At 71.1% G+C, this 44,615-nt stretch carries 42 protein-coding genes, 1 tRNA gene and 1 pseudogene; 15 read left to right on the top strand and 29 right to left on the bottom strand.

Features of this window, described 5'->3' with window-relative positions:
- Positions 1–204: 204 nt before the first annotated feature.
- The 3 genes from ABT08_RS05930 to ABT08_RS05920 are packed head-to-tail and all read right to left on the bottom strand — an operon-like array spanning position 205 to position 2,412.
- On the bottom strand, positions 205–777 hold the full coding sequence (locus tag ABT08_RS05930; protein ID WP_156454749.1) for an MOSC domain-containing protein: 573 nt from the start codon (positions 775–777) through the stop codon (positions 205–207).
- Positions 778–788: 11 nt separating this feature from the next.
- The gene (locus ABT08_RS05925; protein ID WP_137877810.1) at positions 789–1,382 is read right to left on the bottom strand and encodes a DUF6264 family protein; all 594 of its coding nucleotides are present in this window, start codon (positions 1,380–1,382) and stop codon (positions 789–791) included.
- Complete coding sequence (locus ABT08_RS05920; RefSeq protein ID WP_045248742.1) at positions 1,375–2,412, bottom strand: 4-hydroxy-3-methylbut-2-enyl diphosphate reductase; 1,038 nt, start codon at positions 2,410–2,412, stop codon at positions 1,375–1,377. The genes ABT08_RS05925 and ABT08_RS05920 overlap by 8 nt, the downstream gene beginning before the upstream one ends.
- A gap of 73 nt (positions 2,413–2,485) precedes the next feature.
- Between ABT08_RS05920 and xseA the strand changes: the two genes are divergently transcribed.
- From xseA to ABT08_RS05885, 7 genes are all read left to right on the top strand, one after another.
- Positions 2,486–3,784: an exodeoxyribonuclease VII large subunit gene (gene xseA, locus ABT08_RS05915; protein ID WP_288114237.1), complete on the top strand. Its 1,299-nt coding sequence runs from the start codon at positions 2,486–2,488 to the stop codon at positions 3,782–3,784.
- A gap of 10 nt (positions 3,785–3,794) precedes the next feature.
- Positions 3,795–4,028, top strand: coding sequence for an exodeoxyribonuclease VII small subunit (locus ABT08_RS05910; protein WP_045248689.1), 234 nt, complete (start codon positions 3,795–3,797; stop codon positions 4,026–4,028).
- Positions 4,028–4,660 (top strand): DUF4245 family protein, encoded by a 633-nt coding sequence (locus ABT08_RS05905; protein ID WP_056210084.1) that lies wholly within the window; start codon positions 4,028–4,030, stop codon positions 4,658–4,660. The genes ABT08_RS05910 and ABT08_RS05905 overlap by 1 nt, the downstream gene beginning before the upstream one ends.
- Positions 4,657–5,292: a carbonic anhydrase gene (locus tag ABT08_RS05900; RefSeq protein WP_045248687.1), complete on the top strand. Its 636-nt coding sequence runs from the start codon at positions 4,657–4,659 to the stop codon at positions 5,290–5,292. Before ABT08_RS05905 ends, ABT08_RS05900 begins: the two co-directional genes overlap by 4 nt.
- A 32-nt stretch (positions 5,293–5,324) precedes the next feature.
- Positions 5,325–6,719: a class II fumarate hydratase gene (locus tag ABT08_RS05895; RefSeq protein WP_288114234.1), complete on the top strand. Its 1,395-nt coding sequence runs from the start codon at positions 5,325–5,327 to the stop codon at positions 6,717–6,719.
- Between the two features lie 102 nt (positions 6,720–6,821).
- Positions 6,822–8,246: a sensor histidine kinase gene (locus ABT08_RS05890; RefSeq protein WP_288114232.1), complete on the top strand. Its 1,425-nt coding sequence runs from the start codon at positions 6,822–6,824 to the stop codon at positions 8,244–8,246.
- Positions 8,243–8,902, top strand: coding sequence for a response regulator transcription factor (locus ABT08_RS05885; protein WP_045248685.1), 660 nt, complete (start codon positions 8,243–8,245; stop codon positions 8,900–8,902). The genes ABT08_RS05890 and ABT08_RS05885 overlap by 4 nt, the downstream gene beginning before the upstream one ends.
- A gap of 272 nt (positions 8,903–9,174) precedes the next feature.
- Here ABT08_RS05885 and phoH2 read toward each other — a convergent pair whose 3' ends face one another.
- Together phoH2 and ABT08_RS05875 are read right to left on the bottom strand one after the other, a co-directional pair.
- A complete protein-coding gene (gene phoH2 / locus ABT08_RS05880) occupies positions 9,175–10,530 on the bottom strand; it encodes an RNA 5'-3' helicase PhoH2 (protein ID WP_056519110.1) in 1,356 nt (451 codons plus the stop codon).
- A 212-nt stretch (positions 10,531–10,742) separates the two neighbouring features.
- The gene (locus ABT08_RS05875; protein WP_056210090.1) at positions 10,743–11,525 is read right to left on the bottom strand and encodes an isoprenyl transferase; all 783 of its coding nucleotides are present in this window, start codon (positions 11,523–11,525) and stop codon (positions 10,743–10,745) included.
- A gap of 80 nt (positions 11,526–11,605) precedes the next feature.
- Here ABT08_RS05875 and trhA point away from each other — a divergent pair, with 80 nt between their 5' ends.
- Positions 11,606–12,316 (top strand): PAQR family membrane homeostasis protein TrhA, encoded by a 711-nt coding sequence (gene trhA, locus ABT08_RS05870; RefSeq protein WP_045248682.1) that lies wholly within the window; start codon positions 11,606–11,608, stop codon positions 12,314–12,316.
- A gap of 14 nt (positions 12,317–12,330) precedes the next feature.
- Here trhA and ABT08_RS05865 read toward each other — a convergent pair whose 3' ends face one another.
- Complete coding sequence (locus ABT08_RS05865; protein ID WP_045248681.1) at positions 12,331–12,594, bottom strand: FeoB-associated Cys-rich membrane protein; 264 nt, start codon at positions 12,592–12,594, stop codon at positions 12,331–12,333.
- Positions 12,595–12,664: 70 nt separating this feature from the next.
- Between ABT08_RS05865 and ABT08_RS05860 the strand changes: the two genes are divergently transcribed.
- Positions 12,665–13,060, top strand: a complete 396-nt coding sequence (locus ABT08_RS05860; protein ID WP_045248740.1) for a DUF4307 domain-containing protein — start codon at positions 12,665–12,667, stop codon at positions 13,058–13,060.
- A 69-nt stretch (positions 13,061–13,129) separates the two neighbouring features.
- Positions 13,130–13,618: a transcription elongation factor GreA gene (greA, locus tag ABT08_RS05855; RefSeq protein WP_045248680.1), complete on the top strand. Its 489-nt coding sequence runs from the start codon at positions 13,130–13,132 to the stop codon at positions 13,616–13,618.
- A gap of 53 nt (positions 13,619–13,671) precedes the next feature.
- Here the strand turns inward: greA and ilvA are convergent, their stop codons facing one another.
- From ilvA to ABT08_RS05830, 5 genes are all read right to left on the bottom strand, one after another.
- Positions 13,672–14,898, bottom strand: coding sequence for a threonine ammonia-lyase (gene ilvA / locus ABT08_RS05850; protein WP_045248679.1), 1,227 nt, complete (start codon positions 14,896–14,898; stop codon positions 13,672–13,674).
- Positions 14,899–15,015: 117 nt separating this feature from the next.
- Positions 15,016–15,909: a M48 family metalloprotease gene (locus ABT08_RS05845; protein WP_056519113.1), complete on the bottom strand. Its 894-nt coding sequence runs from the start codon at positions 15,907–15,909 to the stop codon at positions 15,016–15,018.
- An 18-nt stretch (positions 15,910–15,927) separates the two neighbouring features.
- Positions 15,928–16,494: a LemA family protein gene (locus tag ABT08_RS05840; RefSeq protein ID WP_056210096.1), complete on the bottom strand. Its 567-nt coding sequence runs from the start codon at positions 16,492–16,494 to the stop codon at positions 15,928–15,930.
- 81 nt (positions 16,495–16,575) lie between these two features.
- A complete protein-coding gene (locus ABT08_RS05835; RefSeq protein ID WP_045248676.1) occupies positions 16,576–17,889 on the bottom strand; it encodes a D-arabinono-1,4-lactone oxidase in 1,314 nt (437 codons plus the stop codon).
- Positions 17,886–19,112, bottom strand: a complete 1,227-nt coding sequence (locus tag ABT08_RS05830; RefSeq protein ID WP_288114227.1) for an alanine racemase — start codon at positions 19,110–19,112, stop codon at positions 17,886–17,888. Before ABT08_RS05830 ends, ABT08_RS05835 begins: the two co-directional genes overlap by 4 nt.
- Positions 19,113–19,219: 107 nt before the next feature.
- On the opposite strand from ABT08_RS05830, the gene ABT08_RS05825 reads away from it, so the two are divergent.
- Positions 19,220–19,753: a DUF6328 family protein gene (locus ABT08_RS05825; protein ID WP_235557414.1), complete on the top strand. Its 534-nt coding sequence runs from the start codon at positions 19,220–19,222 to the stop codon at positions 19,751–19,753.
- A gap of 82 nt (positions 19,754–19,835) precedes the next feature.
- Here ABT08_RS05825 and ABT08_RS05820 read toward each other — a convergent pair.
- The 9 genes and pseudogenes from ABT08_RS05820 to ABT08_RS05780 all read right to left on the bottom strand — a co-directional run bounded on the left by ABT08_RS05820 (position 19,836) and on the right by ABT08_RS05780 (position 28,482).
- Positions 19,836–19,908, bottom strand: a tRNA-Leu gene (locus ABT08_RS05820).
- 32 nt (positions 19,909–19,940) lie between these two features.
- Positions 19,941–21,215, bottom strand: a complete 1,275-nt coding sequence (locus ABT08_RS05815; protein WP_045248673.1) for an ATP-binding protein — start codon at positions 21,213–21,215, stop codon at positions 19,941–19,943.
- 170 nt (positions 21,216–21,385) lie between these two features.
- The gene (locus tag ABT08_RS05810) at positions 21,386–22,786 is read right to left on the bottom strand and encodes an NAD(P)/FAD-dependent oxidoreductase (protein WP_045248672.1); all 1,401 of its coding nucleotides are present in this window, start codon (positions 22,784–22,786) and stop codon (positions 21,386–21,388) included.
- Between the two features lie 4 nt (positions 22,787–22,790).
- Positions 22,791–24,149, bottom strand: coding sequence for a S8 family serine peptidase (locus ABT08_RS05805; protein WP_056210100.1), 1,359 nt, complete (start codon positions 24,147–24,149; stop codon positions 22,791–22,793).
- Complete coding sequence (locus ABT08_RS05800; protein ID WP_056210103.1) at positions 24,149–24,676, bottom strand: DUF501 domain-containing protein; 528 nt, start codon at positions 24,674–24,676, stop codon at positions 24,149–24,151. Before ABT08_RS05800 ends, ABT08_RS05805 begins: the two co-directional genes overlap by 1 nt.
- A gap of 41 nt (positions 24,677–24,717) precedes the next feature.
- On the bottom strand, positions 24,718–25,251 hold the full coding sequence (locus tag ABT08_RS05795) for an FtsB family cell division protein (RefSeq protein ID WP_235557415.1): 534 nt from the start codon (positions 25,249–25,251) through the stop codon (positions 24,718–24,720).
- Positions 25,252–25,280: 29 nt separating this feature from the next.
- A pseudogene (eno, locus tag ABT08_RS05790) lies at positions 25,281–26,571 on the bottom strand (phosphopyruvate hydratase).
- A gap of 110 nt (positions 26,572–26,681) precedes the next feature.
- Complete coding sequence (locus ABT08_RS05785; protein ID WP_045248668.1) at positions 26,682–27,377, bottom strand: O-methyltransferase; 696 nt, start codon at positions 27,375–27,377, stop codon at positions 26,682–26,684.
- 82 nt (positions 27,378–27,459) lie between these two features.
- Positions 27,460–28,482, bottom strand: coding sequence for a DUF1648 domain-containing protein (locus ABT08_RS05780; RefSeq protein ID WP_048808828.1), 1,023 nt, complete (start codon positions 28,480–28,482; stop codon positions 27,460–27,462).
- Between the two features lie 132 nt (positions 28,483–28,614).
- Between ABT08_RS05780 and ABT08_RS05775 the strand changes: the two genes are divergently transcribed.
- Entirely contained in the window at positions 28,615–29,085 is a 471-nt protein-coding gene (locus ABT08_RS05775; RefSeq protein ID WP_156454751.1) for a DUF4442 domain-containing protein, read from the top strand.
- 99 nt (positions 29,086–29,184) lie between these two features.
- Complete coding sequence (locus ABT08_RS05770) at positions 29,185–30,441, top strand: APC family permease (RefSeq protein WP_288114224.1); 1,257 nt, start codon at positions 29,185–29,187, stop codon at positions 30,439–30,441.
- Between the two features lie 32 nt (positions 30,442–30,473).
- Here the strand turns inward: ABT08_RS05770 and ABT08_RS05765 are convergent, their stop codons facing one another.
- The 4 genes from ABT08_RS05765 to ABT08_RS05750 are packed head-to-tail and all read right to left on the bottom strand — an operon-like array spanning position 30,474 to position 34,473.
- The gene (locus ABT08_RS05765) at positions 30,474–31,313 is read right to left on the bottom strand and encodes an SGNH/GDSL hydrolase family protein (protein WP_056210110.1); all 840 of its coding nucleotides are present in this window, start codon (positions 31,311–31,313) and stop codon (positions 30,474–30,476) included.
- Positions 31,314–31,357: 44 nt separating this feature from the next.
- On the bottom strand, positions 31,358–32,611 hold the full coding sequence (locus ABT08_RS05760; protein ID WP_056210366.1) for a histidine--tRNA ligase: 1,254 nt from the start codon (positions 32,609–32,611) through the stop codon (positions 31,358–31,360).
- 33 nt (positions 32,612–32,644) lie between these two features.
- Entirely contained in the window at positions 32,645–33,304 is a 660-nt protein-coding gene (locus ABT08_RS05755) for a nucleoside triphosphate pyrophosphohydrolase (RefSeq protein ID WP_045248666.1), read from the bottom strand.
- Entirely contained in the window at positions 33,301–34,473 is a 1,173-nt protein-coding gene (locus ABT08_RS05750; protein ID WP_288114223.1) for a Na+/H+ antiporter NhaA, read from the bottom strand. The genes ABT08_RS05755 and ABT08_RS05750 overlap by 4 nt, the downstream gene beginning before the upstream one ends.
- A gap of 204 nt (positions 34,474–34,677) precedes the next feature.
- On the opposite strand from ABT08_RS05750, the gene ABT08_RS05745 reads away from it, so the two are divergent.
- Positions 34,678–37,281 carry a phosphoenolpyruvate carboxylase gene (locus ABT08_RS05745; protein ID WP_502685872.1) on the top strand — a complete coding sequence of 868 codons (2,604 nt, stop codon included), beginning with the start codon at positions 34,678–34,680 and terminating at the stop codon, positions 37,279–37,281.
- A 173-nt stretch (positions 37,282–37,454) separates the two neighbouring features.
- On the opposite strand, the gene ABT08_RS05740 is transcribed toward ABT08_RS05745, so the two are convergent.
- A complete protein-coding gene (locus tag ABT08_RS05740) occupies positions 37,455–38,054 on the bottom strand; it encodes a gamma carbonic anhydrase family protein (RefSeq protein ID WP_045248734.1) in 600 nt (199 codons plus the stop codon).
- An 88-nt stretch (positions 38,055–38,142) separates the two neighbouring features.
- Here ABT08_RS05740 and ABT08_RS05735 point away from each other — a divergent pair, with 88 nt between their 5' ends.
- On the top strand, positions 38,143–38,505 hold the full coding sequence (locus tag ABT08_RS05735; RefSeq protein WP_056210368.1) for a VOC family protein: 363 nt from the start codon (positions 38,143–38,145) through the stop codon (positions 38,503–38,505).
- A gap of 46 nt (positions 38,506–38,551) precedes the next feature.
- Here ABT08_RS05735 and mfd read toward each other — a convergent pair whose 3' ends face one another.
- The 4 genes from mfd to ABT08_RS05715 all read right to left on the bottom strand — a co-directional run bounded on the left by mfd (position 38,552) and on the right by ABT08_RS05715 (position 44,474).
- Positions 38,552–42,154, bottom strand: a complete 3,603-nt coding sequence (gene mfd / locus ABT08_RS05730) for a transcription-repair coupling factor (protein ID WP_288114221.1) — start codon at positions 42,152–42,154, stop codon at positions 38,552–38,554.
- Positions 42,155–42,195: 41 nt separating this feature from the next.
- Positions 42,196–42,780 carry an aminoacyl-tRNA hydrolase gene (gene pth, locus ABT08_RS05725; RefSeq protein ID WP_056210117.1) on the bottom strand — a complete coding sequence of 195 codons (585 nt, stop codon included), beginning with the start codon at positions 42,778–42,780 and terminating at the stop codon, positions 42,196–42,198.
- A gap of 90 nt (positions 42,781–42,870) precedes the next feature.
- Positions 42,871–43,488, bottom strand: a complete 618-nt coding sequence (locus tag ABT08_RS05720) for a 50S ribosomal protein L25/general stress protein Ctc (RefSeq protein WP_045248733.1) — start codon at positions 43,486–43,488, stop codon at positions 42,871–42,873.
- Between the two features lie 386 nt (positions 43,489–43,874).
- Positions 43,875–44,474: a DUF5134 domain-containing protein gene (locus ABT08_RS05715; RefSeq protein WP_056519115.1), complete on the bottom strand. Its 600-nt coding sequence runs from the start codon at positions 44,472–44,474 to the stop codon at positions 43,875–43,877.
- Positions 44,475–44,615 lie beyond the last annotated feature (141 nt).

Here is a 44,615-nt window from a genome sequence, read left to right as displayed (position 1 = left end):
GGGCGTCGTCGAGGCCACGCAGCAGCTCGGTTCGGCGGGCAAGTCGCTCGGCGCCTGACACGATCCCGCGACGCCCCGCTCACTTCGGTGGGCGGGGCGTCGTCGCGTCTCCGGCTCCCCCGTCGACGGTGCACGCAGCCCTGCCCATCGCCGGGGTGCGTCACGCTCCGGCGCCGAGCCGGGTGACCGCGGAGCGACCGGCCGTCAGAGAGCGGATGCCGCGGCCCGCGCGACGCCCGGCACCCCGTCGATCACGGTGGGGGCATCATCCGGCACCGACAGCACCGTGATCTCATCTCCGGCCGCGATCTCGCCCGGCGTGAGCACGCGCAGGTAGGGGCCGAGACGCCCCTCGCGGGTGAATCGCTTGACCCAGCCGCGCTCGTCGTCACCGCCGACCCACCGCGCGAATGTCTGGCAGGGCTTGCGCGGCGACGTCACCTGTACTTCGAGGGTCGCGCCGATGCGCCAGACCTCGCCGACACGCGCGGCGTTGACATCCAGCCCCTCGACCCGCAGGTTCTCCCCGAAGAAGCCGGGCGCGAGCTCTCGGCCGAGCTCGCCCTCCCAGAACCGCGCGTCTTCTTCGGCGTAGACGTAGACGGCCTGGTCGAGGCCGCCGTGATGCTTGCGATCCGCCTGCACATCGGCGTAGACGCCGTAGGGACCCACCTTCACGGGGCCCTCGACGGGCCGCTTGTCGATCGCCGTCACGCCCACCGTGCCCGCATCGGGACGCAGGTCGTGCACGACGCAGACGGCGATGACGCGAGGCATGGCGGTCTCCCTCAGGTGGCGGTCGGACTCGGCGCGATGACGCCGACGCTCTGGATGGCGGTGAGGAAGGCCGGGTCCGACAGCAGCGGCACGACGACCAGGAACGACGCGAGGATGTTGATCACGGCTCCCGCGACGAGCGGGATCCAGAAGGCGAGACGCCCCGAACGTGTCACGGCCCAGGAGAGCACGAACGTGGCGAGCCAACCGACCCCGAGCACGACGGCGGCGGCGATGCCCCAGGCGCGACCCGACGCGGGCACCGGAAGGTCCGATCGAAGACCCATGACCTGCGAGAGCGTACTGACGAAACCGGTGAAGTCGACGAACTGCGGAATGGCGCTCAGCACGGTGACCAGCCCGTAGCCGAGCAGCACGAAGGTCGCGACGCGGTCGATGAGTCGAGGCCGCCGCACCGCCGCGCCGCTGACCGGCGCCGGGGGCGGAAGGACGGGAGGCGCGGCCGGCGGCGGCGGCGCGATGCCGTCCGACAGGTGGTCGGTGACGGAGGGCTGACGGATGCGGGCGCGCTGTTCCTCGGGCGTCGCGTACTCGCCGAACTGCGGGCGCGGGCGCTCCTCGGGGGACTCCTGCGGGTCACTCACGGCCGGATCGCCCTCCCAGTGCCCGGGCGTCGCGGCGACCCGTGGCATCCTGACGCAGTTCCTTCGGCAGCGAGAACAGCAGGTCCTCCTCGGCCGTACGCACCTCTTCGACGTCGGAGTAGCCGGCGCCCGACAACTCGTCGAGCACCTCCTGCACGAGCACCTCGGGAACGGAAGCCCCGCTGGTCACCCCGACGGTCGCGACGCCGTCGAGCCACTCCTGCTGCACCTCCGACGCGTAGTCGACGCGGTACGCCGCCTTCGCGCCGTGCTCGAGGGCGACCTCGACCAGCCGCACGCTGTTCGACGAATTGGCCGATCCGACGACGATCACGAGGTCCGCGCCCTGCGCGACCTTCTTGATGGCGACCTGGCGGTTCTGGGTGGCGTAGCAGATGTCGTCCGACGGCGGATCCTGCAGCTCGGGGAAGCGCTCGCGCAGACGCCGCACGGTCTCCATCGTCTCGTCGACCGACAGCGTCGTCTGCGACAGCCACACGACCTTCGACGGGTCGCGCACCTCGACGGTGGCGGCGTCGGCGGGCGAGTTCACGATCGTCACGTGGTCGGGCGCCTCGCCGGCGGTCCCCTCGACCTCCTCGTGACCGGTGTGGCCGATCAGCAGGATCTCGAAGTCGTCGCGTGCGAACCGCACCGCCTCGCGGTGCACCTTGGTGACCAGCGGGCAGGTCGCGTCGATCGCGACGAGACCGCGATCGGATGCCGCGTTCACCACGGCGGGCGACACACCGTGCGCGCTGAAGACGACGTGCGCCCCCTCGGGCACCGCGTCGACCTCGTCGACGAAGATCGCCCCCTTGCTCTCGAGCTCGCGCACGACATGGATGTTGTGCACGATCTGCTTGCGCACGTAGACCGGGGCGCCGAACCGCTCGAGCGCCTTCTCAACGGCCACGACGGCGCGGTCGACACCCGCGCAGTAGCCGCGCGGGGCGGCGAGCAGCACCTTCTTGACGCCGTCGACCGGGTTATCCTGAAGGCGCCCGCGACGGCCCGGAACACGGGGCACAGGCAGGGAGACGGCGGCGGAGGTCACCCGTCGAGTCTAATGATCGACGCCTGGGAGGGCGCGGGAGGATCGCATGGCCAGGTTCGAGCCCGAGCTCGCCCCCGGCGAGACCCCTCCGCCGGCGTCCGTGCACCCGAGGGATGCCACGAAGGATGCCCCGACCTCCGTCGGGCGCTTCAACCAGACCATCCGCGACTTCGTGTCGGCCTGGGGGTCGGTCTGGATCGAGGGCGAGATCACCTCCTGGAACCTGCGGGCCGGCAACGTGTACGGACGTCTGACCGATCCCGACTCCGACGCCAGCATCGCGTTCCGCATCTGGGGAAGCGTCCGCAGCCGTCTCGCCGACGATCTGAAGGTCGGCGACCACGTCGTCGCGTCGGTGAAGGCGGACTACTTCGTCAAGTCGGGTGACTTCAGCGTCATCGTCTCGGCGATGCATCCGCTCGGTCTCGGTGACCAGTTCGAGCGGATCGAGCGCCTGCGCGCCGCCCTCTACGCCGAGGGATTGTTCGACGCGTCCCGCAAGCGGCCGCTGCCGTTCCTGCCCCAGCGCATCGGCCTCATCACCGGCGAGCGCTCCGACGCCGAGAAGGACGTGCTCCGCAACGCCGAGCTGCGCTGGCCGGGCGTGCGGTTCCGCGTCGAGCACGCAGCGGTGCAGGGCGAGCGCAGCGTCGGCGAGATCGTCGCCGCCCTGGAGCTGCTCGACGCCGACCCGGACGTCGACGTCATCGTCATCGCCCGCGGCGGCGGCGACCCGCTGCACCTTCTGGGATTCAGCGACGAACGCCTCGTGCGCGCGGTGGCCGCGGCATCCACCCCCGTCGTCAGTGCGATCGGGCACGAGAACGATCATCCGATCCTCGACGATGTCGCGGACCTGCGCGCCTCGACGCCGACGGATGCCGCCAAGCGCGTCGTGCCCGACGTCGGCGAGCAGCGCGCCATCGTGCAGCAGCTGCGCGCCCGCGCGACGCTGCGGCTGACCCAGCGCGTGCAGCACGACATCGCCCAGCTCGAGCAGCTGCGCTCGCGTCCCGTCCTCCGCACGCCCGACGCCCTGCTCGACCCGCGGGTGCACGAGCTCGTGCTGCTGACCGCGCGCGGTCGCGACACCGTCGACAGACGATGGGATGCCGCGGCTCGCCAGAGCGCGGAACTGCGCGCCGCGCTGCGCGCGCTCTCCCCCGGCGCGACACTCGCGCGCGGCTACGCGATCGCCTACCACCCCGACGGGCGCGTGCTGCGCGACGCCGCCGACGCCCCCACGGGGAGCGCCCTGGTCGTCACCGTCGGACGCGGCTCGCTCGCCGCGCGCAGCGAGGGCGAGCTCGCCGAGGGGCCGTCGGCGGCGACCGCCGGAGATTAGGATGGTGGGCATGACCGACTCGGACGCGCGCCCGTCTGACGTCGCCGAACTCTCGTTCGAGCAGGCGCGCGACGAACTGGTGCGGGTGGTCGCGGAGCTCGAACAGGGCGCCCCCACTCTCGAGCACTCCCTCGCATTGTGGGAACGCGGCGAGGCGCTCGCCGCCCGCTGCGAAGAGTGGCTGCGCGGGGCCAAGCGGCGCCTCGACGCGGCACGGTCCACCGCCGAAGGCGACGAGAGCTGATGACCGAGCGCATCGTCGCCGAGCTCGGCCGCCCCGAGACCCCGCAGGAGACCGCCGACCGCAAGGCCGAGTCGTCGCGGGCCTACCGGTCGAGCAAGACGTTCCGGAACCTCCTCGCCGCCCTGCTCGCCACGATGGCGATCGTCGTGGTCGTCGTGCTCGCCGTGCCCCGCGGACAGCTCGCCGCGACGCCCGCGCCCGACGTGGCCGCCCTCGCGCAGAGCCTCTCGGCCAGCATGAACCGTGCGGTCATCGCACCCGCCACCCCCACCGGCTGGGCGGTGAACCAGGCTCAGGTCGAGGGCGACAGCGTCAGCGCGTGGACGATCGTCTACGTGCCGGACTCCGCCGGCTACCTGCGTGCCGCCCAGGGGTTCGACGCCGACTCGGGATGGGTGGTGCGCACCCTGTCGGGCGCCGCCTCCGACGGAACGCTCGCGATCGACGGCATCGACTGGACGCGATACGACATCTCCGATCCGAGCAAGGCCGGGAACGTGTCGTACGCGCTCGCGACATCGGCGGGCAAGGACACGATCCTCCTCTACGGCACTGCGACCGCGGCGCAGACCGCCGAGCTCGCACAGAACCTCACCGCACAGATCCGCACACTCCGGGAAGCCGCGCAATGACCGACACCGCTCCGCTCACCATCTGGAACCAGATGCTCGAGGGCAACGCCCGCTTCGTGACGGGCGCGCCGCAGCATCCGCGTCAAGATGTCGAGCGCCGCCACGAGCTCGCCGCCGCGCAGCGCCCGCGGGCCGCCCTCTTCGGCTGCGCCGACTCGCGCCTCGCGGCGGAGATCATCTTCGACGAAGGGCTCGGCGACCTGTTCGTCGTGCGCAATGCCGGCCAGGTGATCTCCGACTCCGTCGTCGGCAGCCTCGAGTACGCGGTCGCCGCGCTCAACGTTCCCCTCATCGTCGTGCTCGCCCACGACGCCTGCGGCGCCGTGCAGGCCGCGATCGACTCCACCGGCGAGGACGCCCCGGAGCTGCCGACGCACATCTGGCACCAGATCGCGCCCATCGTGCCGGCCGTGCGCACAGTGATGCGCGCCGAGCACGTTCCGGCCGCGCACGCCGACCCCGAGCACGTCGGCCGAGAGCACCTGCGCAACACCGTGCACGCGCTGCTGCAGTCCTCCGAGCTCATCTCCACCGCCGTCGCCGCCGGCACTCTCGCGATCGTCGGCGCCAACTACCGTCTCGCCGAAGGAACCGCCGTGCCCGTCGTGGTCGTCGGCGGCGAGACGAACTGACCGCACACACCGCACTGGGAAGGGACAACGCTGTGACCGAGACCGAGTACCGCATCGAGCACGACACCATGGGGGAGGTGCGCGTACCCATCGCGGCGCTCTACGGCGCACAGACGCAGCGCGCCGTCGAGAACTTCCCGATCTCGGGAACCGGCCTCGAGTCCGCGCAGATCGCCGCCCTCGCCCGCATCAAGAAGGCGGCCGCGCTCGCGAACAAGGAGCTCGGCACCCTCGACGCGGGAATCGCCGACGCGATCGCCGCGGCGGCCGACGACGTCATCACCGGCGCCCACGACGACCAGTTCCCCGTCGACACCTACCAGACCGGCTCCGGCACCTCGTCGAACATGAACATGAACGAGGTGCTGGCCACCCTCGCGACGGCGCGACTCGGCTCCCCCGTGCACCCGAACGATCACGTCAACGCCTCGCAGTCGTCGAACGACGTGTTCCCCACCTCCGTGCACATCGCCGTCACGCAGGCGCTCATCGAGCACCTGCAGCCCTCCCTCGACCACCTCGCGGTGGCACTGGAGAAGAAGGCCGTGCTCTGGAAGGACGCCGTCAAGTCGGGCCGCACCCACCTGATGGATGCCACGCCCGTCACCCTCGGGCAGGAATTCGGCGGCTACGCACGCCAGGTGCGTCTCGGCATCGAGCGCATCGATGCCGTGCTCCCCCGCGTGAGCGAGGTGCCCCTCGGCGGCACGGCCGTCGGCACCGGCATCAATACCCCGCTCAGCTTCCCGCAGAAGGTCATCGCCCTGCTCGCCGCCGAGACCGGCCTGCCGATCACCGAGGCCGAAGACCACTTCGAGGCCCAGGGCGCGCGAGACGGCCTCGTCGAGGCATCCGGCGCCCTGCGCACCATCGCGGTGTCGCTCACCAAGATCAACAACGACCTGCGGTGGATGGGCTCCGGCCCGAACACGGGCCTCGGCGAGCTGCACATCCCCGACCTTCAGCCCGGCTCCTCGATCATGCCCGGCAAGGTCAACCCCGTCATCCCCGAGGCGACACTCATGGTCGCCGCGCGGGTCATCGGCAACGACGCGACGGTCGCGTGGGCCGGGGCATCCGGCGCGTTCGAGCTGAACGTCGCGATCCCGGTCATGGGCACGGCGCTGCTCGAGTCGATCCGTCTGCTCGCGAACGCGACCCGCGTTCTCGCCGACAAGACGGTGGACGGCCTCGAGGCGAACCTCGAGCGTGCCGCCGCGTTCGCCGGCATGTCGCCGTCGATCGTCACGCCCCTCAACAAGGTGATCGGCTACGAGGCCGCCGCCAAGATCGCGAAGCACTCGGTCAAGAAGGGCATCACGGTGCGCGAGGCGGTCATCGACCTCGGCTACGTCGAGCGCGGCGAGATCACCCTCGAGCAGCTCGACGAGAAGCTCGACCTGCTCTCGATGACGCACGCCGGCTGACCCCGCGGCATCCGACCCGCCTGTGGCCTCTTCCGAGGGGCCGCAGGCGGGTCGCGCCATAATCGGAGCGTGGAGCAGTCACGGCGAGTCACGTCCGCGCGCATGCGGATCCTCAGCGCTCTCGTGGCCGTCACGACGCTCGGACTGCTGCTGACCGGCGCCATCAGCTTCTTCCTGCAGTACGAGCGCACGCTCGCGAGCATCGACGCGAAGCTCACCGAGAAGGTGAAGAGCCTGCCGTCACCGGCCCCGCCGACGTCGGTGCCCGCGTACCTCGAGTCGGTCGTGACCGGCTTCCTGCCGGTGCCCAACGAGGCGGTCTTCGGCATCGTCGACGGACAGGCGGCTGTGTTTCCGGCCGCCGGCACGGAGTTCGGTGAGGGCGACGAGAAGGAGATCGTCTCCGCCGCCCTCGCCCAACCGGGTGCCGACGGGCACACCGTGCTGGGCACGGTCACGACCGCCGATGCCGGCACCGTGCGCTACATCGTGCAGCCGGTCTCGGTGCCGGGCGACGGGCGCACCGGCGCCTACGTGCGGATCGTCGGGCTCGACGCCGAGCTGCTGCCGTTCCGCGCCTCGGTGATCAGCTACGCGATCGCCGGAGTCGCAGTGCTCGCCGCCGTCGCGCTCATGAGCTGGTTCCTGACCGGACGACTGCTCGCACCGTTGCGTCGACTCCAGGAGACCGCGGAAGCCGTGACACTCGGCCACTTCGGCGACCGGGTCGAGACCGACGGCGATGACGAGATCGCCGACTTCACGCGCACGGTGAATTCTATGTTCGACCGTCTCGAGGCCTCCGTCGACACCCAGCGGCAACTGCTCGACGACGTCAGGCACGAACTGAAGACACCCCTGACGATCATGCGCGGCCATCTCGAGATGATGAATCCGCGCGACCCCGTCGATGTCGAGGGCGTCCGTCAGCTCGGCCTGTCCGAGCTCGACCGCATGACCCAGCTCGTCGATGACATCGACCTCCTCGCGTCCGCGGAGGACAGCGACCAGTTCCAGCGCCAGGACATCGACGTGTTCGATCTGACCCTTCGGGTCGGCGGGCTCGTCACGGCCATCCCCGATCATCTCTGGGTCGTCACCGACCGAGGCTCGGGCGTCGTCGTGGGCGACGACGCGCGTCTGCGCCAGGCATGGCTGCAGCTGGCCGACAATGCGGCGAAGTACGCACCCGCGGGCAGCACGATCGAGATCGGCAGCGCGGTCGTGGACGACGTCGCTCGGCTGTGGGTGCGCGATCACGGACCCGGCATCGCACCCGCGGACCGGCGGCGCGTGTTCCGACGGTTCGACAGGGCGCAGGCGGGGCGCGGCGTGAACGGTTCGGGCCTGGGCCTCGCGATCGTCGACGCGATCGCCCGGGCTCACGGCGGTTCCTGCGTCGTGACGGAGACGCCGGGCGGCGGCGCCACGCTCACGATCGAACTCCCCCTGCACCGCAGGGCCCCCGCGCTGCCGACTCCGGTGCGCGCCGAAGACGTGCTGCACCAGCGGAAGGCCTCCGAATGACCCGCATCCTCATCGTCGAAGACGAACCCCGTATCGCGACCTTCGTGCAGCGGGGATTGGAGACCGCCGGCTACGAGACGGAGATCGTGGACAACGGCTTCGACGGCGCGGAACGTGCGCTCTCCCCCGACATCGATCTCGTCCTCCTCGACGTCGGACTCCCCGGCATCGACGGCTTCGAGGTCCTGCGTCAGGTGCGCGGGCAGGGCTCCTCCGTGCCGATCATCATGCTGACCGCCCGCACGTCGACACGCGACACGGTGGATGGGCTGGATGCCGGCGCGAACGACTACGTCGCGAAGCCCTTCACGTTCGAGGAGCTGCTGGCCCGGGTGCGCTCCCGGTTGCGCGAGAACACCACGCCCACGACGCCCGTGACGATCGTGCGCGGGGAGGTCGCCCTCGACGTCATGACCCGACGGGCCGCCGTCGACGGACGGGAGTTCGATCTGTCAGCGCGGGAGTTCGCGCTCGCCGAGCAGTTCCTCCGGCACCCCGGCCAGGTGCTGAGCCGCGAGTATCTGCTGAGCAAGGTCTGGGGTCTCGACTTCGATCCCGGCTCGAACGTGGTCGATGTCTACGTTCGTTACCTCCGCAGCAAGCTCGGCGCCGATCGCATCACGACGGTGCGCGGAGCCGGATATCGGTGGGACTGACCCCTCATGAGAGAAGCCCCCGGTGTGGGGGCACCGGGGGCTGACGAGGAGACTCGGAACCCGAACCGTCCGATCCTCGGTCGCGACAACCGGGGGGTCCGTCGCGATCACTCAGTTATCCACCGGATCGACATGGGGGGGGTGGGGGGAGCCGATCCGATGCGGCAGGCGAACCTCGTCGCCGCTGCATCCATCCTGACGCGTCCAGGCGCCGAACGCCCCCCTTTCCAGATGAGAGTGTTCTCATCTTTCAGGGGGGCGCTCGAGATGCCTCAGGACAGTTCGCCGGCCTCGAGCAGATCGGTCACGAGGGCCGCGATCGCCGACCGCTCGCTGCGCTGGAGCGTGACGTGACCGAACAGCTCGTGCCCCTTGAGCGTCTCGATCACCGAGGCCACGCCGTCGTGCCGTCCGACGCGCAGATTGTCACGCTGGGCGACGTCGTGGGTGAGCACGACGCGGGAGTTCTGCCCCATGCGGCTGAGCACGGTCAGAAGCACGTTGCGCTCGAGCGACTGCGCCTCGTCGACGATCACGAACGCGTCGTGCAGCGAGCGACCGCGGATGTGGGTGAGCGGGAGGACCTCGAGGATGCCGCGCTCGGTGACCTCCTCGAGCACGTTGGAAGAGACCACCGAGCCCAGCGTGTCGAACACCGCCTGACTCCAGGGGTTCATCTTCTCGGCCTGGTCACCGGGAAGGTAGCCGAGCTCCTGGCCACCGACCGCGAACAGCGGCCGGAACACGATGATCTTGCGCTGCTGCTGCCGTTCGAGCACTGCCTCGAGACCCGCGCAGAGGGCGAGCGCCGACTTGCCGGTGCCGGCGCGCCCACCGAGGGACACGATGCCGACGCCGGGGTCGGTGAGCAGGTCGATCGCGATGCGCTGCTCGGCGGAGCGACCGTGGAGGCCGAAGACATCGCGATCGCCACGCACGAGGCGGAACGAGCCGTCACCCGAAACCCGGCCGAGTGCCGAGCCCCGCTCGGAGTGGATGATGAGACCGGTGTTGACGGGGAGGCCTGCGGCATCCTCGCTCACCGCGATCTCCGTCTCGTAGAGGTCGCTCATCTCATCGCCCGTGAGATTCACCGAGGCGATCCCCGTCCAGCCCGAGTCCACGGCCTGCTCGGCCAGGTACTCCTCGGCGATGATGCCGAGGGAGGACGCCTTCACGCGCATCGGGAGGTCTTTGGAGACCACGGTCACGTCGTGACCCTCGGACATGAGGTTCAGCGCGACAGCGAGGATGCGCGAATCGTTGTCTCCCAGGCGCAGGCCCGAGGGGAGCACCGTCGGATCAGTGTTGTTCAGCTCCACGCGGAGCGTTCCGCCCTCGCCGACCGGGACCGGGAAGTCGAGTCTGCCGTGCTCGACGCGCAACTCGTCGAGGTGGCGAAGAGCCTGCCGGGCGAAGTAGCCGAGTTCGGGATCGTGCCGCTTCCCTTCGAGTTCGGTGATCACCACGACGGGGATCACGACGGAGTGCTCCGCGAACCGGAAGAACGCGCGTGGATCGCTCAGCAGGACGGAGGTGTCCAAAACATAAGAGCGCAGGTCAGTGAACTGATCTGCGCTCTGGTGCTCGGTGACTCGCTGCTGCTGGCGTGGTGCTCGTGTGGTCACAACCGCTCCCGACCCGGGACGTGTCCCGGTGACTCGCGAGTCGACCGTTGGGCCACGAGTCGCGATCCAGGTGGCCGACTCGACCGGGCGCCTTGCCCGATGAGCACAACCTACGACCAACGGCTGCATCACCCGCATTCGACGCGGCGTGTCTCGCGTTACCGCTTCGTGAACAGCCCGCGTCCGTCGTGATACGCGCGAGAAGTACCTGATCAGCCGCCGAAACGGCGATCACGTGAGGCGAAGTCGCGGATGGCGCGCAGGAAGTCGACCTCGCGCAGGTCGGGGCCGAGCGCCTCCACGAAGTAGAACTCGCTGTGGGCGCTCTGCCAGAGCAGGAAGTCGCTGAGGCGCTGCTCCCCCGAGGTACGGATGACCAGGTCGGGATCGGGCTGCCCTCCGGTGTAGAGATGCTCGGCGATCTGCTCGGGCGTGAGGCTCGCGGCGAGCTCCTCGAGGGTTCCGCCACGCTCGTCGTGCTGGGTGATGATGCTGCGCACCGCGTCGACGATCTCGCCGCGTCCGCCGTACCCGATCGCGAGGTTGACGTGCATGCCCGTGTGCGCGGCGGTGCGGTAGGCGACATCTCTCAGCACGCGCTGCAGCTCGTCGGGAAGGAGGTCGAGTCGACCGACGGGCTGCACGCGCCAGTCCCGTTCATGGGACAGATCGTCGGCGAGCTGGCCGATGATCTCGATGAGGTCGGTGAGCTCTCCGCTGTCCCGTTTACGGAGGTTGTCGACAGAGAGCAGGTAGAGCGAGGCCACCGAGACGCCCACGTCGTCGCACCAGCGCAGGAACTCGCGCATCTTGGCCGCGCCGGCACGATGCCCGTGTGCGGCCGAGTCGTAACCGAGCTGTCTCGCCCACCGCCGGTTGCCGTCGATCATCATCGCGACGTGACGCGGCACCTGGGCAGGCGGGATCTGACGCAGCAGACTGTTGATGTAGAGGCGGTACAGCGGACCGCGGCCCTCCTGCGTTCGGCTCGACATCACCGTCCTACGCTATCGCTCTGCTGCGTATTCACCCCATGTACGACGGCTGGCATGGGCACGCCCGTAGTCTCGTTCCGATGAGCCGTTCTTCGCGAGACGTCCCTCAGCTCCCGCTCCTCGAGGCAGGAGCGGTTGCCGCGCACACGGATCTCAAGCCCACCTGGCGCGGCTGGATCCACGCCGGCACGTTCCCCGTGGCCCTCGCCGCCGGCATCGTGCTCATCTGCCTCGCAGACGGCACCGTCGCGAAGTGGGCGGCGGCGATCTTCATGACCACTTCGCTGCTGCTGTTCGGCAACTCCGCCGTGTACCACCGCTTCAACTGGGGACCGCGCGTCAAGGCGACGCTCAAGCGCATCGACCACGCGAACATCCTGCTGCTGATCGCGGGCACGTACACGCCGCTCGGTCTCCTCGCCCTCCCTCCCCAGAAGTCGACGCTCCTGCTGTCCCTGGTGTGGGGTGGGGCGCTCCTCGGCATCCTCTTCCGCGTGCTCTGGATCAACGCGCCGCGCTGGCTCTACGTCGCGCTCTACATAGTGCTCGGCTGGGCGGCGGTCATGTACATCGGCGATCTGGTCGCGGCGAACGTCGCGATGATGGTGCTGGTCGTCGTCGGCGGGCTGCTCTATACGGCCGGCGCCGTCGTCTACGCGCTGAAGCGGCCGAACCCGTGGCCCGGGGCGTTCGGCTTCCACGAGATCTTCCACGTGTGCACCGTGCTCGCGTTCCTGTGCCACTGGACGGCGAGCCTGCTCATCTGCCTCCGTCCGGCCTTCAACGCCTGAGCGGGCGGCCGTCGTCAGGCGCGGGGCGACCCGTCGTCGTCGCCGGATGCCGCGGCATCCTCTGCGGCGTCGAGTTCTTCGTTGATCTGCGCGCGGTAGTTTCCGCGGCGGATGCGGCGCAGCATGTCCCATACGAGGAAGAAGACGGCGACGGCGAGAACGCCGCCGACGATGAATCCGGCCGGTCCCGGTGTGACGAGGATCGGGTCGACGTCGCTCGGCGAGGGGGTCGGGGTGGGGGTATCGGTCGCCGCCAGCCACCAGATCACCGGGTGCATCTGTCCTCAGTTCCGCGCGCGAGCGCATAGCCTTGAAGCACCAGCCTAATCAACGAAAGCCGTGACCCTCATGACGACGCAGGAGCTGCTCGATGAGCGCTACGGGCGCACTCGCTCGCGCCGTTCGCGGCGCTGGTGGACGCTCGGCGCGGGAGCGGCGATCGCTGCGGGTGTGGGAGTGATCGCGTGGTACGCGTTCGCCTCCGCGGCCGACGCCGTGGACACGACGACGACCGCATTCCACCTGGTCGACGACCACACGGTGACCGTGACCTTCCAGATCACCGGTCCCGCCGACAAGGCGATCGCCTGCGTGCTCGAGGCCGATGACGCCGACCACGGCGTGGTCGGCTGGAAGGTCGTGCAGTACCCCGCCTCGGGCACCCACGCGCAGGCGTTCACCGAGCAGATCCCCGTGACGGGCATCGCGACCACGGGTTTTGTCAACACCTGCTGGGTGCCGTAGCCTGTCGGGATCGAATGACGACGCCCTGGCGGGAGCCGGGGCGTCGTGCCGTATGACGAAGGAGACACCGTGTCCACGGAAAACCAGGTGACCTTCCTGACCCAGGAGGCGTACGACCGCCTCGTCGCCGAACTCGAGCACCTGTCCACGACGGGCCGCGAGGAGATCGCCAAGCGCATCGAGGCCGCCCGCGAAGAGGGCGACCTGAAGGAGAACGGCGGCTACCACGCCGCCAAGGACGAGCAGGGCAAGCAGGAGGCGCGCATCCGCACGCTGCAGGCGCTGTTGAAGAGCGCGAAGGTGGGCGACGCGCCCGAGAGCCACGGCGTCGTGGAGCCCGGCACGGTCATCACCGCGCTGGTCGCGGGCGGCGAAGAGGTCTTCCTCCTCGGCAACCGGGAGATCGCCGGAGGCACCGACCTCGACGTCTACAGCGAGGTCTCCCCGCTGGGTTCGTCGATCCTCGGCCTCAAGGAGGGCGAGAAGACCTCCTACACCGCGCCGAACGGCCGCGAGATCGCCGTCGAGATCATCAAGGTCGACACGTTCACGGGCTGAACGCACCGACGTGAGACTGGCCGGTCCCCCTCGGGGGCCGGCCAGTCGTCGTCTCAGTCGGCGACGATCGTGGGCTGGAAGCCGGCCTCTTCGAGCGTGCGCAGCACGAGCGCACGGTGCTCGTCACCGCGCGTCTCGACGCTGAGCTGCAGCACGACCTCGCTGATGAGCAGCCCCTGCCCGTGGCGGGTGTGGAGCACCTCGATGACGTTGGCGCCCGCGAGGGCGAGCAGTTCGGAGACGCGGGCGAGCTGGCCGGGACGATCGGGCAGCGGGATGCGCAGGCTCGTGTAGCGATTGGATGCCGCGAGCCCATGCGCGACGACGCGCTGCAGCAGCAGCGGGTCGATGTTGCCGCCCGAGAGGATGGCGACGGTCGGTCCGTCTGCGGGCACCTTTCCGGTGAGGATGGCGGCGACGCCGACCGCGCCGGCGGGCTCGACGACCTGCTTCGCGCGCTCGAGGAGCACGAGGATGGCCCGGGCGATGTCGTCGTCGCTGACGGTGACGACCTCGTCGACGTAGCGCTGCACGAGCGCGAAGGGGATGTCACCGGGGCGCTTGACCGCGATGCCATCGGCGATCGTCGGCGTCGTGTCGACCTCGAGCGGTTCGCCCGCCGCGATCGACGAGGGGTAGGCGGCCGAGTTCTCGGCCTGCACGCCGATGATCCGCACCTCGCGACCTTCGGCGGCCGCACGCAGCTTGATGGCGGCGGCGACACCCGAGATGAGGCCTCCCCCGCCGATGCCGAGCACGACCGTCCGGACGTCGGGCACCGCGTCGAATACTTCGAGGCCGAGTGTGCCCTGCCCGAGGATCACATCGAGGTGGTCGAAGGGGTGGATGAACACGGCCCCGGTGCGCTCGGCGAACTCGGCGGCGAGGCGCAGCGGCGTCTCGACGGTCGGCCCGTCGAGCACGACGTCGGCGCCGTAGCCGCGGGTGGCGAGGAGCTTGGGCACGGGGACGCCCAGAGGCATGAAGATCGTCGCCGGGATGCCGAGGCGCTGGGCGGCGAGCGCCACGCCCTGCGCGTGGTTTCCGGCCGATGCAGCGACGACGCCGCGGGCCCGCTCCTCCTCGCTCAACCGGGAGAGCCGGTAGGCGGCGCCGCGGATCTTGAACGAGCCGGTGCGCTGCAGGTTCTCCAGCTTCAGGTGCACCGGGGCGCCGAGCACCTCGGAGAGGAAGTGCGAGCTGTCCACGGGGGTGGTGGCGATCAGCGGAGCCAGGGTGGCTGCGGCATCCTCGAACTCGGCAAGTGTCGGCTCGCTCACGCGGGAGTCCTCCTCGGGCACGGCCCGTCGACCTGACGCCGCGGCTGCGAGCGCCCATCGACTCAGTCTAGGGTCGGGTGCATTCCGCTTCGGGCGTGCGTCGGGGCGCCGTCCTAGTCAGAACTTTCCGCCCATCTCGTGCAGGCGCTCGACCCGATCGGGGATGGGCGGATGCGTCGCGAACAGGCGCGACATCCCTCCGCCGCGCAGCGGATTCGCGATCCACAGATGCGCCATGGAGGTGTTCGGCTTCTGCAGCACGGTGCTCGCGCCCTCGAGCTTCTCAAGCGCCGATGCGAGACCCTCGGGGTCACGGGTCGTGAGGGCGCTGGTCGCGTCGGCGAGGTATTCGCGCTGACGGGAGATCGCGGCCTGCACGCCCGCCGCGAGCAGCGGCGCGACGATCGCGGCGACGAGCCCGAACACGAGGAACAGCGCCTGGGCCTGCGCGTTGTTGCTGTTGTTGCGGCGCATGCTTCCGAAGAACGCCATGCGCATGAGCATGTCGGCGATGAGGCCGACGGCGACGACGAGACCGAAGACGAGCAGCGACACCCGGATGTCGTAGTTGCGGATGTGGCCGAGCTCGTGCGCGAGCACGCCTTCGAGCTCACGGTCGGTCATCAGCTCGAAGAGCCCGGTGGTCACGGTGATCGCGGCCTTGTCGGGCGAGCGGCCCGTGGCGAAGGCGTTCGGCGCCGGGTCGTCGACGACGTAGAGCGTCGGCATCGGCGTGCCTGTCGTGATGCACAGGTTCTCGACGAGCCGGTAGTACCGCGGCGCCTGCTCGCGCGTGACCTCGAACGCACCCGAGAGCGCGAGTGCCTCACGGCTGGCGGCGAAGTACTGGATGCCGGCGTACCCGGCCGCGAAGACGAGCAGGAAGGCCGTCACCCACCAGTTGCCCGACATCAGCCAGCCGGCGACCAGACCGATCAGCCCGATGAAGACGACGAAGCCCACGAGGATGAACCAGGTGTTGCGCTTGTTCGCGGCGATCGCCGAATACACGCGTGCCTCGCGCCGGGATCAGAACTGGATGCGGGGCGGCTCGGCGATCGACGCGCCGTCGACCACCTCGAAGAACTCGCGCGGCGTGAAGCCGAGGTTGCGGGCGAACAGGTTGTTCGGGAACACCTTGATTTTGGTGTTCAGTTCTCGCACGCCGCCGTTGTAGAACCGGCGGGACGCCTGGATCTTGTCCTCGGTGTCGACGAGCTGCTGCTGAAGCTGCAGGAAGTTCTGGCTCGCCTGCAGCTGCGGGTAGGCCTCGGCGACCGCGAAGATCGACTTCAGCGCCTGCTGCATGTGCCCCTCGGCCACGCCGGCCTCACTGGGCGAGGAGGCGCTGATCGTCTCGGCCCGCGCCTGCGTGACGTTCTCGAACACCGCCTTCTCATGGGCCGCATAGCCCTTGACGGTCTCGATCAGGTTCGGGAGCAGGTCGGCGCGTCTCTTCAGCTGCACCGTGATGTCGCTCCACGCCTCATCGACGCGCACTCCGAGCTGCACCAGCCCGTTGTAGGTCGCCCACAGGTAGATCCCCACGATCACCAGCAGGGCGACGATGATCAGAACCGGGATGAGCCATTCCATCTCGATCGACTCCGTTCGCGTAGTGCCCTCATACTAGTGGCGCCCTCGGGCGTGATGATGCGCTCGCGGCAGACTCTGGGTCTACTCCCCGAGGACGCGTCGGAGGTAGCGGTTGCGGAAGACCCGATCGGGATCGAGCCGGTCGCGCAGGGCCGTGAAGTCGTCGAACCGAGGGTAGGCGGGGCGCAGGTCATCGGCGGTGCGCGTATGCATCTTGCCCCAGTGGGGACGCCCGTCGAAGGTGCGCAGCAGCTCCTCGATCGGTTCGAAGTAGGTGGCCGGGTTCTCCCGCCAGTAGCGGTGCACGGCGATGTAGCCGGTGGCGCGGCCCGAAGCCGTCGAGAGCCATAGGTCGTCGGATGCCGCGATCCGCACCTCGATCGGGAACGACACCCGGTACCGGCGCTCGTCGATGAGCGCGCGCACGGCGTCGAATGCCTCGGCAAGGCGCTCGGCGGGCACGGCGTACTCCATCTCGCGGAACCGCACGCCCCGGTGCTGCGTGAACACGGCGGTGGAGGCATCCGTGTACTCGCGTCGCCCCGTGACCTTCGCTGCGAGGCGCGACAGCGGCGGGGTGATCGCCGGCACGGCGCGGCCGAGAGCGCACACGGCGGTGAAGACGCCGTTGGAGAGCAGCTCCTCGTCGAGGAACTTCGCGACGCGGGGCAGCGGATGGCGCACGGCGCTCTCCGGCAGGCGGGTGTTGGTCTTCAGGAGTCCCACGTCGGTGTGCGGGAACCAGTAGAACTCGACATGATCGGATGCCGCGGCCCGGTCGGCGAACGTCGCCACGACGTCGTCGATCGGCTCGGGGTGCTCGACGGCGTGCAGCACGAACGCGGGCACGAGTCGCAGGGTGACCTCGACGAGGATGCCGAGCGCGCCGAGTCCGAGTGCGACCGCCGGAAGCAGATCGGCGTTCTCGGTGTCGTCGACGGTGAGGAACTCACCCTCGCCGGTGACCAGCGTGACCCCCGCGACCTGGGTCGCGATGCCGCCGAACGCGGCGCCGGTGCCGTGGGTGCCGGTGGAGATCGCCCCGGAGATCGACTGCCGGTCGATGTCGCCGAGGTTCGCCATGGCGAGGCCGTAGGGCGCGAGCAGCTTCGGGATGCGGTGCAGGCGGGTGCCGGCGCGGAAGGTCGCGAGCCGCCGCTCGCGGTCGACCCGCACGAGCCCGGTGAGGTCGCTGAGGTCGAGCAGCACGCCGGGCGCGACGGCGATGCCGCTGAAGCTGTGCCCGGCACCGACGGCCTTCACCGGCAGGCCGCGTGTGCGGGCGGCGAGCACCGAGCGGCGTACGGCGTCGGGCGTCGCGGGGTACTCGACCCGCGCCGGGCGCACGCTCTCGGTGCGCCCCCAGTTCGTCCAGGTGCCGCCGGGTCGTGTCACAGGAACGCCTTTCCCTCACCGCGGTAGGTCGCGGCCTCCCCCACGACGGCTCCCGCCGCCACGATCGCGAATCGTTCGACGCGCTCCGACAGCTCACCGCTCTTCGCGTGCCGGAACCACACCCGGTCGCCCACCCGCAGCGTGCGCGCCGCCGGCCCCTGCACCGGGGTCTGCACCTCGCCGGTGCCCTCGCGACCGAGGGTGCGCAGTCCTTCCGGCCACACCGGCGCGGGCTGCCGCGACGCGACCGGCGGGCCCGAGGCGACCCAGCCGCCGCCGAGCAGCGTCGCGATGTCGTCGGTCGGCCGACGGACCACGTCGAGGGCGAAGGATGCCGCCGGCGCCGGGTCGAACGCGCGGTAGCGCGAGAACAGATGCCCCGCGAACAGGCCGCTGCCGGCGGTGAGCTCGGTGACCGCGGCATCCGATGACGTGTACTCCAGCGACCCGGTGCCGCCGCCGTTGACGAACTCGAGCGGCGCGATGCGCGTGACCGCCGCCACGATGGCCTGCCGCCGTTCGCGCAGCTCGTCTCCCGAGGAGCGCTGCATCCAGCGGATCACGGGGTCCGACGGGCCCTCGGCGTCGGGCTGGCCGGCGATCTGCGCCTCGTACATCATGAGTCCGGTCAGGCGGAAGCCGGGTCGCGCCGCGATGTGCCGGGCGAACCGGGCGACGTCGTCGGCGTCGTGCAGCGGCGAGCGCCGCACCCCGATGTGCCCGAGTGCGCGGCTGCGCCACGAGGCATCCGCGTCGATCGCCACCCGCACCTCGGGTCGCGTCGCGGGAGATGCGACCGCGTCGACCAGGTCGAGCTGGGCCGGGCCGTCGACCATGAGCGTCACGCGCGCGGATGCCGCCTCCGAGGCGACGAGCGCGGCGAGCGCCGCCCGATCGGCGGTCGGGTATCCGACGACGACGTCGTCGTGGGTGTCGGCGAGCCACAGCGCCTCGGCGAGAGTGAACGCGAGGATGCCGCGATAGCCCGGTAGGGCGAGGAGCGCATCGAGCGCCTCGCGCACACGCAGGGACTTGCTGGCGACGCGGATCGGCATACCGCCGGCGCGCGCGATCATGTCGAGCGCGTTGTAGCGCAGCGCTTCGAGACCGAGCACGGCGACGGGGGCGGAGCGGTCGGCGGTGGCGGCGGTGAGCGAGGGCCAATAGGCCGCGGGCTCACGCCACGGCTCCCCGGCGGGCGCCGCGAGCAGATCGATCGTCATCGTGCCGTGCTCCTCGTCGCCGGTGGCCGCATGCGCTCAGCCTAGGCCGCGGCGACCCGCACCGTGACGTGCGTGCTGTGCGGGTGCGTCGTGCCTACGCTGTGCACGTGAGCACTGATGAGGGCGCGCCGCAGCGCATCGAGAGCCGGCACGGAGTGAGCGACGCCGACGACGCCGTTCCGGGCGACGGCCGGTTCGAGACGGCCACCGAGAAGTCCGATCGCAACTGGACCGACATCCTGCAGGAGCTGCGCGCCACGCAGACCGGCACGCAGATCCTCACCGGCTTCCTGCTCGCGGTCGCGTTCCAGCCGATGTTCCAGACGCTCGACGCGTTCGCCCGCACGTTCTACCTGTGCCTGGTGACCCTCGCGGGCGTCGCCACGCTGCTGGGTCTCACGCCGATCATCATGCACCGCCGCCTCTTCCGCCATCACGAGAAGGCGCGGCTCGTCGTGATCGGCAACGTCTTCCTGCTCGCCACCCTCGCGGTCGTCTCGCTGCTCGTCGCGGGGGTCGCCGCGTTCCTGTTCGGCGTGACGGCGGGGCTGCCCGCCGGCGCCGTCGCCCTCGGGGTGACCCTCGTGGCGGTGGCCGTCATCTGGTTCGCCGTGCCGCGACTCGGGCGCACCCCGAGCTGAGCGGCGGGGCGCGGCATCCGTCGACTGCCGATCGGCAGTCAGCGACGACCCGGCGCCCCCGAAGCCGGAGCACGGTGGGGTGTGCCCCCGCTGGGACTCGAACCCAGACTGAAGCGATTTTAAGTCGCCTGCCTCTGCCATTGGGCTACGGGGGCCCGCCCCCACCCTAGGACAGCGACACGCGCCGTCAGAGGCGGGCGAGCGCGACGATGTCCTCCTCGAACTCGGTCGTCACCTCGCGCGAGACCGTGGCGCGGGTGCCGCCGAGCGCCCGCAGGTAGTCGTCCGTGCCGACCGCGTCGCCCGTGTCGCCGGAGGCGAGGGCGCGCGCAAGAGCCTCCTGCGATGCGCGCCGCGCGGCGTACTCGATGTCGGCGGGGGTGAGTCCGTCGCTGGCGTCGACGAGAGCCGAGACATCCACGTCGCCCGCGACGTCGACAGGGATGTACCGACCCCAGATCGCGCGGCGCGCCTCCGCGTCGGGCAGGCCGATCGGCAGCACGTAGTCGAAGCGTCCGTGCCGCAGGAACGCGGCGTCGAGTGCGCGGATGAAGTTCGTCGCACAGATGAGCAGCCGGCCGTCCCGCTCACGGAACTCCGCGACGAGCTTCAGCAGCTCGTTCGTGACCCCCTGCGTGGGCGAGGGCGGCGTGCCGCCCCGATGAGCCGCGATCTCCTCGACCTCATCGATGAAGACGACCGCGTGCTCGAGCTGGTCGATCGCCTCGAACGTGGCACGCAGGGCGCCGGCCATCCCCCGCGCGCTGTCGCCGAGCCGCGAGGGGAAGACTTCGACGAACGGCCAGTCGAGACGGGATGCCACGGCCCGCGCGAAGGTCGTCTTGCCGGTGCCGGGCGGCCCGAACAGCATCACCGCCCGCGGCGGCACCACCCCGAAGCGCTCGGCGAGCTCCGGCTGCGCGAGCGGCGTCACGAGTCGCTCCTCGAGGATCGTCTTCTCCGTCGTCATGCCCGCGACCGCGTTCCAGAGGTGGCGCGGCAGAATGCGACCACCCAGCTCCTTCAGCACGTCGAGCTCGCGGCGCTGCACGGGGAGCTGACGCTCCAGGTAGCGCACCGCTCGATGCACGACGAAGGAGTTCTGCGTGAACGGCTCGACCCGCTGCCCCTCCGGCACCAGCACCGACAGTGTGCCGAGCCCGAGCGGCGCCATCCGGCGCTCGAGCGCATCGAGCAGGGCGCCGCTGATCTCGCCCGCGGCATCCGTCTCGCGCACTCCGAAGAACACCACCCATCCCTGCGCGTGGGCGGCACGGCCGACAGCGGCCCCGACGATGTCGTCACCGCGCACCGCGACCACCGCGTGGTCGGCCTGGCAGGAGGCCACGACCTCGGCCAGCGAGTAGATCGGCGTTGCACCTTCGCCCGTCACGTGGCCCCACAACCGCACGAGCTGGTCGAGATCGTCGCCGTGGAAGTCGCGGATGTGCACCTTGGTCACTCGGGCCTCCTCGGGCGCAGCCGCCGGACCCGAGGCACCTGTGCCCCGCGGCGGGAAGCCCAGTGTGGCATACGGCACGCGCACCCCGCCAGCGGTGCGGCCGGGAGTATCCGAAGAATGCGGAACGCCGCGGCATCCGAAGATGTCGCGGCGTTCCGTGAGACGTGCGCCTACTTCGCGGCGGCGGCCTTCTCGGCGACCGGCGCCTTCTCGGCGGCCGGCTTCGCGGGCGCCTCAGCCGGCTGCGGCGGACGCGGGCGCGACGCGAACTCGTCGAAGAAGCGGCGCGGCGTCTGCACGGCCTCGAGGTTCACCACGTCGCGACCGAGCCAGAAGTTGTTCCACCAGCCCCACAGCACGCGCCACTTGCGCTCCCACGACGGCATCGCGAGACCGTGGTAGCCGCGGTGCGCACCCCAGGCGAGGAAGCCCTTGAGGGCGATGTTGCCCGACTGGAAGACACCGTTGTAGAGGCCGAGACCGGCCACGGCGCCCAGGTTCTTGTGGATGTAGTCCTTCGGCAGCTCGCCGCGCAGCACCGCGGTGAGGTTCTTCGCGAGCTGCTTGGCCTGACGCACCGCGTGCTGGGCGTTCGGCACGCAGAAGCCGCCGACACCGCCACCGGTGAGATCGGGCACCGCCGCGACGTCGCCCGCCGCCCAGGCGCCCTCGACGACGTTGCCGTCGGCGTCGATCACGCGCAGGTCGCCCTGCGTCGTGATGCGTCCGCGCTGCTCGCTGGGCAGGTCGCTGCCCTTGACGACCTGCGGGTTGGCCATGACGCCCGCGGTCCAGACGATGATGTCGGTCGAGATGACCTCGCCGGTCGAGAGCTCGACGTTGCCGTCGACGGCCCCGGTGACCTGGGTGTCGAGGTGCACGTACGCACCGCGCTTCGCGAGGTCCTTCAGAACCCACTCGCTCGTCTTCAGCGACACCTCGGGCATGATGCGGCCCATCGCCTCGATGAGGTGGAAGTGCGTCTCGTCGAACGTCAGCTGCGGGTACTTCTTCAGCAGCGACGACGCGAAGTTGCGCAGCTCGGCGAAGGTCTCGATGCCGGCGAATCCGCCACCGACCACGACGACGGTGAGCAGACGCTCCCGCTCGGGTCCGGGCGGCAGCGCTGCGGCCTTGTCGAAGTTCGAGAGGAGCTTGTCACGAACCCAGACGGCCTCCTCGATCGCCTTCATGCCGATCGCGTTGTCGGCGATGCCCGGGATCGGGAAGGTGCGCGAGACCGAGCCCGCGGTGACGACGATCTGGTCGTACTCGAGCTCCCACGCCTCGCCCTCGGACGGGGTGATGGTGGCGACCTTGTGGGCGTGATCGATCTTCGTCACTCGGGCGGTGACGACCTCGGTCGACGCCAGGTGGCGACGCAGGGCGACCACCGCGTGACGCGCCTCGATCGACCCGGCCGCGACCTCGGGGAGGAACGGCAGGTAGGTCATGTAGGGAAGCGGGTCGACGACGGTGACCTGAGCCTCACCCTTGCGGAGGTGCTTCTCGAGCTTCCACGCGGTGTAGAAGCCGGCGTAGCCGCCTCCGACGATCAAGATCCTGGGCACGGTGTTAGTCACGGTGAACGGAACTCCTTGGCGAATTGATGCTCGGCGTGCGGGAGTCACGCGCCGATCGGATGCGTCGGACAGCAGCGGTGACGCCGAGCGCCACCAGTATAGTCGCGACGGTCACCCCCAGAAGCGGCAGCGAGCCGTACAGCAGCGTGTCCCGCGAGGGCAGCAGCAGGGACCCGCGCGGGGTGGCGGCGTCGGCCGGTGGGAGCGCCGGCAGCGCGACCGGTGTGGCGGAGTCCTCCGGCGCCGGCGACGCGTTCGCGCGACGGTGCAGCGTGATCCAGTCGGAGAGCGATCCCATCGGGTTCGCGGTCACCGTGGGCACGTCGGCGGACACGGCCGCGGCGGCGTTGACGAGCCCGTACCCGTAGAGCGCGTTGGGCACCGTGCCGAGCGAAACGCCGGGCGGGGCGGTCGCGGTGGCGATGATGCGGTTGATGACGTTCGCCGCGTCGAGGTCGGGGTGCGCGGCGCGCACGAGCGCGACGATGCCCGCGACGATCGGGGCGGCGCCGCTCGTGCCGTTCCACCGCACCAGCGACCCGCCGGGCGAGACCCCGAGAAGCTGTTCACTGGGCGCGGCGACGCCGATGGTGATCCCCTGGGTGGAGGCCTCCTGGCTCGCCTGGCCCGACGGAGTGACCCCGGCGACCGTCAAGACACCGGGTATCGTCGCCGGCGCGCCGACGCGGGTCGTCCCGCTTCCCCGGTTGCCGGCGGCGACCACGACGACGACGTCGTGCGAGAACGCGTACTGGAAGGCCGTGTCCCACGACGGATCCCAGTCGAGCGTGTTGGTCGTGAACGACAGGTTGATCACCTTCGCGCCGTTGTCGACGGCCCACTTCATGGCCGAGGCCACCTGGGTCACGAACGGCACCTTCACCTCGCTGCCGAACGAGATGGATGCCGACAGCAGCTGTGCCTGCGGAGCGACGCCGATCATGCCGGTGCCGTCCGACAGCGGGCGGGCCGCTGCGAGGGAGGCCACCCAGCTGCCGTGACCGGTGTCGCTCGAGCCGACCGGCGTGCGGCCGCTCGCCGAGCCCTCGCCCGAGAAATCGGCGCCGCCGACGACCGCGGCGTTGAGCTGCGGCGCGGCACCGATACCGGTGTCGATGATCGCGATCTTCACGCCCGCGCCCTGTGTCGTCTGCCAGGCCTGCTCGATTCCGTAGTCGGTGAGCCAGTACTCCGCCGCCCGGGCCGCGTCCTCGGTCGCTGCGTTCGCCATGCCGGTCGACGCCGGCTGCGCGCCCGAGGCCGCGACGGCGGGGATGCCGGCGGCCGCCGGGGCGACGACGAACCCACCGGCGATGAGCACGGCGGCCACGACGACCCGGCGAGCACGCATCAGGCCGCCTCGCCCCGGGCGGCCCCGGGATCGGCGCAGACGCAGCGCGAAGGCGACCAGGTCGACCGGGCCAGCGCCGCGTCGCCGATCGGATTGACGCCGGGCCCTGCCGCGAGAGCGTGGCCGGCCAGTGCATGCAGACACTTGACGCGGGTCGGCATGCCGCCGGCGGAGATGCCGGCGATCTCGTCCACCTCGCCGTACGCGGCGCGATCGGCGAGGTAGCTGGTGTGCGCGGCGCGGTAGGCGTCCGCGACATCCGCGTCGTCGAGCAGCCCCGCAAGCTCGGGCATGACGTGCTCGGCCTCGAGGGTCGACATGGCCGCCGTCGCGGCCGGATGGGTCAGGTAGTAGAACGTCGGGAAGGGCGACCCGTCGTCGAGCCGGGGCGCCGTGGCGACGACCGTGGGGTTGCCGCAGATGCAGCGCGCCGCGATGCCGAGCACCCCTCGCGCGGGGCGTCCGAGCTGGGCGCGCAGCACGGCCAGCTCGGCGTCGGTCACGGCAGGGTAGGGCGGCGTCGTCACCCCGAAAGGCTACCGGGGCGCGGCTCGGTAGACGCCGGGCGTCACGGACTCGGTGTGGCGTCCGAGGTGGGGCTCGGCGTGGATCCGTCGGTCGGCGCCGTGGCCGTCACGGCGGCCCCGGCGGCGGCCAGCGATCGCACGAATCCCGACATCCAGTCGTTGCGGGTCTGCGTGAGCTGCGCGCTCACGGGAGCCGCGTCGCGCGGCTGCTGGTCGGCGGGAAGATCGTTGTCGACCAGATAGAGCACCTGACCCGGTGTCACGTAGTAGAGCCGTTCACGCGCCTGCGTGGCGATGTACGCCGGGTCGCCGAGGCGGTCGCTCTCGGCCTGGAGCGCATCGATCTGCTGCTGGGTGAGCTGCACCGCGGCACGGGCGGCGGAGAGCTTCTGCTGCTGGGCGAGGTAGGTGCCGACCGTGGGCACGAGAACTCCGACGGCCAGCACCACCAGGCCCAGCATGATCACCATGAAGCCCGACAGGCGGATGCCGCCGAGCCAATCGCGTGCGGCAAGTCGCCGAGCCCGCGGGGTCTCCTCCGGAGATGCGGAAGGGGGAGTCGGTCTCTTGGCCACGACTCCCCCTTCCGGTAGATCAGCTGCGCTCAGCCCTTGAAGCGGGGGAAGGCACCGCGACCGGCGAAGACCGCCGCGTCGCCGAGCTCTTCCTCGATGCGCAGAAGCTGATTGTATTTCGCGACGCGCTCGCTGCGGGCGGGCGCGCCGGTCTTGATCTGACCCGCGTTGACGGCGACAGCGAGGTCGGCGATCGTGGTGTCCTCGGTCTCACCCGAACGGTGCGACAGCATCGAGCGGTAGCCGTTCTGCGTGGCGAGCGAGATCGCGTCGAGCGTCTCGGACAGGGTGCCGATCTGGTTCACCTTCACGAGCAACGCGTTGGCGACGCCCAGGTCGATGCCCTTCTGCAGGCGGATCGGGTTGGTGACGAACAGGTCGTCGCCGACGAGCTGCACCTTCGAGCCCAGCGCCTCGGTGAGGTCCTTCCAGGCGTCCCAGTCGTCCTCGGCGAGGGCATCCTCGATCGTGACGATCGGGTAGTTCGCGACGAGGTCGGCGAAGTAGTCGGTCAGCTGCGCGGCCGTCCACGGCTTGCCCTCGACCGTGTAGACGCCGTCGGCGAAGAACTCGGTCGCCGCGACATCCAGGCCCACGGCGATGTCGGCGCCCGGGGTGAAGCCGGCCTTCTCGATCGCCTTCAGCAGGAAGTCCAGGCCCTCGCGGTTGCTGGGGAGATCAGGGGCGAAACCGCCCTCGTCGCCGAGACCGGTCGCGAAGCCTGCGGCCTTCAGCTCGCCCTTGAGGACGTGGTAGACCTCGGTGCCCCAGCGCAGCGACTCGCCGTAGGTCTCCGCGCCGATCGGGGCGAGGAAGTACTCCTGGAAGTCGATGCCGTTGTCTGCGTGCGAGCCGCCGTTGATGACGTTGAACAGCGGCACGGGAAGCACGTGGGCGTTCGGGCCGCCGAGGTAACGGAACAGCGGGAGGTCGGCCGAGTCGGCCGCCGCCTTCGCGACCGCGAGGCTGATGCCCAGGATCGCGTTCGCGCCGGTGCGCGACTTGTTCTCGGTGCCGTCGGTCTCGATGAGGATCTCGTCGATGAGGCGCTGCTCGCTCGCCTCGACACCCTCGATCGCGGGGCCGAGCTCATCGATGACGGCGTCGACGGCCTTGAGCACGCCCTTGCCGCCGTATCGGCTCTTGTCTCCGTCGCGCAGCTCGTACGCCCTCGTACGCCTCGAAAGCGCCGGTCGACGCACCGGAGGGGCCGGCCGCCCGCTGGACGCTGCCGTCGTCGAGGAGCACCTCCACTTCGACGGTCGGGTTTCCGCGCGAGTCAAGAATCTCGCGCGCGCCTACAGCCTCGATCAGTGCCACTGAGGACTCCCTGGTTCAATCAAGAGTTCCCATTCCGGGAACAGGTGCATGCGGAGCGTCATCGGTCCTCCACCACTCTAGTGACGACGGATGCCGCCGCCACCGGCGCGTCACGAACCCGAGCGGGATGCGGCATCCGTCACGATCGCCACGGCGATGCCGTCCCATCCCTTCGCGTCGAGGGTCTGGAGCGCTGTCGCCTCGAATCGTGGGTCGGCGGCGAGGAGCGCGAGCCCCCGGCGAACCCCCTCGGCCTGCTCGTCGGATTCGTCGGTGGTGACGAGACGACCGGAACGCACGACGTTGTCGACGATCACGAGGGCGCCCGGGCGGGAGAGCCGCGCAGCATGGTCGAGATAGAGCGCGTTGGACTGCTTGTCGGCGTCGATGAAGACGAGGTCGAACCCGGGCTCGAGACCGGGGAGCACGTCGGCCCCGCGGCCGATCTCGATGCGCACCCGCTCCCCCACGCCGGCACGGTCGAGGTTGCCGCGGGCGACGGCCGCGTGCGCGGGCTCCGCTTCGATCGTCACCACCTCGCCGCCATCACCGACCGCGCGTGCCAGCCAGATCGTGGAGTAGCCGCCGAGCGTGCCGATCTCCAGCACCCGCCGGGCGCCGATCGCTCGCGCGAGCAGGTGCAGCAGCTTGCCGTTCAGCGGCGCGACCTCGATCGCGGGGAGACCGGCGGCATCCTGCTCGTGCACGGCCGCCTCGAGGGCGGCGTCGTGACCCACAAGGGTCTCCGCGAGGTAGGTGTCGACCCGGCGCCACACCGCGGGGGTCGGGAGGGCGTCGTCGGTCATGGCGACAGCCTCCCGGGCGGCGCGGCGAGCGTCAAGGGCGGCGGGCGGGTCGCCCGCATCGCGGCGACGTCGGGAGGCGGGGTCAGGACGCCGCGCGGCGCTCCGCGACGAGCGAGGTGAGCACGGCTGCACCGGTTGAAGCGTCGGGCGCGGTGACGGTCAGGCGGCGGCCGTCGAGGCGCGTGACCTCGATGCCGTCGCCTCGTCGCGGCACGACGCCCAGGCGTCCCGGGAGTCCGCGCAGCCCCCAGCCGCCGAAGTCCCGCAGCGGCTCGACCTGCACCGTGCGCACACGGGCGATGTCGTCGAGCGGGATGCGGAAGCGCGGCAGGCCGAGGGCCGAGACCACGATGAATCCGCCGGCGTCGACCCGCACGTGGTAGGCCGCGAGCGTCGCCGAGGCGACCAGCAGGAGCACGAACGCGATCGTCGTGATCCACGCGACGGCGCCACCGCCGCCGGTGAACCACGCGTCGACGGTGATGAGTCCGACCAGCAGCAGCGCCGCGACGATCGGCACGACCGCTCCGCGAGGAAGCGCGGTCGTGGCCGTCCACGCGCGCGGGAGGGCACCGGAGGCGGTCTCACCCACGGGCGCGGCGGGCGACGTCGGCGCGATCGGTGCGGAGAACGGGAGCCCGCCCTGCGACGGCTGCGCGAACCAACCGATCAGACCGAGCGCGAGACCGGCGAGCAGCACCCACCACGACCCGCCCGCGTGCGCGCTGCCCCCATCGGCCGCACGGAGGTTCGCGAGTGTCGAGCTGATACCCGCGGCGGTCAGGAAGCCGGCGACCCCGAGGCCGATCGCCCCCAACAGGCGGAAAACGAGTCCCCGGTGGCCGCGGAGGAGCCCGGGCAGCGACACGGCGAACAGGGTTCCGGGAACGACGAGTCCGATGAGGCCGGTCACGAGAGCCAGCACCCACGGCGGTCCGTACGCGTTCGGCGCGCCCGAGGCATCCCAATGGGTCGCGACCGTCGCGGGCAGGTGCGGCAGCGCGACCAGCTGCAGCACGACATTCGCGAGCCACAGCACACCCGGCAGCACGGCGCCCACCAGGACGTACGACCTGACCACCCGTCGCTGCGATGCCTCGGCCATGTGACCCGCCCCCCCTTCGGCCGCCGATCGCGGCTCCCTCGATTCTGGCGTTCGGCGGCGCCCGCGGCCCGCTCGTTGTCGATCATCGATAACGGATTGTCAGGAACGAGTGGCGAAGGCCACACTCGATCCGTGGCCTACTCCCCCCGGCAGCTCGCGATCGGCATGAGCCTGTGGATCCCGAATCTCTGCAACGGCATCCGCGTGCGCGAGATCGCCCCCGACTTCACGCACTGCGTCGTGCAATTGCGGGTGACGCTGCTCACCCGCAACATCGTCGGCGTCGCGTTCGGCGGTGCCATGTCGGCCATGACCGATCCGTACTACTTCATGCTCGTCATGCATCAGCTCGGCCGCGACTACGTCGTGTGGGACACGCGCGGCGAGATCGAGTTCGTCAAGCCCGGCCGCGGCGTGCTCACGGCCCGGTTCGAGGTGCCGCGGGAGAGGGCCGAAGAGCTGCGCGAGCGCGCCCGCGGCGGCGCGAAGGTGCTCGAGTGGTTCGAGACGGAGATCACGGATGCCACGGGCGACATCGTCGCGAGGGTGCGTCGCGAGGTCTATGTGCGCGAGAAGCGCCGCGACCGGGTCGCGGTGGGCTGACCGCCGGGCGAGCCGATGCCGCCAGGGGCGACGACCGGTCGCGCGGCGTCCGCGCGTCGGGGCACCGGAGCGTTCACGCCCGCCGACTACGATTCGCGCGTGACCTCGCCCTCCCTCGCCCGCCGGCTCGGCCTCGGCGATGCCGTCGCGATCGGCCTCGGGTCGATGATCGGAGCCGGCGTGTTCTCGGTCTGGGCGCCGGCCGCGGCTGCCGCCGGCCCGTGGCTGCTCGCCGGCCTCGCGCTCGCGGCCGTCGTGGCGTACGGCAACGCCACCTCGTCCGCCCAGCTCGCGGCGACGTATCCGACCTCGGGCGGCACCTACGCCTACGGGCGCGCCGAGCTCGGTGAGTGGTGGGGATTCGCCGCCGGGTGGTGCTTCGTCATCGGCAAGCTCGCGAGCGCGGCCGCGATGGCCATCACGTTCGCCGCGTATGCAGCGCCTGCGGGATGGGAGCGCCCGGTCGCGGTCGTGGCTGTCGCCGTGCTCGTCGGCGTCAACCTGCTCGGCGTGACCCGCACCGCCGCGCTCACCAAGGCGATCGTCGTCGTCTCGCTCCTCGGACTCGCCGTCGTCACGGCCGCCGGCGCGAGCTCATCGTCGACCTGGGCGGGCCTCGGCAGCGCGGCCCCGGTCGACGCCTACGGGGTGCTGCAGTCGGCCGGCCTGCTGTTCTTCGCCTTCGCAGGGTACGCGCGCATTGCCACAATGGGCGAGGAGGTGCGGGATCCCACCCGCACGATCCCGCGGGCGATCACGATCGCCTTCGCGGCGGCCCTCATCGTCTACGCGATCGTCGGCACGCTCACCGTGGTGGTGCTGGGAGCGTCCGCGACGGCGGCGTCGAGTGCGCCGCTCGCCGACGTCGTGCACGCCGCCGGATGGACGTGGGCGAACCCGGTGGTGCGAGTCTCGGCGGCGGCGGCGTCCCTCGGTGCGCTGCTCGCACTGGTCGCGGGCATCGGCCGCACGACGCTCGCCATGGCCCGCGAGCGGGACCTCCCCGCCGCACTCGCCGCGATCGGCGCGCGCCACCGTGTGCCCTACCGGGCCGAGCTCGCCGTCGGTGTAGTCGTGATCGGCGCGGTCGCGCTGGTGGACCTTCGCGGCGCGATCGGATTCTCCTCGTTCGGCGTGCTGCTGTACTACCTCGTCGCCAACCTCGCGGCGTTCCGTCAGCACGGCGACGCCCGCCGGTACCCCCGTGCACTCCAGATCATCGGGGCGATCGGATGCCTCGTGCTCGCCGCCTCCCTCCCGTGGGCCTCCGTCGTCGCCGGCGCCGTCGTGCTCGCGATCGGACTCGCGGCACGCGGCATCCGCCTGCGCATCGACCGGGCACGCAGCGCGGGATAGCCCGCTGCGTGCGTGCGGGTCGCCGCGGCCCCTCAGAGGGCGAGAGCGGATGCCGCAGGCACCGCGTGCCCGTCGGGCACGGGCCCGTCGCCTCCCAGGGCGAGCAGCACCGACGGCAGCAGCGCGTCGGCGGTGCGCCGGTAGCCGAGCGCGCTCGGGTGGAACCGGTCGAGGCTGAACATCTCGTCGGGCTGCGAGATGAAGAAGGGCCCGACGACACGTCGGAGCGACACGACGTGCGCGCCGGCGGCGAGCGCCGCCTCGGCCTGAGCGTCGGCCAGCTGGCGCGACTGCCGTGAGCCGAGTGAGCGCAGCGGCTGCGGCACCGGACGCAGCGCGCCGAGGTCGGGGCACGTCCCGACGACGACGGCGACACCCCGCTCGCGCAGACGCTCGACGGCGGCGCGCAGATGGGCGGCGGCGACGGTCACGGGGACACGATGAGTGACGTCGTTGCCGCCGACGATGATGATCGCGACATCCGGAGCGTAGCGTGCGGGGAGGGCGTTGAGCTGCGCCGCAAGCGCCGACGACTCCGACCCGACCTTCGCCGCGGTCACCAGGCGCACGGGGCGCCCGAGCGTCTCGGCGATGCCCTTGGAGATTCGCGCGCCGGGGGTGTCCTTGCGCCTGGTGACTCCCAACCCCGCCGCGATCGAGTCGCCGAGCACGAGCAGCTCGACCGGGTCGCCGTCGAGCTTCGCCCGCCAGACACGGTCGGCGTCGAGGGCGTCCTCCCCCAACGGCTTGCCGATGCGTCGCCGGGCGATGGCGGCCTGACGTCGCAGCAGCTCCCGCATCGAGAACACCGCCGCGGCGGCTCCGACGAGCGTCGAGGCGCCGATGACGGCGGCGGTGCGCAGACCCCTCATGCCGCGATTGCACCTCGCCGAGGTGAACCCGGGATGAACGCGGCTCAGGCCAGCGGCTTGAACTCGAGTGCGGCTGTGTCGGCACCCGCTGAGACCGTCGTGAACTCGCCGTAGCCGTCGGCCGCCGAGCGCGCGAGCAGTGCGGTGAGGTTCTTGGTGCGGCGCTCGAGGCGCACCCGGGCGCCGGTCGCGATGAGCGCGGCCTTGTGGGCGACGAGCTCGCCGACCGGAACGTCGGCGTCGTGCACCAGCACGAGCGTGCGGGATGCGGCATCCACCCCGTCGGCGACGAGGTCGACGATGCGCTCGAAGCCGATCGAGAAGCCGACCGCCGGCACGCTCTGGCCGAGGAACCTGCCGATCATGCCGTCATAACGGCCGCCGCCGCCGAGCGAGTAGCCGACGCTCGGGTGGGCGAGCTCGAAGATCGTGCCGGTGTAGTAGCCCATGCCTCGCACCAGGAACGGGTCGAACGCGAGCGGCACCTCGCCGCCCCGGGCGGCCGCGACCGCATCGCCGAGCGCCACGAGTCCGGCGACCACCGCGTCATCGATACCCTCGGGCAGGGCCGCGCGAATCTGCGCCTCACCGAACGGCAGGTCGGCTTCGGGCGTCGGCCGACGACCGAACGCCTCGAAGGCGTCGGCGGCCGCGGGCGTCGCTCCACGCTCGCGCAACTCAGCGGCGACGCCGTCGATGCCGATCTTGTCGAGCTTGTCGATCGTGATCAGGACGCCGGGTCGCTCCTCCGCGGCGAAGCCGAACACGTCGAGCATGCCGTCGAGGGCCCGCCGGTCGTTCACGCGGATGACGCCACCCTCGAGTCCGAGCGCGTCGAGCGCATCGAGGCTCGCGACCATCAGCTCGGCCTCGGCGCGCGCCGAGCCGTCGCCGATGATGTCGATGTCGCACTGCACGAACTGTCGGTAGCGTCCCTTCTGCGGGCGCTCGGCGCGCCACACCGGCGCGATCTGCAGCGACCGGAACACGGTCGGGAGCTCCGCGCGGTGCGTCGCGTAGAACCGGGCGAGCGGCACCGTCAGGTCATAGCGCAGCCCGAGGTCGCTGAGGGCCGCGGGGTCGTCGGCGGCGGCGATGATCGCCTCGGCGTCGAGGCCGCGCTTGAGCACGTTGAATGCGAGCTTCTCGTTGTCGCCGCCGATGCCGGCGTGCAGCCGGTCGTAGTCCTCGACCACCGGCGTCTCGATCTCGTCGAACCCGTGCGCGCGGTAGCGCTCGCGGATGACGGCGAGCACGCGCTCGCGCCGAGCCTTGTCCTGAGGGAGGAAATCGCGCATGCCGCGCGGCGGGTTGACCTGTGCCACGGGGGTCTATTGTTCCAGGTCGCCGCCGCGCGCCGCGGCCTCCGCCGCGCGCACCGCCGACTCCACGCCCCGCACCCGCTCCCGGAGCGCCCGCTCCGCATCGATGCCCGCCGCGCGGGCGGCGACGACGAGGGCGAGCAGCGCGTCGCCCAGCTGCGCCTCGTCGGTCGGGGCCGCGGCATCCGTCATCGCGGGCACCAGCCCCACCTGAGCGGCCTTGCCGAGCACCTTCTGGGCGCGGGCGAGCGCCGGCAGGCCCGCCGGGATGCCGTCGAGCACGCTGGTGCGCTCGCGCTTCTCGGCTGCCTTCGCGGCGGTCCACAGCACGAGCACCTCCTCGGGGGTGCGCGCGCTCTCGCCTCCGAAGACGTGCGGGTGCCGGCGGATCATCTTGTCGGCGAGATCGGATGCCACATCCTGCACGTCGAACGGATCGTCGGGGTCCCGCGAGGCGATCTCGGCATGGAACAACACCTGCCAGAGCACGTCGCCGAGTTCCTCTCGCAGGTCGGCGCGGGTGCCGGACTCCACGGCGTCGACGAGCTCGCTCGACTCCTCGACGAGATAGGGCACCAGGTCCCGGTGGTCTATCTGCTGCGTCCAGACGCACTCGTCCCGCACCGCGCGCATCGCCTCGATCGCCCGCGTCATCCCGTCGTCCGTCATGCCGCCGCCTCCCGCACCCGACGGTAGCGCCGGGCGCGCAGCGACACGAGCACCACCGCCGCGAGCAACGAGATCGCCGATCCGCCCAGCACGCCGAGGATCGCCTGGTCGCGCAGATCCGCCGCGCCCGCGAACGCCAGCTCCGACATCAGCAGGGACACGGTGAACCCGATGCCACTGAGCGCCCCCGCCGCGGCGAGGTCGCCGAACGCGAGTGGACGGGAGCCTCGTGAGAACAGTGCCATCGCCAGCGACCCGAAGGCGATCACCCCGACGAACTTGCCCACCGGGAGCGCCAGCACGGTGCCCCAGAACGCCGGCGCGAACGCGGCCGGCGACACCTGCGGAATCGGCATCAGAGCGGAGGCGAACGCGAACAGCGGCAGCACGATCACGTTGACCCACGGCTCGAGCGCGTGCCGCGCACGCGCCCCGGCACCCGGCGCGATCGCGAGCCCCAGCAGCACGCCCGCGATCGTCGCGTGCACGCCCGACTCGTGGACGAGCACCCATACCGCGATGGCCACCACCACCATCAGCACGGCGACTGGCACGCGGGCCCGACCACGCAGCAGCAGCGACAGCGCCCCGAAGGCGACCGTCAGCGCCAGCGCGGCCGCCAGCGCCACGAAGTCGATGTCCGCGGTGAACACGACCGCGATCAGCACGATGCCGACGATGTCGTCGAGGATCGCCAGTGCCAGCAGGAACACCCGCACCCCGGACGGCAGCCCACGGCCGACGACGGCGAGCACGCCGAGCGCGAACGCGATGTCGGTAGCCGTCGGGATCGGCCAGCCCGACGCCGACGGGGTGCCGTTCGCGATCACGAGGTAGAGCGCGATCGGCACGACCACGCCGCCGAGCGCGGCGATCGCCGGCACGAGCACGGCGCGGGGGCTGCGCAGCGATCCGACGGTCAGCTCGTGCCGCAGCTCCACCGCGACGACGAAGAAGAACAGTGCCAGCAGACCGTCGGTGATCCAATGCCCCACCGACAGATCGATGCCGGCGAGGACGAGATGCGCGTCGCGCGCGGCGATCACGCCGGGGCCTGCTGGCGTCGCCGCGACGACGAGGCCGGCGATCGCAGCGAGCAGCAACAACAGGGCGGGAAGACGGGCGGAACGCAGCACGTGCACGGGACACTCCAGGGTCAGGGGCGGCATCCGTCGATCTCGTGCATGCCGGCGGCGACATACTCGACGGGCCGACCAGACTTCCCGGCACTCCTCCGACCATTCTAGCCGCGACGGCGCGGCCGCCCCGCCGTGACAATCCAGTAACACGAGCGGGACTACCGTGGAGGCGTGCAGGATCCCACCCCCACCGAAGCCATCGATCTCGTCGGCCGCTACGAGGCCAGTCATGGGATGCCCGAGCAGATGCGCGGCGACGTGCGACTGCTCGGCGGAATCCTCGGGCGCGTGCTGCGCGAGAGCGGTTCCCCGGGCCTGTTCGACGACGTCGAACGGCTGCGCGTCGCGACCATCCAGGCCTACACCGACGAGACGGATGCCGCATTCGAGCGGGCCGCGCAGATCGCCGACGGGTTCACGGTCGCCCGCGCCGACGAGGTCGCCCGCGCGTTCACCTGCTACTTCCATCTCGTGAACCTCGCCGAGGAGCACCAGCGCGTGCGCGTGCTGCGTCAGCGCGCCGCCCGCGACGAGGAGGCGGCCGACTCGGTGACCGTCGCGCTCGAACGCCTCGCCGGCGAGGTCGGCGACGACACCGCGCTGCAGCGTCTGCACCAGATGCGCTTCCACCCGGTGTTCACCGCCCACCCCACCGAGGCGCGGCGCCGGGCGATCTCGACCAGCATCCGCCGCCTGTCGGGTCTGCTCGACGACTACGACGCCGCCGAGGACGGCGGCCCCGCACAGCGCCGCGCCGAGCGTCGCATGCTCGAAGAGGTCGACACGCTGTGGCGCACGGCGCCGCTTCGCCAGGAGAAGCCGTCGCCGGTCGACGAGGTGCGCTCGGTGATGGCCGTCTTCGACGAGACGCTGTTCACCGCCGTGCCGCACGTCTACCGCCGCATCGACGACGCCCTGCAGGGCGAGGCCGCCGGTGCCCGCGAGCCCGTCGTGCGCCCGTTCGTGCGCATCGGCACCTGGGTCGGCGGCGACCGCGACGGCAACCCGTTCGTGACCGCGAGGGTCACCAAGCGCGCCGCAGGCATCGCCAGCGAGCACGTGCTGCGCGGACTCGAGCGGGCCTCCGCCCGCATCGGCCGCGGACTGACTCTGGATGCCGCCACCACCCCGCCGACCCCGGCCCTCACCGCTCTCACCGAGCGGCTGCTCAGCGCCGACGACGAGGGGGCCGCCGACGTCGTGAAGCGCTCGCCCGGCGAGCCGCACCGTCAGGCCGTGCTGCTCATCGCCCGCAAGATCACGGCGACGCGCGAGCGCGACGCCGACCTCGCCTACGCCGATCCCGAGCACCTGCTCGCGGACCTGCTCACCGTGCAGTCCTCGCTCGTCGCGGCCGGCGCCCCGCGCCAGGCCTACGGTCACCTGCAGCAGCTCGTCTGGCAGGTGCAGACCTTCGGGTTCCACCTCGCCGAGCTCGAGGTGCGCCAGCACTCGGCCGTGCACGCGAAGGTGCTCGCCGAGCTCGACGCGGGCGGTGAGCGCAGCGAGCTGACCGAGGAGGTGCTCGAGGTCTACCGCACGATCTCCTACGTGCAGAAGCGCTTCGGTCCGCGCGCCGCGGGCCGCTACATCGTCTCGTTCACCCGATCGGCCGACGACCTCGCCGCCGTGCACCGGCTCGCGCGTTACGCTGTCGGCCCCGACGGCACCCCGCCCGTTCTCGATGTGATCCCTCTCTTCGAGACGTTCGCCGACCTGCAGGCCGCCCCCGCGATCCTCGCGGAGATCGTCGAGCACCCCGCCTTCGCGGCCCGTCTGGCCGAGACCGGACGCCGCCTCGAGGTCATGCTCGGCTACTCCGACTCGTCGAAGGATGTCGGCCCCGTCGCCGCGAACCTCGCGCTCTACGAGGCGCAGGCGCAGATCGCCGACTGGGCGCAGCGCAGCGAGATCGAGCTGACCCTGTTCCACGGCCGCGGCGGTGCGCTCGGCCGCGGCGGCGGACCGGCGAACTCGGCGATCCTCGCCCAGCCCCCGCACTCGGTCGACGGCCGCTTCAAGCTCACCGAGCAGGGCGAGGTGATCTTCGCGCGCTACGGCGACCCGGCGATCGCGATGCGTCACATCGACCAGGTGGCCGCCGCCATCCTCACCGCCTCCGCCCCCTCGAACGAGCAGCGCAACCGTGCGGCCGCCGAGCGCTTCGCCGACGTGGCACAGCGCATGGAGGACGCCTCGCGGGCGCGGTTCTTCGAGCTCGTCAAGGCGCCCGGCTTCGCACCGTGGTTCGCGACGGTCACCCCGATGGAGGAGGTGGGCCTGCTCGCGCTCGGGTCGCGTCCCGCCCGCCGCGGGCTGTCGGTCGAGTCGCTCGAAGACCTGCGCGCCATCCCGTGGGTGTTCGCGTGGACGCAGGCCCGCATCAACCTGGCCGGCTGGTTCGGGCTCGGCACCGCCCTCGAGACGGTCGGCGACCTCGCGCTGCTGCAGGAGGCGTACCGCGAGTGGCCGCTGCTGCGCGCGATGATCGACAACGTCGCGATGAGTCTCGCGAAGGCCGACGACCGCATCGCGCGCCGCTACCTGGAGCTCGGCGACCGCGACGATCTCGCGCAGCTGGTGATCGACGAGATGGCCCTCACCCGCTCGTGGGTGGTGCGCATCGCCGGCGGCGACGGACTGCTCTCGAACAAGCCGGTGCTGCAGCGGGCGGTGAAGCTGCGGAGCCCGTACGTCGACGCGCTGTCACTGCTGCAGCTGCGCGCCCTGCGGGCACTGCGCGACGCGCCCGACGAGGTGCCGGCCGACCCCGAGCTCCAGCGCCTGCTGTTGCTGTCGGTCTCAGGCGTCGCGGCGGGCCTGCAGAACACCGGCTGAGTCACGGCTCGCGAGAACAGGAGCGCCCGCGAGAACAGGTCGATGCGCGCCGTAGCGTCCTGCGCACACGCGATGACCTGCCCCGGCGCGCGGTGCTCCGGCGCGCCCGGCCTGGCATGCCCGGCTCCCGCGCGCCCGGCTCCGGCGCATCGGCGCCGGGGTGCGGCATCCGCTCAGTCGACCGGGGTGTCGTCCGCGTGCCGCGCGAGCGAGCGCCCGTAGCGCTCGGTGAGCTGCACCATGAGGTCGGGGGTGTCGCGGTCGAGCCCGAACACGTAGCCGGGGAAGTCGAGCTCCTGCTGGCGCGCCCAGATCTCGTCGTGCTTGTCGGGTGAGACGACGATCGCCGGGTCACCCACCGCGACCCACGAGATCGGCACGACGCTGCGCTCGGGGAGCACCGTGCGCAGGTGCACGACCGCGTTGATGCGCACCTCGCTCCGGTCGCCGATGCGCGCACCGTTGAACACCCGCACGCCCGTCGCGAGGAACACCTCGTCGCCCACCGTCGCACCCGAGATGCTCGCCATCGGTCCGACGAGCGTGTGGTCTCCGATGTGCACGGGATGAGTGGCGCTCGCGCGCACGAGGGCGTTCTCCATCACGATGACACTGCGGCCGAGGGTGATCGGACCGCCCTCCGCGGTGATGACCGCGCCGTGCAGGATCTGACAGTCGGGCCCGATCGTCACGTCGCCGCTGATCACCGCGGTCGGCGCCACGACGGCGGTCGGATCGATACGGGGCTCGCGGCCGAGATGTGCGTAGCGCATGGTGTGCTCCTCGATCGTCAGCGTACTCAGCGAGACGGATGCCGCCACCCCGCCGCCGCTCCCGGCACGGGTGTGCGACACTGCCGCCATGCTCACCCTCGGATCCGTCGTCATCCGCGTCACCGACCTCGAGGCGCAGGTCGCGTTCTGGTCTGCGGCGCTCGACTACACCGTGCGAGAAGCGGTCGATACGGACTTCGTGCTGCTGCGCTCGGCCGACGGCCGGGGCCCGAACGTCGGGCTCGACCAACTGCCTAGCGAGCGCGCACTGCCGCCGCGCATCCATCTCGACCTCTACGCCGACGACCAGGCCGCCGAGGTCGCGCGGCTCGAGGACCTGGGCGCCCGTGTCGTGCCGTGGGCGGGGCGGCCCGACGACGCCGACTACATCGTGATGGAGGATCCGGAGGGCACCCGGTTCTGCGTGATCGACACGGCGCCGCGCGACTGACCGCGTCGGGCAGCAGGGCTGTCGACGCCGCTGGGCCGCGCCGGTCTCAGGCGGATGCGTCGGCCGCCGCGGACGCCGGCTCGGAGACCGGGAAGAGCGCGTCGAGCAGCTGGCCGACCCACGCCACCAGGTCGGTGTCCGACACCGGGTCTCCGTCGCCCGGCAACGGCACGACGAGCGCCTCCCCTGAGGCGACGAGCTTCGCCTTCGGGTAGAGCCGCTGCATCCGCACGCGCAGCGAATCGGGGAGGTGCGCCGGCGCGACGCGCAGGTTCGGACCCATCGCGACGACGTCGGCGAGCCCGGCCTGTGCCGCGCGGCGGCGCAACCGCGCGACCCGCAGCAGCCCCTCGACGTCGGCGGGCGGCTCGCCGTAGCGGTCGCGCAGCTCGTCGATGACGAGGTCGATGGCATCGGGCTTCGCGGATGCCGCGGCCGCCGCCGACAGCTTCTGATAGGCCTCGAGACGCAGCCGCTCGCTGTCGATGTAGCTCTCGGGGATGCGCGCCTGCACGGGCAACTCCAGACGCAGCTCGGTCGGACCTTCGGTCTCCTCACCGCGGAACGCCGAGACGGCCTCGCCGATCATGCGCAGATACAGGTCGAAGCCGACGCCGGCGATGTGGCCGGCCTGCTCGGCGCCGAGGAGGTTGCCGGCGCCGCGGATCTCGAGGTCCTTCAACGCGACCTGCATGCCCGAGCCCAGGTCGTTGTTCACCGAGATCGTCTCGAGCCGGTCGGCTGCCGTCTCGCTGAGCGGCTTGAGCTCGTCGTAGAGGAAGTAGGCGTACGCGCGCTCACGACCACGGCCGACGCGGCCGCGCAGCTGGTGCAGCTGCGAGAGTCCGTACTTGTCGGCGCGGTCGATGATGATCGTGTTGGCGTTGGAGATGTCGAGGCCGGTCTCGATGATGGTCGTCGAGACGAGCACGTCGGCGCGGCGCTCCCAGAAGTCGTCGACGACCTGCTCGAGCTGGTGCTCGCCCATCTGCCCGTGGGCGACGACGATGCGCGCCTCGGGGACGAGCTCGCCGAGCTGCGCGGCGACCCGCTGGATCGACTGCACCCGGTTGTGCACGTAGAACACTTGGCCCTCGCGCAGCAGCTCTCGGCGGATCGCGGCGGCGATCTGCTTGTCGTTGCGGGGGCCGACGAACGAGAGGATCGGGTGGCGGTCCTCGGGCGGGGTCGCGAGGGTCGACATCTCGCGGATGCCGGTCACCGCCATCTCGAGGGTGCGCGGGATGGGGGTGGCGCTCATCGCGAGGATGTCGACGTTGGTCTTGAGCTTCTTGAGCGCGTCCTTGTGCTCGACGCCGAACCGCTGCTCCTCGTCGATGATCATGAGCCCGAGGTCGTTGAAGACGACCTTCTCGGTGAGGATGCGGTGCGTGCCGATCACCATGTCGACGGTGCCGTCGGTGAGGCCGTTGAGGGTGTCGCGGGCCTCCTTGTCGCTCTGGAAGCGCGACAGGGGCCGCACCTTCACGGGGAAGCCCGCGAACCGCTCGGTGAAGGTCTCGAGGTGCTGCTTCACGAGCAGGGTGGTCGGCACGAGCATCGCGACCTGCTTGCCGTCCTGAATCGCCTTGAACGCCGCCCTCACGGCGACCTCGGTCTTCCCGAAGCCGACGTCGCCCGAGAGCAGCCGGTCCATCGGGATCGGCTTCTCCATGTCGGCCTTGATCTCGTCGATCGTCTGCAGCTGGTCGGGGGTCTCGGCGAACGGGAACGCCTCTTCGAGCTCACGCTGCCACGGGGTGTCGGGGCCGAACGCGTGCCCCTTGGCGGCCATCCGGGCGGAGTACAGCTTCACGAGCTCGACCGCGATGTCGCGCACCGCCTTGCGAGCCTTGCCCTTGGCCGCGGCCCAGTCACTGCCGCCCATCTTGGAGAGCACCGGCGCCTCACCCCCGACGTAGCGGGAGAGCTGGTCGAGCTGGTCGGTGGGAACGAAGAGCTTGTCACCCGGGTAGCCGCGCTTGGTGGGCGCATATTCGAGCACGAGGTATTCGCGCATGCTCTTGACCGGGTTGCGCCCGCCGCTGGAGACCTCGCGCTGGGTCAGCTCGACGAACTTGCCGATGCCGTGCGTGGAGTGCACGACGACGTCGCCAGGCTTGAGCTGCAGCGGATCGACGACGTTGCGCCGGCGCGAGGCGAGCTTCTTGACGACCCGGCCGTCGCCGCCGATCGTGCGCCCGTAGAACTCGGTCTCGGTGAGCACGGCGAGACGGGCACCGGATGCCTCGAACCCCCGCTCGAGCACGGCGGCGACGACGAGCGCGACCCCTGCTTCGGGTGCCTCGTGCACCGCGTCGACGCGACGCGCCGCGACACCGCGGTCGGCGAGCACGTCGCGTGCGCGGTCGGCGAGCCCCGGACCGGACGCCGTGACGACGACCTTCCACCCGTCCTGCACGAGGGCCGCGACGTGCGCGATCGCGCCGTCGACGTTGCCCGCGAACGACGGCACGGCGGATGCCGCCACCCGCACCACGTGCGACCCGGATGCCTCGACGAGGCCTTCGGCCGCGGCATCCGCCTCGCCGGAGTCGAACGCCGACAGGGTGTACCAGACGCCCCCGCGCTCACGGGCACGCTCGTGCAGGTGCGGGAGCGACACGAAGTCGCCCGCGCCGAGGTCGACAGGGGTCGACGCGCCGGCGACCGCGGCGTTCCACGCGGCGTCGAGGAACTCGCGGTTCGTCTCCGCGAGCGTGATCGCACGGGTGACGGCCCGCTCGGGGTCGACGAGCGCGACGGCGGTGCGCTCGGGCAGGTAATCGACGAGGGTGACGAGGTCGTCGACGAGCGCGGGAGTCAGCGACTCCATCCCCTCGGTCGGCACTCCCTCGGCCATGCGGGCGAGCATCGTCTGCAGGCCCGGCAACTGCTCGGCGAGGAGCGCGGCGCGCGCCCGCACGTCCGCGGTGAGGAGCAGCTCCCGGCTCGCGACCAGTTCGACCTCGGTGATCTCGCCCGGCAGCGACCGCTGGTCGGCGACCGAGAACGCACGGATCTGATCGACCTCGTCGCCGAAGAACTCCACGCGCGACGGGTGGTCGGCGACCGGCGGGAAGACGTCGAGGATGCCGCCGCGCACCGCGAACTCGCCGCGTCGGGACACCATGTCGACCCGGTGGTAGGCGCGCTCGACGAGACCGAGGCTGACCGCGGCGAGGTCGTAGCCGCGCCCGCCGGTGACGAGCCGGATCGGTTCGAGATCGGTGAGGCCGGCAGCGAGCGGCTGCACCGCGCCGCGCACCGATGCCGTGACGACGAGCGGATGGGTGCCGTCCCACGCGGCCACCCGGCGGAGCACGTCGAGGCGACGCCCCACGGTCTCCGCGCTGGGGCTCAGCCGCTCGTGGGGCAGCGTCTCCCATGCCGGGAAGTGATGCACCTCGGCGCCCGGCACGAGCGCATCGAGGGCCGTGCCGAGCGCCTCGGCGCGGCGACCGGTCGGCGCGACGACGAGCACCACCGCGGGCGCCCCCTGCTCGCGGCGCTTCTCGAGGAGGCCGGCGATGAGGGGGGCGTCGAGTCCGTCGACGACGGAGAAGTCGGTGTCTGTCGTCGCCGAACGGAGGGCGCCGGCGAACGTCTCGGACGGTACGAGGGCGCGAACGATCCCGGGAACTGTCACCCGAAGATCCTACGGCGAGCCCGGGACATCCGGTCGCGGTCTCAGTCGCGCGGGGCGTGCCAGCGCTGCTGGGCGGCGATCAGACCCTCGTCGACGAGCTGCTCGACGGCGTCGGCCGCATCGCCGACGAGGATCGGCAGCGTCGTGCGCTCGGCCGACGAGAACGGGTCGAGCACCCAGTCGGCCGGATCCTGGCGGCCGACGGGCCGCCCGATGCCGACGCGCACCCGGGGGAACTCGGGCGTGCCGAGCGCTTTGGCGATGTCGCGCACGCCGTTGTGACCGCCGTGGCCGCCGCCGACCTTGAGCTTGAGGGTGTCGAAGGGGATGTCGAGCTCGTCGTGCACGACGACGACTCGCTCCGCCGGCACGCCGTAGAACCTCGCCAGGGCGGCGACGGGTCCGCCCGACGTGTTCATGTACGAGTTGGACTTCGCGAGCACGAGCTTCGCTACCCCGGGACGCAGCCACGTCTCGACGACGCGCGCGTTCGCCTTGTGCGCCTTGAAGGTCTCGCCGCGGCGGCGGGCGAGGTCGTCGACGACCATCTGGCCGACGTTGTGGCGGGTCGCCTCGTACCGCGGCCCGGGGTTGCCGAGTCCGATCACGAGCCAGGTGTCGACCATGCGCTCATCCTCTCGCAGCGGGGACGCACCCCCGCAGACGACGCGAGGGGATGCGGCGAACCGCATCCCCTCGCGTGTGACGGTGTCCGATTACTCGGCGGCCTCCTCGGCCTGCTCGGCGGCGGCCTCGGCGTCGGCCTCGGCGATCTCCTCCTCGGCGGCGAGGGTGTCGACCGGGATCGAGATCGCGACGATGAGGGTCTCGCCGTCGGCGACCAGCGACGCGCCGCGCGGGAGCGTCAGGTCGGCCGCGGTGATGTGCGTGCCGTCCTCGAGGCCCTCGATGTCGACCTCGACGTTCTCGGGGATGTGGGTGGCCTCGACCTCGAGCGAGATCGTGGTGGCGTCGAGGTTGGCCAGGGTGCCGGCGGCGGACTCGCCCACGAGCACGACGGGGACCTCGACCTGGACCTTCTCGCCCTTCTTCACGACGAGGAGGTCGATGTGCTCGATGATCTGCAGCACCGGGTCCTTCTGCACGTCCTTGACGAGCGCGAGCTGCTCGGTGCCGGCGATGTCGAGCTCGAGCACCGCGTTGGCGCGGCGGATGAGCAGACCCACCTGGTGGCCCGGCAGGGCGATGTGCACCGGAGCGGTGCCGTGGCCGTAGAGCACGGCGGGGATCTTGCCTGCGGCGCGCAGACGGCGGGCGAAGCCCTTGCCGAACTGCTCGCGCAGCTCGGCGGCGACCTTGAAGTCGTCGGACATGATGTTCTCCTTTATGCGGGCGCACGGGCCCGATGAGCGGGTGAGCGTTTTCGACTCGAACGCGAGCGCGTGAGGAAAGCCGTGAGCCTTGATCACTGCGTCGATCACGGATGCCTCACCGCCGAAGCGGCACGGCGACATCCCTCGCCGAAGTTCAGTCCACAAGCCTACCAGCGACGCCGGTAGCATGGGAATCGCCCGTCATCTCCGAAAGGACCGCCATGCAGCCGACCCTCGCCTCGGACATCCTTCTCTGGGTCATCGGCCTCATCAGCCTGGGCGGTTTCATCACCGTGGTCGGCGCGTTCTGGGCCGTCGGCCGCTCGTCCTACCGCAAGTAGTCGCGCCGCCCGTCGACGCTCCTCGGGCCCTCCTCGCTACGGCGGTCACACCGCCATCACCGCGAGCATCGCGGCCATCCCACCCGCCATCAGCGCGTGGCACACGTGCCGCGCCCGATGGTGGGACGAGCGCACGAGACCCACGATCCACCACACCGCGAAGGCGGCGACGACCGCGATGACGACGCCGTTGAGCACGACGATCCACTCCGGGGTCGCGGCCGGCGCCGCGGCATCCGTCGCTCCGCCGCCGTGATGATGACCGGATGTCCCGTCCCCACCGGAGCCCATGAGCGCCGGCATGGCGACCAGCATCCAGACCATCGCGCCGGTCACGACGACGTGTCCGGCGAGGTCGACCCGCCCCGCGCGTGAGGGGGACTGCGGAAGCGACACCAGCAGCGCGATCGCGACGACCGCGAACACGGCGATCTGCGCCCACGTGAGTTCGGCGCCCGCAGCCCACCACACCATCGTGACCATGGCGATGCTCATCAGCAGGTGCGCCACCTCGACGACTTCGGCGGTGCCGAAGGGCGCCCCCGCGGGTGCCGCCCGGCGGGTGCGCACGAGCGAGACGAGGGAGACGAGACCCGTCACCGAGAACAGGATCGTGAAGACGGCGCTCCACAGCGGCGAGAACATGGCACTCCAGCGGTCGGGGGTCGGGTGAGACGATCCCTGAGATTACTCTACGATTTGTAGACATATCTGCTGACAACCCCGGGAGCACCGCCATGACCACCGCCGACGCGCCTCCGCTCGAGGCCGCCACCCCCGCACCGG

The organism is Microbacterium sp. SCN 71-21, from assembly GCF_001725695.1.
Taxonomy (GTDB): Bacteria; Actinomycetota; Actinomycetes; order Actinomycetales; family Microbacteriaceae; genus Microbacterium; species Microbacterium ginsengisoli.
The sequence above is the reverse complement of the archived record's forward strand: the minus strand, read 5'-3'. Positions and strand labels throughout refer to the sequence as shown.

Excerpts from the sequence above, each read along its gene's own strand:
- ABT08_RS05740 (WP_045248734.1), bottom strand. The coding sequence starts at position 38,054 with ATGCGCTACGCACATCTCGGCCGCGAGCCCCGTATCGATCCGACCGCC.
- ABT08_RS05760 (WP_056210366.1), bottom strand. The coding sequence starts at position 32,611 with ATGCGCGATTTCCTCCCTCAGGACAAGGCTCGGCGCGAGCGCGTGCTC.
- ABT08_RS05860 (WP_045248740.1), top strand. The coding sequence starts at position 12,665 with ATGACGACGCAGGAGCTGCTCGATGAGCGCTACGGGCGCACTCGCTCG.
- xseA (WP_288114237.1), top strand. The coding sequence starts at position 2,486 with ATGGCCAGGTTCGAGCCCGAGCTCGCCCCCGGCGAGACCCCTCCGCCG.
- ABT08_RS05785 (WP_045248668.1), bottom strand. The coding sequence starts at position 27,377 with ATGACCGACGACGCCCTCCCGACCCCCGCGGTGTGGCGCCGGGTCGAC.
- ABT08_RS05905 (WP_056210084.1), top strand. The coding sequence starts at position 4,028 with ATGACCGAGCGCATCGTCGCCGAGCTCGGCCGCCCCGAGACCCCGCAG.
- ABT08_RS05830 (WP_288114227.1), bottom strand. The coding sequence starts at position 19,112 with ATGACGATCGATCTGCTCGCGGCGCCCGCCGGGGAGCCGTGGCGTGAG.
- pth (WP_056210117.1), bottom strand. The coding sequence starts at position 42,780 with ATGGTCGACACCTGGCTCGTGATCGGACTCGGCAACCCCGGGCCGCGG.
- ABT08_RS05735 (WP_056210368.1), top strand. The coding sequence starts at position 38,143 with ATGCTCACCCTCGGATCCGTCGTCATCCGCGTCACCGACCTCGAGGCG.
- ABT08_RS05715 (WP_056519115.1), bottom strand. The coding sequence starts at position 44,474 with ATGTTCTCGCCGCTGTGGAGCGCCGTCTTCACGATCCTGTTCTCGGTG.
- ABT08_RS05910 (WP_045248689.1), top strand. The coding sequence starts at position 3,795 with ATGACCGACTCGGACGCGCGCCCGTCTGACGTCGCCGAACTCTCGTTC.
- ABT08_RS05780 (WP_048808828.1), bottom strand. The coding sequence starts at position 28,482 with ATGGCCGAGGCATCGCAGCGACGGGTGGTCAGGTCGTACGTCCTGGTG.
- ABT08_RS05875 (WP_056210090.1), bottom strand. The coding sequence starts at position 11,525 with ATGTCGAGCCGAACGCAGGAGGGCCGCGGTCCGCTGTACCGCCTCTAC.
- ABT08_RS05755 (WP_045248666.1), bottom strand. The coding sequence starts at position 33,304 with ATGACGGACGACGGGATGACGCGGGCGATCGAGGCGATGCGCGCGGTG.
- ABT08_RS05865 (WP_045248681.1), bottom strand. The coding sequence starts at position 12,594 with ATGCACCCGGTGATCTGGTGGCTGGCGGCGACCGATACCCCCACCCCG.
- ABT08_RS05930 (WP_156454749.1), bottom strand. The coding sequence starts at position 777 with ATGCCTCGCGTCATCGCCGTCTGCGTCGTGCACGACCTGCGTCCCGAT.
- ABT08_RS05805 (WP_056210100.1), bottom strand. The coding sequence starts at position 24,149 with ATGCGTGCTCGCCGGGTCGTCGTGGCCGCCGTGCTCATCGCCGGTGGG.
- ABT08_RS05765 (WP_056210110.1), bottom strand. The coding sequence starts at position 31,313 with ATGAGGGGTCTGCGCACCGCCGCCGTCATCGGCGCCTCGACGCTCGTC.
- ABT08_RS05890 (WP_288114232.1), top strand. The coding sequence starts at position 6,822 with ATGCGGATCCTCAGCGCTCTCGTGGCCGTCACGACGCTCGGACTGCTG.
- trhA (WP_045248682.1), top strand. The coding sequence starts at position 11,606 with ATGAGCCGTTCTTCGCGAGACGTCCCTCAGCTCCCGCTCCTCGAGGCA.
- ABT08_RS05840 (WP_056210096.1), bottom strand. The coding sequence starts at position 16,494 with ATGGAATGGCTCATCCCGGTTCTGATCATCGTCGCCCTGCTGGTGATC.
- ABT08_RS05720 (WP_045248733.1), bottom strand. The coding sequence starts at position 43,488 with ATGTCCGACGACTTCAAGGTCGCCGCCGAGCTGCGCGAGCAGTTCGGC.
- ABT08_RS05885 (WP_045248685.1), top strand. The coding sequence starts at position 8,243 with ATGACCCGCATCCTCATCGTCGAAGACGAACCCCGTATCGCGACCTTC.
- ABT08_RS05745 (WP_502685872.1), top strand. The coding sequence starts at position 34,678 with ATGCCCGAGCAGATGCGCGGCGACGTGCGACTGCTCGGCGGAATCCTC.
- ABT08_RS05900 (WP_045248687.1), top strand. The coding sequence starts at position 4,657 with ATGACCGACACCGCTCCGCTCACCATCTGGAACCAGATGCTCGAGGGC.
- ABT08_RS05750 (WP_288114223.1), bottom strand. The coding sequence starts at position 34,473 with ATGCCGCCCCTGACCCTGGAGTGTCCCGTGCACGTGCTGCGTTCCGCC.